The sequence below is a fragment of the Photobacterium angustum genome, from assembly GCF_003026365.1.
GTDB classification, from domain to species: Bacteria; Pseudomonadota; Gammaproteobacteria; order Enterobacterales; family Vibrionaceae; genus Photobacterium; species Photobacterium angustum.
Map to the genome: position 1 here is coordinate 57,672 of NZ_PYOM01000014.1, position 57,671 is coordinate 115,342.

At 41.6% G+C, this 57,671-nt stretch carries 55 protein-coding genes and 1 other RNA gene (2 of these 56 cut by a window edge); 19 read left to right on the forward strand and 37 right to left on the reverse strand.

Going from position 1 to position 57,671, the window contains the following annotated elements:
• The 11 genes from ftsW to rsmI form a co-directional block, all read right to left on the reverse strand.
• Nucleotides 1-374: the 5' portion of a cell division protein FtsW gene (gene ftsW / locus CTN01_RS15025; RefSeq protein ID WP_045149805.1), read on the reverse strand. It extends 937 nt beyond the left edge of the window; only the first 374 of its 1,311 coding nucleotides appear in the window; its start codon is at nt 372-374; its stop codon lies beyond the left edge, outside the window.
• Nucleotides 374-1,714 (reverse strand): UDP-N-acetylmuramoyl-L-alanine--D-glutamate ligase, encoded by a 1,341-nt coding sequence (gene murD, locus CTN01_RS15030; protein ID WP_045149804.1) that lies wholly within the window; start codon nt 1,712-1,714, stop codon nt 374-376. Before murD ends, ftsW begins: the two co-directional genes overlap by 1 nt.
• Nucleotides 1,715-1,716: 2 nt before the next feature.
• Entirely contained in the window at nt 1,717-2,799 is a 1,083-nt protein-coding gene (gene mraY / locus CTN01_RS15035; protein WP_045083948.1) for a phospho-N-acetylmuramoyl-pentapeptide-transferase, read from the reverse strand.
• A complete protein-coding gene (murF, locus tag CTN01_RS15040) occupies nt 2,799-4,181 on the reverse strand; it encodes a UDP-N-acetylmuramoyl-tripeptide--D-alanyl-D-alanine ligase (protein WP_045149803.1) in 1,383 nt (460 codons plus the stop codon). The genes mraY and murF overlap by 1 nt, the downstream gene beginning before the upstream one ends.
• Nucleotides 4,178-5,695, reverse strand: a complete 1,518-nt coding sequence (gene murE / locus CTN01_RS15045; RefSeq protein WP_045149802.1) for a UDP-N-acetylmuramoyl-L-alanyl-D-glutamate--2,6-diaminopimelate ligase — start codon at nt 5,693-5,695, stop codon at nt 4,178-4,180. The genes murF and murE overlap by 4 nt, the downstream gene beginning before the upstream one ends.
• 3 nt (nt 5,696-5,698) lie before the next feature.
• Nucleotides 5,699-7,456, reverse strand: coding sequence for a penicillin-binding transpeptidase domain-containing protein (locus tag CTN01_RS15050; protein WP_045149801.1), 1,758 nt, complete (start codon nt 7,454-7,456; stop codon nt 5,699-5,701).
• Between the two features lie 2 nt (nt 7,457-7,458).
• Entirely contained in the window at nt 7,459-7,779 is a 321-nt protein-coding gene (gene ftsL / locus CTN01_RS15055; RefSeq protein WP_045083944.1) for a cell division protein FtsL, read from the reverse strand.
• Nucleotides 7,776-8,723, reverse strand: coding sequence for a 16S rRNA (cytosine(1402)-N(4))-methyltransferase RsmH (rsmH, locus tag CTN01_RS15060; RefSeq protein WP_045149800.1), 948 nt, complete (start codon nt 8,721-8,723; stop codon nt 7,776-7,778). Before rsmH ends, ftsL begins: the two co-directional genes overlap by 4 nt.
• Before the next feature lie 14 nt (nt 8,724-8,737).
• Nucleotides 8,738-9,196, reverse strand: coding sequence for a division/cell wall cluster transcriptional repressor MraZ (gene mraZ / locus CTN01_RS15065; protein WP_045149799.1), 459 nt, complete (start codon nt 9,194-9,196; stop codon nt 8,738-8,740).
• Between the two features lie 266 nt (nt 9,197-9,462).
• Nucleotides 9,463-9,851: RNase P RNA component class A (gene rnpB, locus CTN01_RS15070), an RNA gene on the reverse strand.
• 146 nt (nt 9,852-9,997) lie between these two features.
• Nucleotides 9,998-10,858 (reverse strand): 16S rRNA (cytidine(1402)-2'-O)-methyltransferase, encoded by an 861-nt coding sequence (gene rsmI / locus CTN01_RS15075; protein WP_045149798.1) that lies wholly within the window; start codon nt 10,856-10,858, stop codon nt 9,998-10,000.
• A gap of 61 nt (nt 10,859-10,919) precedes the next feature.
• Between rsmI and CTN01_RS15080 the strand changes: the two genes are divergently transcribed.
• From CTN01_RS15080 to CTN01_RS15095, 4 genes are read left to right on the forward strand one after another with little or no spacing between them, the layout of a single operon-like run.
• Nucleotides 10,920-12,686, forward strand: coding sequence for a penicillin-binding protein activator (locus tag CTN01_RS15080; protein WP_045149797.1), 1,767 nt, complete (start codon nt 10,920-10,922; stop codon nt 12,684-12,686).
• Complete coding sequence (locus CTN01_RS15085) at nt 12,679-13,038, forward strand: YraN family protein (protein WP_039872778.1); 360 nt, start codon at nt 12,679-12,681, stop codon at nt 13,036-13,038. The genes CTN01_RS15080 and CTN01_RS15085 overlap by 8 nt, the downstream gene beginning before the upstream one ends.
• A gap of 2 nt (nt 13,039-13,040) precedes the next feature.
• Nucleotides 13,041-13,631, forward strand: coding sequence for a phosphoheptose isomerase (locus CTN01_RS15090; protein ID WP_005371204.1), 591 nt, complete (start codon nt 13,041-13,043; stop codon nt 13,629-13,631).
• 3 nt (nt 13,632-13,634) lie between these two features.
• Nucleotides 13,635-14,177, forward strand: coding sequence for a BON domain-containing protein (locus CTN01_RS15095; RefSeq protein WP_045083939.1), 543 nt, complete (start codon nt 13,635-13,637; stop codon nt 14,175-14,177).
• A 62-nt stretch (nt 14,178-14,239) separates the two neighbouring features.
• On the opposite strand, the gene sspB is transcribed toward CTN01_RS15095, so the two are convergent.
• The 8 genes from sspB to zapE form a co-directional block, all read right to left on the reverse strand.
• Entirely contained in the window at nt 14,240-14,743 is a 504-nt protein-coding gene (gene sspB / locus CTN01_RS15100) for a ClpXP protease specificity-enhancing factor (protein WP_045149796.1), read from the reverse strand.
• A 1-nt stretch (nt 14,744) separates the two neighbouring features.
• On the reverse strand, nt 14,745-15,383 hold the full coding sequence (gene sspA / locus CTN01_RS15105; RefSeq protein WP_005371197.1) for a stringent starvation protein SspA: 639 nt from the start codon (nt 15,381-15,383) through the stop codon (nt 14,745-14,747).
• Nucleotides 15,384-15,468: 85 nt separating this feature from the next.
• On the reverse strand, nt 15,469-16,206 hold the full coding sequence (locus CTN01_RS15110; RefSeq protein WP_005371195.1) for a cytochrome c1: 738 nt from the start codon (nt 16,204-16,206) through the stop codon (nt 15,469-15,471).
• Nucleotides 16,203-17,468 carry a cytochrome b gene (locus CTN01_RS15115; protein ID WP_045149795.1) on the reverse strand — a complete coding sequence of 422 codons (1,266 nt, stop codon included), beginning with the start codon at nt 17,466-17,468 and terminating at the stop codon, nt 16,203-16,205. Before CTN01_RS15115 ends, CTN01_RS15110 begins: the two co-directional genes overlap by 4 nt.
• Nucleotides 17,468-18,058, reverse strand: a complete 591-nt coding sequence (gene petA / locus CTN01_RS15120) for a ubiquinol-cytochrome c reductase iron-sulfur subunit (RefSeq protein ID WP_045083936.1) — start codon at nt 18,056-18,058, stop codon at nt 17,468-17,470. The genes CTN01_RS15115 and petA overlap by 1 nt, the downstream gene beginning before the upstream one ends.
• Nucleotides 18,059-18,431: 373 nt before the next feature.
• Entirely contained in the window at nt 18,432-18,824 is a 393-nt protein-coding gene (gene rpsI, locus CTN01_RS15125; protein WP_005371189.1) for a 30S ribosomal protein S9, read from the reverse strand.
• Between the two features lie 15 nt (nt 18,825-18,839).
• A complete protein-coding gene (gene rplM, locus CTN01_RS15130; RefSeq protein WP_005371187.1) occupies nt 18,840-19,268 on the reverse strand; it encodes a 50S ribosomal protein L13 in 429 nt (142 codons plus the stop codon).
• A gap of 282 nt (nt 19,269-19,550) precedes the next feature.
• The gene (zapE, locus tag CTN01_RS15135) at nt 19,551-20,654 is read right to left on the reverse strand and encodes a cell division protein ZapE (protein ID WP_045149794.1); all 1,104 of its coding nucleotides are present in this window, start codon (nt 20,652-20,654) and stop codon (nt 19,551-19,553) included.
• Between the two features lie 187 nt (nt 20,655-20,841).
• Here zapE and zapG point away from each other — a divergent pair, with 187 nt between their 5' ends.
• The 3 genes from zapG (at nt 20,842) to degS (ending at nt 23,995) form a co-directional block, all read left to right on the forward strand.
• A complete protein-coding gene (gene zapG, locus CTN01_RS15140; protein WP_005371182.1) occupies nt 20,842-21,300 on the forward strand; it encodes a Z-ring associated protein ZapG in 459 nt (152 codons plus the stop codon).
• A gap of 111 nt (nt 21,301-21,411) precedes the next feature.
• A complete protein-coding gene (locus tag CTN01_RS15145) occupies nt 21,412-22,782 on the forward strand; it encodes a Do family serine endopeptidase (protein ID WP_045149793.1) in 1,371 nt (456 codons plus the stop codon).
• Between the two features lie 130 nt (nt 22,783-22,912).
• The gene (degS, locus tag CTN01_RS15150; RefSeq protein ID WP_045128613.1) at nt 22,913-23,995 is read left to right on the forward strand and encodes an outer membrane-stress sensor serine endopeptidase DegS; all 1,083 of its coding nucleotides are present in this window, start codon (nt 22,913-22,915) and stop codon (nt 23,993-23,995) included.
• A 95-nt stretch (nt 23,996-24,090) separates the two neighbouring features.
• Here degS and murA read toward each other — a convergent pair whose 3' ends face one another.
• Genes murA through mlaF form a run of 7 tightly spaced genes read right to left on the reverse strand, consistent with a single transcriptional unit; the run spans nt 24,091 to nt 28,761 of the window.
• Nucleotides 24,091-25,341: a UDP-N-acetylglucosamine 1-carboxyvinyltransferase gene (murA, locus tag CTN01_RS15155; RefSeq protein WP_045149792.1), complete on the reverse strand. Its 1,251-nt coding sequence runs from the start codon at nt 25,339-25,341 to the stop codon at nt 24,091-24,093.
• An 11-nt stretch (nt 25,342-25,352) separates the two neighbouring features.
• Nucleotides 25,353-25,607, reverse strand: coding sequence for a BolA family iron metabolism protein IbaG (ibaG, locus tag CTN01_RS15160; RefSeq protein WP_005371165.1), 255 nt, complete (start codon nt 25,605-25,607; stop codon nt 25,353-25,355).
• 19 nt (nt 25,608-25,626) lie between these two features.
• Nucleotides 25,627-25,944 carry an STAS domain-containing protein gene (locus CTN01_RS15165; protein ID WP_236688610.1) on the reverse strand — a complete coding sequence of 106 codons (318 nt, stop codon included), beginning with the start codon at nt 25,942-25,944 and terminating at the stop codon, nt 25,627-25,629.
• A complete protein-coding gene (gene mlaC, locus CTN01_RS15170) occupies nt 25,941-26,576 on the reverse strand; it encodes a phospholipid-binding protein MlaC (RefSeq protein ID WP_005371162.1) in 636 nt (211 codons plus the stop codon). The genes CTN01_RS15165 and mlaC overlap by 4 nt, the downstream gene beginning before the upstream one ends.
• A gap of 8 nt (nt 26,577-26,584) precedes the next feature.
• Nucleotides 26,585-27,064 (reverse strand): outer membrane lipid asymmetry maintenance protein MlaD, encoded by a 480-nt coding sequence (gene mlaD / locus CTN01_RS15175; protein ID WP_005371156.1) that lies wholly within the window; start codon nt 27,062-27,064, stop codon nt 26,585-26,587.
• 56 nt (nt 27,065-27,120) lie between these two features.
• Complete coding sequence (gene mlaE / locus CTN01_RS15180) at nt 27,121-27,903, reverse strand: lipid asymmetry maintenance ABC transporter permease subunit MlaE (protein ID WP_005371154.1); 783 nt, start codon at nt 27,901-27,903, stop codon at nt 27,121-27,123.
• Nucleotides 27,904-27,960: 57 nt separating this feature from the next.
• On the reverse strand, nt 27,961-28,761 hold the full coding sequence (mlaF, locus tag CTN01_RS15185; protein ID WP_045149791.1) for a phospholipid ABC transporter ATP-binding protein MlaF: 801 nt from the start codon (nt 28,759-28,761) through the stop codon (nt 27,961-27,963).
• A gap of 520 nt (nt 28,762-29,281) precedes the next feature.
• Here mlaF and CTN01_RS15190 point away from each other — a divergent pair.
• The 11 genes from CTN01_RS15190 (at nt 29,282) to mgtE (ending at nt 38,204) form a co-directional block, all read left to right on the forward strand.
• Nucleotides 29,282-30,241, forward strand: a complete 960-nt coding sequence (locus tag CTN01_RS15190) for a calcium/sodium antiporter (protein ID WP_045149790.1) — start codon at nt 29,282-29,284, stop codon at nt 30,239-30,241.
• 14 nt (nt 30,242-30,255) lie between these two features.
• On the forward strand, nt 30,256-31,227 hold the full coding sequence (locus CTN01_RS15195) for a KpsF/GutQ family sugar-phosphate isomerase (RefSeq protein WP_045185690.1): 972 nt from the start codon (nt 30,256-30,258) through the stop codon (nt 31,225-31,227).
• Nucleotides 31,228-31,289: 62 nt separating this feature from the next.
• Nucleotides 31,290-31,853: an LPS export ABC transporter periplasmic protein LptC gene (gene lptC, locus CTN01_RS15200; RefSeq protein ID WP_045149789.1), complete on the forward strand. Its 564-nt coding sequence runs from the start codon at nt 31,290-31,292 to the stop codon at nt 31,851-31,853.
• Nucleotides 31,834-32,340, forward strand: coding sequence for a lipopolysaccharide transport periplasmic protein LptA (gene lptA / locus CTN01_RS15205; protein WP_045149788.1), 507 nt, complete (start codon nt 31,834-31,836; stop codon nt 32,338-32,340). Before lptC ends, lptA begins: the two co-directional genes overlap by 20 nt.
• A 9-nt stretch (nt 32,341-32,349) precedes the next feature.
• A complete protein-coding gene (lptB, locus tag CTN01_RS15210; RefSeq protein WP_005371141.1) occupies nt 32,350-33,075 on the forward strand; it encodes an LPS export ABC transporter ATP-binding protein in 726 nt (241 codons plus the stop codon).
• Between the two features lie 73 nt (nt 33,076-33,148).
• Complete coding sequence (locus CTN01_RS15215; RefSeq protein WP_045149787.1) at nt 33,149-34,618, forward strand: RNA polymerase factor sigma-54; 1,470 nt, start codon at nt 33,149-33,151, stop codon at nt 34,616-34,618.
• A 35-nt stretch (nt 34,619-34,653) separates the two neighbouring features.
• On the forward strand, nt 34,654-34,941 hold the full coding sequence (hpf, locus tag CTN01_RS15220; protein WP_005371137.1) for a ribosome hibernation promoting factor: 288 nt from the start codon (nt 34,654-34,656) through the stop codon (nt 34,939-34,941).
• A gap of 2 nt (nt 34,942-34,943) precedes the next feature.
• Nucleotides 34,944-35,393 (forward strand): PTS IIA-like nitrogen regulatory protein PtsN, encoded by a 450-nt coding sequence (gene ptsN / locus CTN01_RS15225; RefSeq protein ID WP_005371135.1) that lies wholly within the window; start codon nt 34,944-34,946, stop codon nt 35,391-35,393.
• A gap of 39 nt (nt 35,394-35,432) precedes the next feature.
• Nucleotides 35,433-36,284: an RNase adapter RapZ gene (gene rapZ, locus CTN01_RS15230; RefSeq protein WP_045149786.1), complete on the forward strand. Its 852-nt coding sequence runs from the start codon at nt 35,433-35,435 to the stop codon at nt 36,282-36,284.
• Nucleotides 36,281-36,553 (forward strand): HPr family phosphocarrier protein, encoded by a 273-nt coding sequence (locus CTN01_RS15235; protein ID WP_005371131.1) that lies wholly within the window; start codon nt 36,281-36,283, stop codon nt 36,551-36,553. Before rapZ ends, CTN01_RS15235 begins: the two co-directional genes overlap by 4 nt.
• A 289-nt stretch (nt 36,554-36,842) precedes the next feature.
• Nucleotides 36,843-38,204 carry a magnesium transporter gene (gene mgtE / locus CTN01_RS15240; protein ID WP_045083929.1) on the forward strand — a complete coding sequence of 454 codons (1,362 nt, stop codon included), beginning with the start codon at nt 36,843-36,845 and terminating at the stop codon, nt 38,202-38,204.
• A gap of 87 nt (nt 38,205-38,291) precedes the next feature.
• Here mgtE and pmbA read toward each other — a convergent pair whose 3' ends face one another.
• On the reverse strand, nt 38,292-39,635 hold the full coding sequence (gene pmbA / locus CTN01_RS15245) for a metalloprotease PmbA (RefSeq protein WP_045149785.1): 1,344 nt from the start codon (nt 39,633-39,635) through the stop codon (nt 38,292-38,294).
• A gap of 113 nt (nt 39,636-39,748) precedes the next feature.
• On the opposite strand from pmbA, the gene yjgA reads away from it, so the two are divergent.
• A complete protein-coding gene (yjgA, locus tag CTN01_RS15250; RefSeq protein WP_005371125.1) occupies nt 39,749-40,273 on the forward strand; it encodes a ribosome biogenesis factor YjgA in 525 nt (174 codons plus the stop codon).
• Between the two features lie 97 nt (nt 40,274-40,370).
• Here the strand turns inward: yjgA and tldD are convergent, their stop codons facing one another.
• From tldD to CTN01_RS15300, 10 genes are all read right to left on the reverse strand, one after another.
• A complete protein-coding gene (gene tldD, locus CTN01_RS15255) occupies nt 40,371-41,816 on the reverse strand; it encodes a metalloprotease TldD (RefSeq protein WP_045149784.1) in 1,446 nt (481 codons plus the stop codon).
• 19 nt (nt 41,817-41,835) lie between these two features.
• Nucleotides 41,836-42,654, reverse strand: coding sequence for a carbon-nitrogen hydrolase family protein (locus CTN01_RS15260; RefSeq protein WP_045149783.1), 819 nt, complete (start codon nt 42,652-42,654; stop codon nt 41,836-41,838).
• 107 nt (nt 42,655-42,761) lie between these two features.
• Entirely contained in the window at nt 42,762-46,625 is a 3,864-nt protein-coding gene (locus CTN01_RS15265; RefSeq protein ID WP_045149831.1) for a YhdP family protein, read from the reverse strand.
• 31 nt (nt 46,626-46,656) lie between these two features.
• Nucleotides 46,657-48,126, reverse strand: a complete 1,470-nt coding sequence (gene rng / locus CTN01_RS15270; RefSeq protein WP_005371112.1) for a ribonuclease G — start codon at nt 48,124-48,126, stop codon at nt 46,657-46,659.
• A gap of 12 nt (nt 48,127-48,138) precedes the next feature.
• Nucleotides 48,139-48,711 (reverse strand): Maf family protein, encoded by a 573-nt coding sequence (locus tag CTN01_RS15275; protein WP_045128607.1) that lies wholly within the window; start codon nt 48,709-48,711, stop codon nt 48,139-48,141.
• A gap of 89 nt (nt 48,712-48,800) precedes the next feature.
• Nucleotides 48,801-49,289, reverse strand: a complete 489-nt coding sequence (mreD, locus tag CTN01_RS15280; protein ID WP_045149782.1) for a rod shape-determining protein MreD — start codon at nt 49,287-49,289, stop codon at nt 48,801-48,803.
• Nucleotides 49,279-50,256, reverse strand: coding sequence for a rod shape-determining protein MreC (gene mreC, locus CTN01_RS15285; protein WP_107188448.1), 978 nt, complete (start codon nt 50,254-50,256; stop codon nt 49,279-49,281). The genes mreD and mreC overlap by 11 nt, the downstream gene beginning before the upstream one ends.
• A 43-nt stretch (nt 50,257-50,299) precedes the next feature.
• Nucleotides 50,300-51,343: a rod shape-determining protein gene (locus CTN01_RS15290; protein ID WP_005371106.1), complete on the reverse strand. Its 1,044-nt coding sequence runs from the start codon at nt 51,341-51,343 to the stop codon at nt 50,300-50,302.
• 126 nt (nt 51,344-51,469) lie between these two features.
• Nucleotides 51,470-55,495, reverse strand: a complete 4,026-nt coding sequence (locus tag CTN01_RS22805) for a DUF6701 domain-containing protein (RefSeq protein ID WP_045149781.1) — start codon at nt 55,493-55,495, stop codon at nt 51,470-51,472.
• Between the two features lie 172 nt (nt 55,496-55,667).
• Nucleotides 55,668-57,671, reverse strand: the final stretch of a protein-coding gene (locus CTN01_RS15300) for a DUF6701 domain-containing protein (RefSeq protein WP_045149780.1). Its footprint extends 2,163 nt past the window's final position; only the last 2,004 of its 4,167 coding nucleotides appear in the window; the start codon falls outside the window, past its right edge; its stop codon occupies nt 55,668-55,670.

Sequence of the window (57,671 nt, forward strand, 5' to 3'; positions counted from 1 at the left end):
AAGATGCCCAATGGGATCCAACGCGCAGCACCATTTACTGAACGACCAATTATTAACACAACTGTAAGTAAAATTATGGATACCAACAGCATAGGGAAACTATATTGCTTCCATTTAGCTAATGGTATTTGCAATACAATGGCAGCAATAAAAATTGCACCACAAAGAAAGAACGCATGACGATAGGCAAAATAAAATGGAATGCCTGTAAGGCGTGTCGCGACAGGAACAGAAGCCGATGTCACCATAACCAGACCTGTGATCATCAATGCAATAGCAATCCAAACCAATTGGCGGTCATATAAACAGGGCTTACTTGGTTTAATAAACCAGCCCCCCACAGCGGCAAATCCATTACGGATCATACTAAACATCAAATATTTCCTGAAACCGAATCTTGTAACTGAATCGCTTGTTCAACAAAAGCATCGCCACGTGCCATGAAGTTGGCAAATTGATCCCAACTAGCACAAGCAGGCGATAATAAAACCATATCTCCAGATTGAACCGTACGGCTAATACAGACCATAGCATCACTCATGGTTTCAACACTGATGGCGTTATCAACAACGTCGTTAAATAAGTGTCGATCTCGACCAAAACTATACAACTGAACATTTAAGTCAGCTAAAACAGGTTTTAGTTCACTGAACTCGGCACCTTTGCTATCCCCCCCCATCAGTAGGTGCAATTTACCTTCAAGTTGTAAACCATTCAGCGCTGCTAACGTGCTTGCAAGGTTCGTGGCTTTTGAATCATTAACCCATCGAACGCCATGACGATTAACCGCAAGCTGGCAACGATGCGCAAGGCCGGTATAACGTTGCATTGCGCGACATGCCGCATCACGCGGAATCTCTGCCGCATCAGCAAGTGCAAGTGCAGCTAAACAGTTGGCAACATTGTGGCGGCCAACTAAAGCAATATCAGCCACAGCCATTACAGCTTCACCGTTCACCGCTAGCCACTCTTTGCCATTCACTAAAACAATGCCATAGTCTTGATCATCAAAACCAAAGCTTGTCATTGCACCACTAAATTGAGTCGGTTTTGTTGCTAAATCATCACGATTGAAAACAGCCTGCTTTGCGTGATCAAAAATACGCATTTTTGCTTGGCTGTATTGTGCTAAACCGCCAGGGTAGCGATCCATGTGATCTTCGGAAAGGTTCAAGTAAACAGCTGCAGTTAGCTCAAGAGAAGTCGTCGTTTCTAACTGGAAGCTCGAAAGCTCTAATACATAAAGTGCATGTTGCTGCGCCAGCATATCAAGGGCAGCAAAGCCAATATTACCTCCAACGCCAACATTAATACCCGCCTCTTTTGCCATTTCACCGACTAAGCTCGTTACGGTACTCTTACCATTTGAGCCAGTAATTGCCACTACAGGTTTATTCACTTCACGAGCAAACAGCTCAATGTCACCAACAATTTCAACGCCAGCTTCAGCAGCTAGCACAAGCTCTGGCGTTGCTAGTGCGATACCAGGGCTTGCAACGATCAAGTCAGCAGACAATAACCATTCGGTATTCCATTGACCGCTACATAGCTCAACAGAATCTGGCAATTGATCTTGGCCGGGTGGATTGTCACGCGTATCAATCACTTTAATGGTCAGTGATTGTGGTAGACGCATTAAATGATTTACAACAGATAGCCCTGTCATACCTAGACCGATAACAACGATCTTATTCACACCAGCCAAGCCTTTCATTTTTAACGAACCTTAAGCGTTGCTAACGCAATCAATACCAACATCAATGTAATAATCCAAAAGCGCACAATAACACGTGGCTCTGGCCAGCCTTTTAACTCGTAGTGGTGATGGATAGGCGCCATACGGAAGATACGTTGGCCGCGTAGTTTGTATGATCCTACTTGTAGAATTACCGATACGGTTTCCATTACAAACACACCACCCATGATCACAAGTAGTAGCTCTTGGCGAACAAGCACAGCAATAGTACCCAGTGCGCCACCCAATGCTAATGAGCCCACATCGCCCATAAAGACTTGGGCTGGATAAGTGTTAAACCATAAGAAACCAAGACCTGCCCCGACAATTGCGGTACACAGAATCACGAGCTCGCCAGCATTTTTAATGTAAGGAATATGAAGATATTCGGCGTAGTTAAAGTTACCTGTTGCCCATGCAATAAAAGCAAGGCCAGCCGATACCATTACGGTCGGCATAATCGCCAAGCCGTCAAGACCATCAGTTAAGTTAACTGCGTTACTGGTACCGACAATCACAAAGTAAGTCATGACGATGTAGAACAACCCTAGTTGTGGCATAACATCTTTAAAGAAAGGCACCACAAGCTGAGTCGCAGCAGTATCTTTACCGTATGCGTATAGTGCAAATGCAACAACAAGTGCAATCGCTGATTGCCAGAAGTACTTCCAGCGCGCAATCAAACCGTCCGTATTTTTACGGACAACTTTACGGTAATCATCAACAAAACCGACTGCACCATAACCCAACATGACCACTAAAACGGCCCAGACATAAGGATTGGATAAGTCACACCACAATAATACCGTAAATGTGATCGCAGCCAGGATCATGATACCGCCCATCGTTGGGGTACCACGCTTGCTAAAGTGTGATTCAGGACCTTCGTTACGTACGACTTGACCAATTTGCAACATTTGCAAACGGGCAATCATACGAGGCCCCATCCATAACGAAAACAGCAAGGCTGTCAGAATACTCATGATCGCTCGGAATGTTAGGTATTCGAACAATCTGAAAAAAGGGAGTGTTGACTGAAATTGTTCAGCTAACCAGTAAATCATTATTTATCTTCCTGCAAGGCTGCAATTACGTCTTCCATCTTTGAACTTCTTGCGCCTTTTACTAGCACAGTGACAGCCTCAGCATCAGGTTGACGAGAATATTGTTGTAATTGTTTTTTCAGTGACATGATTAGCGCACCTTTATCACTGAAATGTTGTCCTTGATTGCACTCACTAACCACAGCGCTGGAGTGACCAAACGTCATCACACAATCAAGCTGTTTTTCTAGAGCATATTCGCCCACTTCTCGGTGTAAATTATCACTTTCTTCACCCAGTTCAGCCATATCGCCAAAAATGAAGTAGCGCTTACCTTCAAAGCTTGCTAACACATCAATCGCTGCTTTTACCGCAGCAACACTGGCGTTGTAGGTATCATCAATCAGACGTAACCCTGCATAAGGCTCTGTAATATCAAGACGACCTTTGACATTCGCCATGGTTTCTAGCCCAGCTTTAACATCTGCTAATGTCGCCCCTAATGAGACGGTTAACGCAGCAGCAGCTAATGCATTTGACACATTATGCATTCCCGCAAGTGCTAAATTAATGTCGATCTTGCCGATTGGGGTGCACATTGTAAAACAGGCTAACCCTTGAGTGGTAATCTTTATCTTCTCAGCAAAATAATCCGCTTGATGCGAATCGGTCGAGAATGTTAATACTTGATGCTCTGCTAATAATGGCTGCCATAACGTTAAATCATTCGATTCAAGATTAATAATCGCAGTACCGTTTTGTACCAATCCTTCGAAGATTTCACCTTTTGCTTTTGCTACACCTTGTAGCGAGCCGAAACCTTCTAAATGTGCAGCCGCAATATTATTAATCAATGCCACATTCGGCTTAACTAAATTCGTGGTATACGAAATTTCATTTTGATGATTAGCACCAAGTTCAATAACTGCATATTGATATTCAGGCGTTAAACGCAATAACGTCAGTGGCGCACCAATGTCATTATTAAAATTACCGGCGGTTGCTAATACTTGACCTTTATTAGCCAAAATCGCAGCAGACATTTCTTTTACGGTTGTTTTACCGCAACTCCCGGTTAATGCTACTGTCTGTAAACCGTACTTTTCTGTCATTTGTGCTTTAAGCCACGCCCCCATCATCCCTAAAGCAATGCGTGTATCACTAACCACTAACTGTGGTAACTCAACAGGTAAGGGTTTACTTACCAACAGCGCTTTAGCACCGTTTTCTTTCGCTGTTTGACAAAAATCATGAGCATCAAAACGCTCACCCTTTAACGCGATAAATAACGTTTCTGATGGGATATTACGTGTATCTGTAGATACTGCAGCAATTGAAACATCAGCGCCAATTAACTCGGCATTTAATACCGATGCAAGCTGACTTAGTTGAACGTCAATCATGCCAATTCCTTTAATAATGCAGCTACCGTTTCGCGGTCAGAATGGTGAATAGTGCGATCAGCGAGAATTTGATAATCCTCATGCCCTTTACCTGCCACTAAGATAATATCTTGGTAAGAGGCGTGAGTAAGTGCATGACGACAAGCCGTTTCGCGATCATGAATAACGATTGCGAATTCTGGAGAAATAAGACCTGCAAGCATAGCGTCAACAATATCTTTAGGATCTTCACTGCGAGGATTATCGTCAGTCAGAATAATTTGATCTGCAAGGCGCTCGGCAACTTCAGCCATCATAGGGCGTTTACCGCTATCACGATCACCACCACAACCAAAAATACACCATAACTTACCGTCACAATGCACACGCAGTGCTTGCAATGCTTTCTCTAACGCATCTGGCGTATGAGCATAGTCGACCACCATCATGGCTTTGTCAGTGTCTTGAAAAACTTCCATACGTCCAATTACTGCTTGTAATTTCGGTGCTTTTTCAAGTAAATCAGCCATTGGATGGTTAGTCGCGAGTAATGTTGCTAACGCTAGCAACAAGTTAGTGGCATTAAATGATCCAACTAAAGGCGCGGTAAACTTACCTTGTCCCCAAGTCGAGTCAAATTCAATGGTGACACCTTGTGTGCTAAACCGAACATCTGTCGCCCACAGCTTTAGTCCTGCATGATTGGCAACCGCTTGTGGATCAATAGCTACAGCCACCGCATTCGGTATATCTTTAAGCCATGATGCCCCGACAGCATCATCTGCATTGATGATCGCTATCCCACTTTGATGTTCAGTGAACAATGACTTTTTAGCGTCAGCATAATTTTGCATGTTGCCATGATAATCTAAGTGATCACGACTTAAATTGGTAAAGATGCTCGCTTTGAAATGAAGATCACGGATACGACCTTGAACCAACCCATGTGATGACACTTCCATCGCAGCAAAATCTGCACCTTGCTCTACCAGTTGAGCTAAGGTTTGTTGAATTTCAATCGCGCTACCTGTGGTATTTGCAGCAGGTTTTAAATCAACTAACAAACCATTTCCGGTCGTCCCCATCACGCCAGCTTTGTAGCCAACAAGGTTCGCCCATTGTGCTAATAATTGACTGATGGTGGTTTTACCATTTGTTCCCGTAACGGCATACAGTGCCAGCTTTTGATCGCTATGATCAAAGAAACGTCCAGCAATTGCGGAAAGCTTCTGATTAAGATCCTGAAGATAAATAATATACACACCACCTTTAAGTGCTATATCACCTTCATTAGCGATCCCATCAGCCTCAGCAATAATCGCACTTGCACCAGCCTTTATCGCCGTTTCAATAAATCGACGACCGTCAACAGTATGTCCATTCACCGCTGTAAATAAACTTCCCTCGGTGACTTCTCTACTATCTAATGTTATCGCGTCAATCTGGCCTTCTGTAAGTTCAAGAGGCAACTTATCAATTGCCAGCCATGGTGATAACAGCGCCCCTAATTTCATCACACTCTTCGACGATGCCATTATTTAGACTCCCTTATCCACATCAACTTTATGCAACGTATCGGCATCTGGCGGCACATTTAAAATCTGTAAAGCGCTGCCTAATACTTTTGACAGAATTGGCGCAGCAACAGCACCACCATAGAAAACTTTACCTTTAGGCTCATTAACCATAACGACGATCGCTAAACGTGGGTTACTGATCGGTGCAACACCGACGGTATAGGAGAAATAATCATCACCGTAACCACCAGCAATCGCTTTTTTCGCAGTACCCGTTTTCACACCAACACGGTAACCAGGAACGGTCGCACGCCAGCCACCGCCACCACCCTTTTTGTCAGTTACTGATTCAATCATTAACAAGACTTTCTTAACAATCGCTGGATCGAGCACTTGCTCACCCGGGACGACTCTTTCAGTTTTTAGTATTGATAGTGGACGCTTAATGCCATACGCACCCAGCGTAGTGTAAGCATGAAGCAACTGAATCGGCGTTAACGATAAGCCGTAACCGTACGCTAACGTTGCACGTTCAATATCAGACCAACGGTAACGGTTAGGGAAGTGGCCCGTTGTTTCACCAATCAAGTTAATACCTGATGGCTCATCAAAACCGACTTTACGATACGTATCAAGGATGTAGTCAACAGGCATAGCGAGTGACAACTTGGTCACACCGATGTTACTCGATTTTTGTAGAATGCGTTGTACCGTCGCTAACGGTTCAACACGTGAAACGTCGGTTATAACCTTACTTCCAACACGGAAGTGCTTACTTTGAGGGATCGCAATTAAGGTATGTTCATTCGCAATACCGTGTTTCATCGCGGTATACACGACAAACGGCTTAACCGTAGAGCCTGGTTCAAAAGTATCGGTAATAACACGGTTACGCATCTTATATGGCTGACGATCATTACGATTGTTTGGGTTAAACGACGGCGCGTTGACCATTGCCAAAATTTCACCAGTACGCACATCTGATATGGCGATACTAACTGACGTAGCTGGGATATCCATCACGCCTTCTTTTGCAGCTCGATACGCGACAGCCTGAATTCTTTGATCAATGCTGAGCTGTAATGGCTTACCTGGTTGACGATTTTTTTGGGAAATATTTTCAACCACGCGACCATAACGGTCTTTACGTACGGTACGTCGCCCCGGCTCACCAGTTAACCAACCATCATAGGTTTTCTCAACACCATCAAGACCATGGCCATCAATACCAGTAAAGCCTAATAAGTGCGCACTAACTTCACCTGAAGGATAAAAACGACGAGATTCATCTTTTAAGCCAATACCGGGAAGTTTTAATTTATGGACATAATTTGCCATCGCGGGGCTAACTTGACGGGCAAGATAAATAAAGCGGCGATTTTTCTTTGTTTCTAATTCATGTAAGAGCCAAGTGCGATCGAGATCTAACACATCAGCTAATGCGTGCCATCGCTCTACATCACTTAACCCACCATGCTTAAATATTTCTGCCGGGTTAGCGAATACAGCTTGAACAGGCACACTAACAGCCAACTGTTCACCGTTACGATCAGAGATAATACCGCGCGCAGAAGGCATCAACTTAGTACGTAAAGAACGCGCATCACCTTCTTGAATAAGGCGACCCGGTTCAAGTACCTGAATATAAGCGGCACGAGCAATTAAGCCGAAAAATCCTAACAGGATAAAAATACAAACAACAGTAAAGCGCCATTTAATAAATGGTTTGGCTTTCTTGGTTACGCTATTTTTCGACGTCGAACGATTGAATAATTTCATGTTTATTGGATAACAATTTCACTATCAGCGGATGGTCGTTGCATTTTGAGTTCAGTCTCAGCTAATCGTTCAATACGACTGTGCTCTGCAAGCGAATTTTCTTCGAGGATCTGATTTCGCCATTCCACATCATATCCTTCACGTTCAGTTAACAATTGTTCTTGTTTCACAATTTGCTGGCGTGTGTCATGGGTGATGTACACCACTGACAATGCTGATGCGAGAATAATAAAAGAAAGAATGAGAGGAACAAGCCCGACAGTGACGAGATCACGTCCAATCAGGCGAGCCAGATTCAATGATGATTCTGTAGGTTGCTTCATAGACGCTCAGCCAACCGAAGTACAGAGCTACGCGCTCGCGTGTTATACCCTAATTCATCTTGAGAAGGTTTAATCGCTTTGCCTACCGTCTTAAGTGCGGCGCTACCTAAGGCTTTAATTTGCTCTTCAGTAAGCGGTAAACCTGCTGGAACTTCAGGTCCTTTGCTCTGTTTACGAATAAAGCGTTTTACCATACGATCTTCTAAGGAGTGGAAACTGATCACTGATAAACGACCTTCAGGAGCTAAAATATTCACCGCACCGTTTAGCGCTGTTTCAATTTCATCTAACTCACTGTTGATGTAAATACGAATCGCTTGGAAACTACGCGTTGCTGGGTGTTTGTGCTTATCTTTAAACGGCGATACTGCTGCAATTAAGCTCGCTAATTCACGAGTACGTGTTAGTGGCTCTTTTTCTAGATTTTCACGGTGTTCAACAATACCGCGAGCAATACGCTTGGCAAAACGCTCTTCACCAAACTCTTTTAGTACCCATGCAATATCATCCGCTTCCGCTTCTGCCAACCATTCAGCAGCTGACTGACCCGATGTCGGATCCATACGCATGTCAAGCGGGCCATCTCGCATAAAGCTAAAACCGCGTTCTGCATCATCCAATTGCGGTGATGACACACCTAAATCCAGTAACACACCATCAACACGACCAATTAAATCACGCTCTTCCATGTATTTTTCCATGCCAGAGAATGGGCCATGGATAATTTCGAAGCGAGGATCATCAATCTTCTGAGCTTCAGCAATCGCTTGAGGATCTCGGTCAATACTGTAAAGACGACCATTCTCACCTAAATGAGAAAGAATAAGGCGACTGTGTCCCCCACGGCCAAAGGTACCATCGATATAAATACCGTCGGGTTTAATTGCTAATCCGTCTACAGATTCATTAAGTAAAACGGAAACGTGCTCAAATTGTTCAGACATAAATATAAGTTCAGCTAAAGTGAAAGCTCACTAAGGCGCGATGACTGTGTTATCGCATCCTCAGCCTGAAGGTTGATATCGTGTTCAATTTGCTGTTGCCACAAAGATTCAGACCAAATTTCAAATTTATTTAATTGGCCTACAAGCATGATCTTATCTTGTAAGTGCGCGTATTGTCGTAAGGTAGCAGGAAGTAGGATTCGTCCCTGCCCATCCATATCACATTCACTAGCGTGGCCGAGTAACAAACGTTGAATTCGACGCTCCGCAGGATGAAGGCTTGATAATGTCGCTAACTTCGCTTCAATGTGTACCCATTCATTAATGGGATAGAGCAACAAGCAAGAAAACTGGTGATCAATAGTGCATACGAATAAGCCATCGCAATGATTTATTACCTCAGCACGATAACGCTTAGGGATCGCAATGCGTCCTTTGTTATCGAGCGATATAACCGCTGCGCCTCTTAACATTCACATGCCCATTCAATGATACTAAAAATCAGCCGTAGTAACCGACTTTAGCAGAATTAAAAACAAAGAGAATGAGACAGCACCACTTTTCCCCACAAATTCCCACCATAAAGTGTACGTATGAGACAAAAACGATGTCAAGCGTCTGACAGTAATTCAAACAGAGTTCTAACACACTCTGTAGTCATCAAGCGAAAGTTATGTTTATGCGGGAATAAGACGAAAAAAAGGTGGTGTTTGTTATCCAAACACCACCTTCTCTAAATGTAGGGAGTCGGTCGATAAGCCGGGTTTTGTTCCGCTTGCGCGGCGGCAATCATTCGTCTAGGTCTGCAATCGCTCACAGACTCAAGCAACCTACCCGTCCCCAACGCGGGCCGCGCCATTAGGGACCTATTTGGTCTTGCTCCGGGTGGAGTTTACCCTGCCACAAACTATTACTAGCTGCGCGGTGCGCTCTTACCGCACCCTTTCACCCTTACCTGTGCACTATTGCAAGCAATAGGCCATCGGCGGTTTGCTCTCTGCTGCACTTGTCGTGGGCTTGCGCCCCCCAGACGTTATCTGGCACCCTGCCCTGTGGAGCCCGGACTTTCCTCCCCTTCATCAGTCTCCCAAAGGACATCAATGAAGCAGCGATTACCTGACCAACTCCGGCACGAATTGTATAAGACAACGATCACAGTTACTAGCGAAAAACGAAACAAAATTACAGCTTGACTAAAAAAACAGCAAAAAAGCCAATTATCATCAAGTTTTGTCATATAACCCAGAAAAAATTAGCAGCTGTTAATTTTATTTTTAGCCTAGGTTTTCTAAACCCCACTTATACAGCGCATTCTTTTTCGCACCATGAATTTCCGCCGTTAATGCGGCAGCTTTTTTCAATGGTAATTCTTTGACTAACAAGCCCAGTGTGCGTAATGATTCTGCTGATAGCTCTTCTTTTTGCGCGCGATGACCCGCGACTAAAACCACCATCTCACCACGAACACGATTACTGTCTTCAGCAAGCCACTCAATTAACTCTCCTAATGGTGCACCATAGATTGTTTCATAAGTTTTTGTTAACTCACGCGCTAATACTACTTGGCGTTCAGCACCAAGCACGGCTAACATATCACTCAGGGAATCATTAATACGATGTGGCGATTCGTAAAAAATTAACGTGCGCTCATCATTTGCTAACGCTTGAAAGCAGTCTCGGCGACCTTTACTTTTAGGGGGTAAAAAGCCCTCAAAGCTAAATCGGTCTGACGGTAAGCCTGCGCCACTCAATGCAGTGATAACTGCACATGGGCCTGGTAATGGCACAACTTTAACACCAGCTTGACGACAGCGATTAACAAGATGATACCCTGGATCACTGATCAGCGGCGTACCAGCATCTGATACTAAAGCAATACTGGTACCTGACTGAAGCTTTTCAATCAAGAAGTCAGCTTTTTGCTGCTCGTTATGATCATGAAGCGCAAAGGTGCGGGTTGAGATAGAGAAATGGGATAACAAGCGTGATGTATGACGAGTATCTTCTGCAGCAATCAAATCTACATTTGCTAACACGTCTAATGCTCGTTGTGTTATATCAGCCAAATTACCGATGGGTGTAGGTACGATGTATAACGTAGCAACATCAACCATGCTTGAATTGGTTTCACTCATTTGTCTTAGATCTCATCTGCAATTAATATCAAGAGTAATTTGTCACAGTTGAATGAATTCAATGCCCAATTTTACCCATAAGCGTAAAAGTGTATCACGACTAATGGCGCCTGTAGCCCTTGCTGTTATTTTAGCGGGCTGTAGCGCACCAAACCTGTACAATCAGCAGGCTCCATTAACGGATATCACTGCGGCAGCCGCTCAAAGCTCAGCCGCCTACCTCAGTAAAGCTCAAGCCAGCGAAGGTGCCGAGCGTATTAACTGGGAAATATTAGCCCTTAAAGCAATGATAGAAGAAGGTAAATGGCAGCAAGCTGACCAACAAGTTACCAAGCTATCACAGCAATCTATGAGCCCTTTGCAAATTGCTGAATGGCAACTTGCTCGTGCTGCGATCCGTTATCATCAAGGGCAATACCAAGAAGCGCTTAATAGTTTAAACTTCCAACCATCTTGGCAGTTAACTAAAAGTCAGTACCAACGCTATTACACTTTCCGTGCTGAATTATTAGATCAACTTAATCATAAATTTCAAGCTGCCCGTGAGCGTAGCAAACTTGATTTTTACTTAAGCAGCGATCAAAAAGCAGCTAACTGGAATAACCTATGGAATGATTTATCCGGTTACTCCAACACACAACTTAGCAACGTAAAAATTGGTAGTGATGAAGGCGTTTTGAAAGGCTGGGTTGAGCTTGCCATGCTTAAAAATAGCGCTAGCCGTCAACCTGGAAAGCTAAAAGATGCGGTTGAACAATGGTTAAGCCAACATCCGTACCATCCTGCTAATCAATACTTACCCGCTGAACTTGAAGCGGTAATGAACCTTAAAGCCATTAAGCTGGACCGTGTTGCCTTGCTTTTACCACTATCAGGTCGCTTTGCCGCACAAGGTAAAACTGTTCGTGATGGCTTTATTGATGCGATGATGGATGATGCTGACAGAAGCGCTGATACAAATCTTAATATCTATGATACAGACGCAGAATCAATGGCTTCTATCATGGCGAAGTTACAGCAAAATGGCACTCAATTTGTTGTCGGTCCACTGCGTAAGGATAAGATTTCAGAGTTTCAACAAGATAACACTACACACATCAATACGTTGGCGTTAAATATGCCACCTGAAATTAACAGCAGCCACCCTAACGCGTGTTATTTTGCCCTATCGCCAGAGCAAAGTGCAGAGCAAGCTGCAGAGCATATTTTCAGTGAAGGTCATCGAAACCCTGTCGTACTTGTCCCCTCAAACAGTTATGGTCAGCGCGTAAGTACCGCCTTTAATCAAGAGTGGACGAGCTTAAATAGTCAGCCAGCACAGGTGGCTACATTTGGTGCAAGTGACGAGATACCACAGCAAATTCGTCAGGTATTTGGGCACGCTCCCGGTAGTAAGACAGATGCGATATATATCGTTGCTAGCAAAAATGAATTGATAACTATCAAACCATTTATTGAAGCATCATTGCCGCCAAGTGGTAACCCACCACAAATTTATGTCAGCTCTCGAAGCAACCCTGACCGCAAAGGGTACTCTCCAGAAATCCGCGGTGTAGAGATTGGTGATATACCACTTCTTATCAATCCACCGACAAGTTATATGGAGCGTTTCAACCAATTGTGGCCTAATGAAGGTAATACCAGTATTCGCCTTCATGCTTTTGGTATGGATGCTTACCTTTTAAGTAACGAATTGCCACAATTACGCGTGATGAGTGACTACACGACACAAGGCGCTACAGGTAAATTAAGTGCTAATAGCCAATGTGTGATCCATCGTCAAATAGACTGGGGTAAATTCACTGTCGACGGTATACAGCCTGAATAAACGACAACAAGGACAAACTTATGAACGGATGGCGGAACAGTTTCTGTCTCGCCACCGTCTTAAGCTTATCGAACGAAATTTTAGCTGTCGCGGTGGTGAAATTGATTTAATTATGCGACAAGGTAAATGTTTTGTCTTTATTGAAGTAAAATACCGGACACATCGCCATTTCGGTTCAGCTTCAGAAGCGGTGAATTGGCATAAACAACAAAAAATAAAACGCACCGCCCTTTTTTGGTTACAAAAAAATGGCTTTTCAATCGATCAAACCGAATGTCGGTTTGATGTCGTGACAATTGAAGGTCAAGAACACCATATTGAGTGGCATACCAACATCTTAGTTGAAGGTTAATCATGCTAGACAGCATTCGCGAAAGTTTTACCGAAAGTATTCAAACTCAAATTGCAGCAGCAGAAGCACTTCCAGACTCCATCTCAAAAGCCGCCCAAGTCATGGTGCAAAGCCTATTAAACGGCAATAAGATTTTATGTTGCGGTAATGGCGGCTCAGCTGCTAATTCACAACACTTTGCTTCATGTCTTATTAATCGTTTTGAAACTGAGCGCCCAAGCCTTCCCGCTTTAGCATTAACTGCTGACACAACAATTCTGACAGCGATTGCTAATGATTATCACCACGACGAAGTGTTTTCAAAACAAGTGCGCGCACTCGGTCAGGCCGGTGATATTCTGTTTGTATTATCAACCAGTGGTAATAGCAAAAACATTATCAAAGCAATGGAAGCGGCACTTACACGTGATATGACGATCATCGCCTTAACAGGTAAAGATGGTGGCGAAATGGCGGGGTTACTTGGTATACAAGATGTTGAAATTCGTATTCCGTCTCAACGTACCGCGCGCATTCAAGAAGGCCACTTACTAACAGTACATTGCTTGTGCGATCTTATTGACCAAGTACTCTTCCCGCACCACGAAGGATAATAAATGAACTGGGTATGCCGCCTATTGCTAATTTTTATCCTTGTATTACAAGGATGTTCGAGTTTTTCCACCCAAGATCCACGAGATCTAGAACAACATTGGCAAGATCAAAAAGTAGAAATGGATATTGCGGGTCTGGCAAATAGCCGCCAATTTACTCGCTCAATCAGTGCTAACAGTATATCGCTTAACGGTAAAGTACTTCTGATAGGTCAGGCCACTTCTGCCGCCGCAAAAACACAATTTGGTCAGCAGGTTAAGCATATTGATAATGTAAAAGATCTTTATAACCAGCTTGAAGTGAGACCTTTACTTAGCGTAGGTGATATTAGTTATGATGCTTGGCTAACCACCAAGGTTAAATCTCAACTTATCGCAAGTAAGCAGTTAACGGGAGCGGTAATACAAGTGATCAGCGAGGGCGGTCAAGTCTACCTTTTAGGCTATGTTACGCCACGTCAAAAAGAAATAGCGATTAATATTGCGCGAAATATCAATGGTGTTAAAAAAGTTGTGACATTATTCGAACCGAGTCAAAATCGCTAATCGCCCTTTATCGATATAAAAAAACGCAGCCTATTGGCTGCGTTTTTATTAAAGGAAACTATCTATTTAACAACACGTAAGCTTGGACGACCGCGAGGACGTGGCGGCTCATCATCAGGCTCATCACCGGCAGTTTCAGTTTCACTAACCACGGCAAATGGAGAGCTAGGCTCTGATGTTTCATCAATCATATCTTCGATATCATCAACATCATCAAAGACTGGCATATCTGATTCATAGCTAGGCTCTGGCTCAAACATTGTTCCTGCTCCGTTTTCACGCGCATAAACAGCAAGCACAGCGTACATAGGTACGATAACAGAATGTGGACGACCACTAAAACGCGCATTAAAGCTAACCGCTTCATTACCCAGTTCTAAATTACCCACAGCACGAGGAGCAACGTTTAGGATGATTTGACCATCACTAACGAACTCCATTGGTACTTGTACACCTGGTAATGTTGCATCAACAACCAAGTGTGGAGTGAGATCGTTATCCACTAACCAATCATAAAATGCCCGCAACAAATAAGGACGACGCGGTGTCATTTTTTCCATATCCATATTACTGGCCAGCTAAACGCATTTCACGTTCAGCTTCAGTCAATGAAGCTAGGAATGAGTCACGTTCAAATACACGTGTCATGTAAGTTTTCACTTCTTTTGCGCCAGCACCACTTAGTTCAATACCCATTTCAGGTAGACGCCATAGTAGTGGAGCAAGGTAACAGTCAACCAAGCTGAACTCATCACTCATGAAGAATGGGAATTCTGCAAACACTGGTGCTAATGCAAGTAACTCTTCACGTAATTGCTTACGTGCTTTGTCAGCTTCATCGGCAGTGCCAGTATTAATCTTCTCTGCAAGTGAGTACCAGTTACGCTCAACACGGTACATCATTAGACGGCTGTTACCACGAGCAACAGGGTAAACCGGCATTAGAGGTGGGTGAGGAAAACGCTCATCCAAGTACTCCATAATGATGTTCGCTTGGTATAGTGCTAATTCACGATCAACCAATGTTGGAACTGACTGGTATGGATTCAGCTCTAACAGATCTTCAGGTAGATTCAATGGATCAACCAGCTCGATTTCAACACTAACACCTTTCTCGGCTAGTACGATACGCACCTGATGGCTGTAGATGTCTGAAGCATCAGAATACAGAGTCATCACAGAGCGTTTATTGGCAGCAACAGCCATCAACCCCTCCAGTATATTTAATACACAAAAAGCAATGGAGGCTTAAGCCCCCATTGCGAGATTCTTAACCCACTAGATTACCTTATCAGTGGACATCACGCCAATATTCTTTCTTCAACAATACTGTTAAAACAAAGAATACCGCAATAAAGCCCATTACCCACAAGCCCATTCGCTGTCGTTCCAGTTTCATTGGCTCTGCAGAGTAATCAAGGAAGTTAACCAAATCACGCACCATGTCGTTATATTCTTCGGCGTTCAACTCTCCAGTACCATCAGATTCGATCCCAACAAACTCTTGAACTTTCTCACCGTCAATCATTTTGGTCTCAAATGCTTTATGTGGTGCACCTTGTAACTCTTCGAGAACATGTGGCATACCTACACTTGGGAACACTAAATTATTGACACCAAATGGACGACTAGGATCAGCATAAAAGGATCGTAAGTAAGTATAGAGCCAATCAGTACCTCGAACACGCGCAACCAAAGTTAAGTCAGGAGCAGGTGCACCGAATGAGGCTGCCGCATACTCTGTTGAAATCGCATTTGTCATCAAATCACCAATTTTGGCATTTTGATCAAAAATCAAATTCTCTTTCATTAACTTTGGTGGAATACCAAGATCTTCTGCCACTCGCTCGTAGCGTTGATATTGGGTTGAATGACATCCAGAGCAGTAATTCATGAATGTCTTTGCGCCACGTTGAAGTGATGCTTTATCTGTTAAGTCATTATTCGCCGCATCTAAAGGTACGTTGCTTCCTGCTGCAAAGGCAAAAGTAGGAAGCATTACCAGCAGCGTTACAATCAATTTTTTCATTTGAATGTCACCCTCTCTGGCAGCGGTTTTGTTACCTCATTCTTACTGTAAAAGAACAATAAAATGAAGAACATAAAGTAAGCAAAGCTAAAAATCTGTGCAAGCAATGTATAAGTAGGTGTTGCAGGTAACGTACCTAAAATACCTAGTGCAATAAAGCTTATAGTGAACTGACAAATATTGATAAAATGCACTTTGCTACGATAACGGAAAGAACGAACTCTACAGCGATCGAACCACGGTAACAGGAATAAAAAGACAATCGATGCTCCCATTGCCGCCACACCTAATAACTTATCGGGTACCGCACGCAAAATCGCATAGAACGGCGTGAAATACCAAACTGGCGCAATGTGCTCAGGAGTTTTTAGTGGATTTGCAGCTTCAAAGTTTGGCGGCTCAAGAAAGTATCCCCCCATTTCGGGGTTAAAAAAGATCACGTAGCTAAAGAAAAAGGCGAAAACAGCAACACCAATCAGATCTTTAACTGTTCCATAAGGATGAAATGGGATGGAATCAATGATGTCATACTTGTTACTGTAGTATTCATGAAAACGAAATTGTGTTTTATACCCTTCACCTTTAGAGCTCTTCGGCAATTTTGTCTCAATTCCATCAGGGTTATTTGAACCCACTTCATGAAGTGCTAATACGTGTAATACAATCAAAAGTAGCAATACGATGGGTAATGCAATTACATGTAATGCAAAGAAACGGTTGAGCGTTGCCCCTGAGACAACATAATCCCCTCGGATCCAGAGAGTTAGATCGTCACCGATTACAGGTATTGCACCAAATAGCGAAATAATTACCTGTGCGCCCCAGAATGACATTTGTCCCCACGGCAACAAATATCCCATGAACGCTTCAGCCATAAGAATGAGAAAAATCAACATACCGAATAACCACAGTAGCTCACGAGGCTTTTGATAAGATCCGTAGATCAAGCCGCGGAACATATGCAGATAAATCACCACAAAAAATGCGGAAGCGCCTGTTGAGTGCATATAACGCAGCAGCCAGCCATACTCTACATCTCGCATGATATATTCAATGGAAGCAAATGCCCCCTCACCTGATGGTACATAGTTCATAGTTAGCCAGATCCCTGTTACGATCTGATTAACAAGCACCAACATGGCAAGAGAACCAAAGATGTACCAAAAGTTGAAATTTTTCGGCATCGGATATTCAGATAAATGCTTTCTATAAGCATTCGTGACGGGTAAACGTTTTTCAATCCAACCTAATAGCGCGTTCATTATACGGCCTCCCCATCAACACCAACGATAATCGTGTTGTCATCTAAGAATTGATATGGAGGTATCACGAGGTTCAATGGTGCAGGCACACCTGCAAACACACGACCTGCCATATCAAATGTAGAGCCGTGACATGGGCAGAAGAACCCTGACGATACGCCATTTACTTGTTCATTAAAGCTATCGGGTAAATAAGTTGGAGAACAGCCAAGGTGAGTACAAATACCCAAGGCTAAAAAGATTTCAGGCTTTACTGAACGGAATTCATTTTGTGCATAAGATGGCTGCTGAGGTTCTTCTGATGAAGGATCTCGCAATTCACCATCATGGGTACTTAATTCTTGTAAAACAGCCTTGCTGCGACGAACAACCCACACAGGTTTGCCTCGCCACTCAACACGAACCATTTGTCCATCTTCTAATTTACTGATATCAACTTCGACAGGGGCACCGGCGGCTTTTGCTTTTGCACTCGGATTCCATGATTTGATAAAAGGAACGGCAACAGCTGCAGCTCCTAACCCGCCAACAACCGAGGTTGTTACGGTCAGAAAGCGACGTCGTCCTTTGCTTACTGGCGCATTGCTCATCCAATATTCTCCCTTACTCCCGACTTGGATTATTATGTCCTTATGTGTCCCTGGAGTTACGGCTAAGTTCCAACAAAAAGGTAACAGTAAAATTACAAAATAAAACTATTTCCAACATAAAAAGGATATGTAACAGACCATATTTTGACAAGTTAAAGCTACTTTTTTGCAATAAATGTGAGAAAAGCGTTCTTTTTATAACCCAAGGATAACGTCGTTACTTAAAACTAATCTTTTACAGTATAAAGAGCGGTGAGAAATGAAGGGAACAAGGTAGGAAGTTGATTGCTTACTTATTAATAAATAAAAAAAAGCCCAACCCGAAGGTTGAGCTTTCTGTACACAGTAACCAGATAAAATCTGGAAGCGAAAATTAACGCTTAGAGAACTGTGGACGACGACGTGCTTTACGTAGACCAACTTTCTTACGTTCAACGCAACGAGCGTCGCGAGTAACGTAGCCAGCTGCACGTAGAGCAGGACGTAGAGTTTCATCGTACTCCATAAGAGCGCGAGTGATACCGTGACGGATTGCACCAGATTGACCAGTGATACCACCACCTTTAACAGTGATGTATAGGTCTAGGTTCTCTGTCATTTCAACAAGCTCTAGAGGTTGACGAACAACCATACGTGCTGTTGGGCGACCGAAGTATTCTTCGATGCTACGCTTGTTGATAACGATGTTGCCAGTACCCGGTTTGATGAAAACGCGAGCTGCTGAGCTTTTACGGCGACCAGTGCCGTAGTATTGATTCTCTGCCATTGTCATAATTCCTAATTAGATGTCTAGTACTTTAGGCTGTTGTGCAGCATGGTTGTGCTCAGTACCTGCGTAAACTTTTAGCTTACGGTACATAGCACGGCCTAGAGGACCTTTAGGAAGCATGCCTTTAACAGCAGTTTCAATAACCATTTCTGGTTTCTTGTCGATTAGCTTATCAAAGCTGATTGACTTAAGGCCGCCGATGTAGCCAGTGTGGTGGTGGTACATTTTATCTGTACGCTTGTTACCAGTAACTGCTACTTTCTCAGCATTGATAACTACAATGTAGTCACCAGTGTCAACGTGTGGAGTGTACTCCGGCTTGTGCTTACCACGTAGACGAGAAGCGATTTCAGTTGCAAGACGACCTAGAGTTTTACCTTCAGCGTCAACAACATACCAGTCACGTTTTACAGTTTCTGGTTTAGCAACGAAAGTTTTCATGCTAATTAATACCCAATAATTTAAATAGTTTCACTTACTAGAACCATCAAATGATGATCCCTCTGTATAAGAGCCCAGTCATCACCCCTTCGAGTGGTTGGCACTCCAGGCTTTCGCCTTCACAGGTACGGTGGGTCGCAAGATTATAGGGAAGGGTGAGGAAAAAATCACCTCTTTTCCTAAAAAAAAATGTCTTTTTTTCTTATTAGCTACAATTTAAGGCAAAAGCAGTCGATAAATGCTGATTATCGTTAAATACGATATCCGTTAACGAAACGGTTTCTATGCTAAATGCGGCTTTGCCAAGTAATCATGGCTTTGCATTTCGATTAAACGTGAACAGCATCGCTTAAACTCAAAGGTTAATAGCCCTTGTTGATAAAGTTGTTCAAGAGGTACTGCCGCAGAGATAATTAAAGTAACATTTCGCTCATAAAACTCATCAACCATGGCGATAAAGCGTCGTGCAGCATCGTCTTCCTGCTCCGTAATTTGCGGCACCTCAGATAGAATAACCGTATGATAGATTTGTGCTATTTCCATGTAATCATTTTGACTACGTGACGTTTGGCATAATTGGTTAAAACTGAACTGCACAACACCATCCGCTTCTCGCTGCACCATCAATTGCCGAGCATTAATTGTGATCATTGTTTGCTGATTACGAGGCTCTGAGGTTAATTGTTCGAAATAACGTTTTAAATTCTCTGTTGCACATTCATCTAATGGGTAATGGTAAATCTCAGCTTGTTCTAATGTACGCAAGCGATAATCAATACCAGCATCAACATTCACTATCTCACAATGCTGTTCTATCAATGCGATAGCCGGTAAAAATCGCGCACGTTGCAAACCATTTCGATATAACTCTGGTGGTGGAATATTTGATGTCGCGACTAAGCTAATTCCTCGCTTGAATAACGCTTCAAGCAAGGTTCCTAAAATCATTGCATCGGTAATATCAGAAACAAAAAACTCATCAAAACAAATAATGTCTGTTTCTTGTTTGAATTTATCAGCAACGTGCTCAAGTGGATTTTCAACACCATCTAATTTTTTTAATTCATGATGAACACGATGCATAAACCGGTGAAAATGCATACGAGTTTTACGTTCTAGTGGTAAGCAGTCATAAAAAGTATCAACAAGATAAGTTTTACCTCGCCCTACCCCGCCCCAAAAATATAATCCTTTCACTGGCACAATATCTGCTTGAGTTGAATTGGATTTAAAATAACGTTGGATAAAAGACAGTTTAGGCTCAGGTTTAGGCGCTAATATACGATGGTATAAATTATCAAGATGGGAAACGGCATTCGCTTGTGCGGGATCTGCAAAGAAATCCGTTTTCTGTAAATCGAGTTGATACTTTTCTAGTGGCGTCATTCTAACCTTACCTGTTACATCCGTGAGTTATCTCTAATTATGAGAGGCAGAGCCACTACATAACTCTTACATCATATTTATTGAGTATCATGTCGCTTAACCTCACGGTATAGTAACGTGACAGCCATCGTTGATAAACATTGATACACGAATATTCGTATACGTATAAGTCACAAGGAGTTTATTCATGACCATGACTTGGGCAATTATTATATTTTTAGCAGGGATCTTAATTGGTGCTCTTGCTGTTCGTCTAACAAACAAAAGTGTAAAACAGCAAAAAACACTCAAAAAAGAGCTTGATAAGTCAAAGTACGAGCTTGAACAGTTCCGCCAAGAACTTGTTGATCACTTTGCTCGCAGTGCAGATTTACTCGACAATGTTGCTAAAGATTACAGCAAACTTTATGAGCATATGGCAAAGACTTCTACCGAGTTAATGCCAAACCTTCCAGCACAAGATAATCCTTTTGCAAAACGCATCACTAGCTTAGAAGCTGTGAAAGACGAGCCAAAAGAGGATGAGAGTGTTGAGCAAGCACCTCGCGATTATGCTAATGGCGCGACGGGATTATTTAAAGGTGAAAACACCGCAGTAACAGAAGAAGAAAAAGCTCAGCTACATGCCGAGCCAAAAGCGAGTTAACTGTCACATTTATTCACTTTCACTTGCTATTTATTCGTAAAAGAGTGAGTGAAAGTGAACTTTGACTTCTTTTTATAGGTCTTAATGTCACTTGTAAACTGGAGTTCTATAATGATTAAAAAGCCTTTTCTTGTTCTTACTGCGTTAGCATTAGGTATCAGTTCTGCTATTACCCCAGTAACTGCAACTGCTGCATTACCTACCTCAGTTAATAGTCAACCTATACCAAGCCTTGCACCAATGTTGGAGCAAGTCACACCCGCGGTTGTTAGTATTGCCGTTGAAGGTAAGCACGTTTCTAAGCAGCGTTTACCTGAATCTTTCCGTTATTTTTTTGGTCCAGACTTTCCTTCTGAACAAGTCCAAGAGCGTCCATTTAGAGGTTTAGGCTCTGGGGTTATTGTTGATGCAAAGAAAGGCTATATCGTCACTAACCATCATGTTATTGATGGTGCAGATAAAATCAGTGTTCAACTTTTTGATGGGCGCGAAATCGATGCCAAACTTATTGGTAGCGATGGCATGTCCGATATTGCATTACTACAGATAGACAAACCAGAAAACTTAACGGAAGTAAAACTGGCGAACTCCGATAAGTTGCGTGTTGGTGATTTTGCTGTCGCAATTGGTAACCCATTTGGTTTAGGTCAAACAGTAACATCAGGGATTGTCTCTGCACTAGGTCGTAGTGGCTTAAATATCGAGAACTTTGAAAACTTTATTCAAACGGATGCTGCAATCAATAGCGGTAACTCAGGCGGTGCATTAGTTAACCTCAATGGTGAGTTAATTGGTATTAACACTGCGATTGTAGGACCTAATGGCGGTAATGTCGGTATTGGCTTTGCTATTCCCTCCAATATGATAAAAAGTTTAACGGATCAAATCTTAGAGTTTGGTCAAGTAAAACGCGGAATTTTGGGGGTTCAAGGCGGTGAATTAACTGCAGAGCTTGCTAAAACCTTCGGGTATTCAACTAACCACGGTGCATTTGTTAACCAAGTTATGCCTGACTCTTCTGCTGAAAAAGCGGGGCTGAAAGCAGGTGATATCATTACCGAAGTAAACGGTAACCCTATCCGTACCTTCAGTGAGTTACGAGCGAAAATTGCGACTATGGGCGCAGGTAAGGCGCTAACTTTAGGTATTATTCGCGACGGCAAAAAGCAAACCGTTAATGTAACCTTAAAAGCGGCAAGTGAAAATAAAGTGAAGGCTGATAATCTTCACCCTAGCCTAGCCGGTGCTGAATTTACCAACACTGTTGCTGGCGATAAAGTCAAAGGGGTTAAGGTATCAAAACTTGATGAGCGCTCTATCGCTGCACGTTATGGCCTACAAAAAGGTGACATTATTATCGGTCTTAACCGTAATAAGATAAATAACCTCGGAGAACTTCGTAAAGCACTTGAAGCAAAACCTGATGTGCTTGCGATGGAAGTCAAACGTGGTAACAACGTCCTGTATCTGATCATTAGATAACAATACGTTTATCATTAACCTTCAAATAAAGTCAGGGTGAAATGGTGCTCTGACTTTATTATTGGTCTCTCTAAGTATGAATGGTATTCTTCTTGCCACTCATTCTCTTGTATTATTTTAAGGACTCTTGATGTTGGCTTTTCTTGGTCGTTCTATTTTGCTCGGCCTTATCACAGCATGTGTTGTACTTGTTGCTGTACCAAGTTTGCGCCCATCATCACCGGTGTCTTTACCCCAATTAGACGATGCGCCTGCCCCTTTATCATTTAACTACGCAGTTAAACGCGCTTCGCCTGCGGTTGTGAATATTTATAACCGTCGCTATGAAAATAATGAATCACGACCAGAGCCAGAGTTAATCACCCAAGGATTAGGATCGGGTGTGATCATGAGTGATAAAGGCTATATCGTGACTAACTATCACGTAGTCGCCAATGCGGATCAAGTCATTGTCGCACTGCAAGATGGCCGTATTTTAAACGCACAACTGATCGGCTTAGATCAATTAACCGATCTCGCTGTTTTGAAAATTAATGCTGATCATTTACCCGTGATCCCAGTTAACCCTGAATACAAAGCGGCAGTAGGTGATGTCGTTCTTGCCATAGGTAACCCCTATAATCTTGGTCAAACAACAACTTTTGGTATTATTTCAGCAACAGGGCGTTCAGGCATGAGCTTTTATGGACCACAAGATTTTCTCCAAACGGATGCTGCGATTAACCGTGGTAATTCTGGTGGGGCATTAGTTAATACCCATGGGGAGCTCATAGGTATTAATACCGCATCTTTTCAACAAGCAACGAATATTGAAACCAACGGTATTTCATTTGCTATCCCTTACCAACAAACTATCAAAATTATGAATAAACTAATCGCTGATGGGCGCGTTATCCGTGGTTGGATTGGTATTCAAGGGCGTGAGATTAACCCAGTGATGGCAAGACTGTATGATGCTAAGCAAGTAAATGGGATTATCGTAGAAGGCATGGATCCAAACGGCCCAGCGTCAAAAGCAGGCTTTCAGAAAAATGATATTGTGGTAGAGATTGCAGGTAAACAAGTTAATAATGTACAAAGCGTTAACGATATTATTACAGATATACGCCCAGGTACGAATGTAAATGTGAAAATTCTACGTGATGGAAAACCAATGATCATTCCCGTAAAGGTCGCTAATCGTCCTGCCTCTGAGAATAAGCCGATACGGTAGTCGTCATTACCAGATACTAACTATAAAAAAACGCCTCACATGTCATGTGAGGCGTTTTTTTTGTTTAGACGTTTCTTACTTAAAAATAAGACATCTTAGATACGTTCGATGTTCATACCTAATGCGCTAAACTTCTGCTCGATAAACTCGTAACCACGGTCGATATGGTAAATACGATCAACAATCGTCTCACCTTTCGCAATGCTACCTGCAATTACAAGACTTGCTGATGCACGTAAATCTGTTGCCATCACTTGAGCACCGCTTAAACCATCAGTATCACCACAAATAACAGTGTTACCTTCAATCTCAGCGTGAGCACCCATACGAATTAACTCAGGGATATGCATGAAACGGTTTTCAAAAATCGTTTCAGTAATAATACCTGTGCCTTTAGCAATGAGGTTCAATAGTGAGAATTGCGCTTGCATGTCTGTTGGGAAACCTGGGTGTGGCGCTGTACGGATATTTACCGCTTTAAGCTCACGTCCTGTCATGTTAAGGCTGATCCAGTCTTCACCAGTTTCAACCAATGCGCCAGCTTCTTCAAGCTTTGCTAATACCGCTTCCATTAATTCAGGCTTGGTATTACGGCACATAATCTTGCCACCAGAAACAGCAGCAGCAACAAGGAAAGTTCCCGTTTCAATACGATCAGCAACCACTTCGTGGTAACCACCACCAAGACGCTCAACGCCTTCAATAGTAATGGTTGCAGTACCTGCACCTGAAATTTTCGCGCCAAGTGCATTTAAAAATGCAGCTGTATCTTCAATTTCAGGCTCACGTGCTGCATTTTCAATAACAGTTGTGCCTTCAGCTAATGTTGCTGCTGACATAATAGTTACTGTCGCACCAACACTGACTTTATCCATCACGATATGTGCGCCTTTTAGGCGGCCATCAACACTCGCTTTCACGTAGCCTTCATCAAGCGTGATTGTTGCGCCTAATTGCTCTAAACCTACAATATGAAGATCAACAGGGCGTGCGCCAATCGCACAACCGCCAGGTAGTGAAACCTGACCTTGACCAAAACGAGCAACCAATGGGCCAAGCGCCCAGATAGAAGCACGCATCGTTTTCACTAAATCGTACGGTGCACAAAACTCATTCACATCACTTGCATCGATATGAACAGAGCCATTACGTGATACTTTTACGCCTAAACGAGAAAGTAGCTCCATTGTGGTATCGATATCACGTAATTTTGGAACATTTGCAATTTCTACAGGCTCTTCAGCAAGCAAAGCGGCGAATAAAATCGGCAATGCTGCATTCTTAGCGCCAGAAATTGACACTTCACCGCTTAGTGGACCACCGCCCTGAATACGAAACTTCTGCATCATTTACCTCGTTATAACGACATTAGCTTTTTATCACGCATCCATTCTTCAGGTGTATACGTTTTGATACTTAATGCGTGAATGTCGTTTGCTGCAATTCGATCCATCAACGGACCATAAATAGTTTGTTGTTTTTTCACTCGGCTCATGCCGTCAAAAATAGTACTCACTGCAATAACTTCGTAGTGACTACCTTCACCTTTAACAATCACTTCATCAAGATCTAAGGCGTTTTCTAAAATTTGTTTAATCTCGGAAATTTCCACAAGCTATCCTCTCTAAAGCTCACTTAATGCTAGCGGCTAAAATGGGTTCAACATGGCTCAAGCGTAACAATGTTTTTAGCTGCTCGGGCACATTAAGCAGGGTGAAGTCACATCCTGCGCTGCTTAATTGCTGGTGAAGATGCAATAACATCACCATGCCAGCTGAGTCGACTCGACTCAAACCACCTAGATCGAGCAAGACCTTGTTTGACTCAGGTACCCACTCGTTTCTACGTCGCCAAAAAGCTGGCACTGTGTCACGTTCTAAACAACCTGACAAGCAATATTGGTCATTACCGAGAGCTTGCCATTTGATCTTATCCTCAGACATGATCATTTTTTCTCGATCTGAATTGGCTTAGCAGCAAGATCTCGTAGGTTTTGCGTTACCGCATCAATTCCTTTAGTTCGAAGCTCACCGCTCCACTCGCTTTGCTTAGTCGAAATCATACTGACTCCTTCAGCAACCATGTCAAATCCTTGCCATTCTTTTGTCTTTTTGTTTAAACGAAGCTTAAAATCAAGACGAATAGGTGGGCGTTGATGATCAACAATATCAACGCGTACTGACACGATACTGCGATCAGCGGGAACTGCTTTGGCAGGCTCAATCTGAATTTTCTGATCGGTATACTGCGTTAACACCTGAGCATAAGATGCCACTAAATATTCAGTGAATGCTTCCGTAAATGCATCACGTTGCTCTGCGGTAGTTTTCTTTAAATTTGAACCCAGCACTTTATATGCGGCATAACGTGTATTGATATAAGGCAATAGCTCTTTTTTAACAATAATACGTAACTCTTCAGGGTTCGCTTGGATCTTCGGTTGCTCTGCTTTTAAGGTCTTAAATAACTGAATAGAAACTTTATCCATCATAGTATATGGATTCGTCTGATCGATTGTTGCAGCCTGCACCAACATCGGTAGGGCAAGAAAAGCCAGCATTAGGCATCGTAAAAATTTCATAGGTGCTCCTAGTCTTTTTTGTCACCGCCAATGCTATATAGCACTTGGCCTATCATATCTTCTAATACTAACGCAGATTTCGTGTCTTCAATAAGATCGCCGTTATGTAACATCTCGACATCGTCATCAACAAACCCAGGAGAAATACCTAAATACTGCTCACCTAAAAGGCCAGATGTTAAAATTGAAGCCGAGCTAGTTTCAGGGAAATAACCAAATTTTTTGTTTATCGATAAAGTAACCATCGGAATGTAGGTTTCTTTATCAAGGTTAATAGCTGTCACTTCACCAACGGTTACACCACCTACCTTCACGGGAGAGCGTACTTTTAAACCACCGATATTATCGAAATGGGCTTTTAATGTGTAACTTTCATTACTACCAAAGCTTTGTAGGTTAGCAACTTTGAAAGCTAACACTAATAATGCTGCAATTCCGGCTAACATAAAAATGCCAACCCACAGTTCTAAACGTTTATTTTGTTGCATGCTTTTATCCATTTAATTTGTTTTGTCACACTAAGGTCATGTTGGTTTCTTACGAATTAGCTACCAAACATCAGTGCGGTCAAAATAAAATCTAAGCCCAATACCGCCAATGATGAATTCACCACCGTTCGTGTCGTTGCTCGACTGATCCCTTCAGAAGTAGGAACGGCATCATAGCCATTAAATACCGCAATCCAAGTTACCGTTATAGCAAAAGCAACAGCCTTAATAATGCTGTTCCCTATGTCATAACTAAAGTTCACTGAAGACTGCATAACAGACCAGAAACTACCGTAATCAATCCCTTTCCAGTCAACGCCAACAATTTGCGCCCCCCATAAACCAACAACACTAAACATCAGCGCTAATAATGGCATTGAGATAACACCAGCCCAAAAACGCGGTGCAATGACTCGACGTAGCGGATCAACCGCCATCATCTCCATACTTGAAAGCTGTTCAGTGGCTTTCATTAAACCTATTTCAGCAGTAAGTGCAGATCCTGCTCGCCCAGCAAACAACAATGCTGTCACAACCGGACCTAATTCGCGTAGCAAAGACAATGCAACCATTTGTCCTAAGCTCGTTTCGGCACCAAAATCAGCCAGTACAAGGTAACCTTGTAAACTCAGTACCATGCCAATAAACAAACCAGAAACAAGAATAATCGCTATTGATAAAACACCAACTGAATACAGTTGCTTTATTAATAACGGAAACATTTTTCTTGGCTGAGGCTTACTCACCAATGCGCCAAACAACATTAACGTTGCTCGCCCCATTGTTTGGCATTTTTCAATACCACTTCGCCCTAAATGGGCTATCGCATCAACAATCATTTTTTGCTCGTAATCCATCGAATAACAGATGCGCATGACACGCATCGTGAATAACGCTTAGCCAAATAAATCTTGCTCTAATGGCTGCGCTGGAAACTTAAAAGGAACGGGGCCATCAGCATCGCCATCTAAGAACTGACGTACGCGAGGATCTGGGTTCACTCGTAATTCTTGAGGGCTACCACTGCCAATAATTTTACCACCTGATAGTAAGTAAACATGATCAGCAATACTCATCACTTCAGGTACATCATGAGAAACAACCACCGATGTCATACCTAATGCTTTGTTGAGACTACTGATTAATTGCACTAATACCCCCATCGTAATGGGATCTTGTCCGACAAAAGGTTCGTCATACATCATTAACTCAGGATCAAGAGCAATTGCACGAGCTAATGCCGCTCGACGTGCCATACCACCAGATAACTCATTCGGCATCAATTGTGCCGCACCACGTAGCCCTACAGCTTCTAATTTAAGTAACACTAAACTACGTAATAAATCTTCAGGTAAATCGGTATGTTCTCGCAATGGAAATGCAATATTGTCGAAAACGTTCATATCAGTAAAAAGCGCACCCGATTGAAACAACATACTCATTCGTTTACGTGCTTGATATAAATCACTGCGTTTTAAAGTCGGGACATTCCATTCATCAAACCATACTTCGCCTTTATCTGGCGCAATTTGACCGCCAATCAAACGCAATAATGTTGTTTTACCGATTCCTGAAGGTCCCATGATTGCTGTTACTTTTCCTCGAGGCACATCAAGGGAAATATCATCAAAAATGAATCGTTCGCCACGAGAAAATGTTAGGTTTTTAATCGAAATCAGTATATCGCTTTTAGCCATTGCTTCGTATTCGCCTCTAATTACTGGTAATCCCTCATAAAAAACACTAATTATTATTAAAAATCAGTAAATTATGACTTAACCACAAGAAAAAATCATATTTATCGCGTGAAAACCATTATAGCTGAGGATAATAAGGAGAATAAAACATCAACTCAAGTTAGTCGGTTCATATCTCATCTATTGTTACAGTATTAAGGCATATTGCTGTTATTTCATACGCCAAATATTTGTATAACGATTCTTATTAACCTTTTCTTGTGCTATTTTAACTTAACAATTGAACGCTATTCAAATACTTGTATCATCCTTAAAAATAGCGAGGCTTTACAATCCACCATGATAAATTCACTATGATTGTTATTTTCCCTCATAAATGCTCACAATAGAGAGAATTAGTCATTTGTTATACTTCCCTTTTGCTTTGCTAACCGTCAAAATTACCCCCTAATATCAAAAGCGATTCAACGCTGGATTTACTGTACTCGTTTTTAACGTGCCATTTTTAAAAGGGATTAGAATGCTCGAAGCCATTGTGTTGCTCTGTGTAGGGTTAGTGTTATTAGTATGGAGTGCCGATCGATTGGTATATGGCGCTGCTGCACTGGCTAAAAATTTTGGTGTTGCGCCACTTATTATTGGTATGACAATACTGGCAATGGGTTCTTCAGCACCAGAAATGATGGTTTCAGCGACTGCAGCACTTGCAGGTAAAACCGATACAGCGGTAGGTAATGTGCTTGGTTCTAATATCGCCAATATTGCATTGATCTTAGGTATAACGGCAATGTTGAAGCCACTGTCGATCGGTTCAACCATTATTCGTCGTGAATTACCGTTAATGTTGTGCGTGACCGTTATTGCCGGCCTCTTACTATGGGATAATTATTTAGGCCGAATGGAAGGTGCTTTTCTTGCCGTGCTTTTTGTCCTGTTTTTACTTGCGATGTTAAAAATAAGCAAGTCGAGCAAAAACGATCCTCTTGCTGAAGAGCAAGAAGCAGAGATCCCAACTGGCGTTAAAAACTCAACAGCCATTATCTGGGTCTTTATTGGTTTAGGTTTACTGCTTTACTCTTCTGATATGGTAGTAGAGTCAGCCGTTGTTATTGCTAAACACTACGGTATGAGTGACTTAGTGATAGGTTTAACGATCATTGCTGTTGGTACCAGTTTGCCTGAGCTTGCCGCTTCTATCGCGAGTATTTACAAGGGTGAAGATGATATGGCTGTAGGTAATATCATCGGCTCCAATGTCTTTAATATTTTAGCCGTAATGGGTATACCAGGATTGCTGAATCCATCAGTATTAAGCCCTCTTGCAATGGGGCGTGATTTTTATGTCATGCTTGGATTATCTATATTGTTATTAATAATGGCACTAGGTAAACGTCGTCGAATCAATCGTGTTGAAGGTGGTATTTTGGTACTGTGCTTTATCGCTTACCAAGCTTATCTATTCTTAAATATTTCCGCATAATGGAGAATAATCAGATGTCTCGCTCCTTTGACTTTTGTAGTCATGGCAAAAAAGTGCTGGATATTGAAATTCAAGCACTACAAAACATCAGCCGATATATTGATGATAGTTTTAATAAAGCCTGTCAGCTGGTACTCGATTGCCAAGGTAAAGTCATTGTGATGGGAATGGGTAAATCGGGCCATGTTGGTAGAAAGCTAGCAGCAACACTTGCGAGTACCGGTACACCTGCCTTTTTCGTTCATCCTGGTGAAGCAAGCCATGGTGATTTAGGCATGATCAAACAAGAAGATGTTGTGATCGCAATTTCTAACTCTGGCGAAGCATCTGAAATTTTAGCTTTACTGCCTGTTATTAAGCGACTGGGGATTCCCATGATCAGCATGACAGGCAAACCAACGTCCAGTATGGCAAAAATGGCAGTTATAAACTTACAGATCACGGTAGAAAAAGAAGCTTGCCCCTTAAACCTAGCGCCAACCTCAAGTACGACAGCAACACTTGTGATGGGTGATGCATTAGCAATTTCAGTTATGGAAGCGCGTGGATTTACGGCTGATGATTTTGCTTTGTCTCATCCAGGAGGAGCACTTGGACGAAAATTATTAATGCGTATCGCGGATGTCATGCATACCGGTAAAATGCTGCCTATTATTGAAGAAACAGCCAGCATTAAAGATGCCTTGCTAGAAATATCAAAAAAAGGCTTGGGCATGACAGCTATCGTTAATAATAAGCAACAGCTTAGCGGGATATTTACCGATGGCGATTTACGTCGTTTACTCGATAACCATATTGATATTCACAATACGAGTATCGGTGATGTGATGTCTTGTAACCCACAGACTATTTCTCCTCAACTGCTCGCAGCTGAAGGATTAAAGATAATGGAAGATCGTAAAATCAATGGGTTGCTTGTGACTGAAAACGCTCAACTGGTTGGTGCATTAAACATGCATGATTTATTAAAAGCAGGCGTGATGTAGTAGCATACTCAGTATAACGCGTAACGAATTAGAACAATGAAACATGATAAAGGCTTAAGTCTATGACTTTAAAAAGGCTACTCTATGTACTTCTGGTAATATTTTGTGCATGGTTAGGCTACAACCAACTAGAACAACAGTGGCAAAAAGATCATCAAGTAAAGCCTGATGACGAAAAGCCTATGTTCATTGGTAACGACATCAGTAATACAACCTTTGATCTCTCCGGTATTCGTAGTTATCAAATCGATTCAGATCATCTTGAATACTTTGAAAAAAGTGGTCAGACTGATTTTGTAAAACCTGTATTGTGGGTATTCAAAGAAGGTAAGAATGCAGAATGGCGGGTCAGTTCCAATACCGCGACCTTAGATAAAAATAATATACTGAATCTTCATGGCAATGTTCGTATGTTTAACTTATTACCTGATTCAGATATCCAAGTGATCAAAACAGATAACTTGCAATTGAATATTGAAACTCAAGATTTTAATACTCAAGACCATGTCATGATTATAGGCCCCGCCTTCCAAAACCAAGGTGACGGTATGACGGGTAATATGAAACGTAAAGTCGCTAAACTCTTAAAAAATGTGAAAAGTAGATATGAACCGACTGAAAACTAGTGCTCTACTATGCTTATTATGTGTTAGCACATCGTCTTGGGCATTAAAAAGTGATACTAAACAACCTATTAATATCAGCTCTAATAGCCAAGAGCTTGATGTACAAAATAACATTGCAACCTTTACTGGTGATGTAAGATTACGTCAGGGCACGATTGATATTCATGCTGATAAAGTTGTTGTAACGCGCCCAAATAGCAATGCCAAAGAGCAAACGATTATTGCTTATGGTAAACCTGCCACCTTCCATCAAATTATGGATGATGGTAAGCCTATTGATGGCGAAGCATTAAAAATGCGCTATGACACAAAAACAGAATTTTTGAAAATGACGGATCACGCAGTCTTGATTCAAGATGGTAGCGAAATCAAAGGTAATGTCATCACTTATAAGATTGATGAACAACGTTTGGTTGCAAAAAGTGGCGATAAACAACGCGTAACTACCGTCATCCAACCAAATCAATTGAACAATAACAAGAAATAAACAGTATCTATGGCTATTCTAAAAGCAGAACACCTCGCAAAAAGCTATAACGGACGTAAAGTTGTTTCTGATGTTAGCCTTGAGGTTGAATCTGGAAAAATCGTCGGTCTATTAGGGCCTAACGGCGCAGGTAAAACGACATCGTTTTACATGATTGTAGGTTTAGTTGCACGAGATGAAGGTGTTATCACCATTGATGGTGACGATATCAGCCTACAACCCATGCATAACCGTTCACGTATGGGTATCGGTTATTTACCTCAAGAAGCATCGATTTTCCGCCGCTTGAGCGTTTATGACAACTTGATGGCGGTACTCCAGACGCGCAAAGAATTAACGAAAGAAGAGCGCCAAGATAAAGCAGAAGATTTATTGGATGAGTTTAACATCCAGCATATCCGTAACAGTCTTGGTCAATCATTATCAGGTGGTGAGCGACGCCGTGTTGAAATTGCACGAGCATTAGCCGCAAACCCTAAATTTATTTTACTTGATGAGCCATTTGCTGGTGTTGACCCCATCTCTGTGATCGACATCAAAAAGATCATTGAACACTTACGTGATCGTGGGCTTGGCGTCTTAATAACAGACCATAATGTAAGGGAAACACTTGATGTCTGTGAGCATGCGTATATCGTAAGTCAAGGACAGCTAATTGCGAACGGTACACCTGAGCATGTTCTAAACGATGAACATGTTAAGCGCGTTTACTTAGGTGACCAATTCCGCTTATAACACATTACATAGGTCTGCTATTGAAGAAAAAGCCACAGTATAAAAATAATAACGACAAGGTATATCTACGTTAATGAAAACTTCTCTCCAGCTTAAGCTAGGCCAACAACTGGCCATGACGCCGCAGCTACAGCAAGCTATTCGCCTGCTGCAGTTATCTACTTTGGATCTCCAACAGGAAATTCAAGAAGCCCTAGATGGAAATCCATTGCTAGAGCTGGAAGAAAATGAAGATCCTTCGACAAACGATGATAAAGCTGCGACAGAATCTTCAACAGACGATACCTCTGACAATATTGATGATATTGAAAGCTTTGACACCGCCGATGTTATCGATACCAATGAAATGCCAGAAGAACTCCCCGTCGATACAACTTGGGATGATGTTTATAGCGCTGGAACAGGCAGTACAGGCATTGCACTTGACGATGATATTCCTGTCTATCAAGGGGAAACTACTGAATCGTTACAAGACTATCTAATGTGGCAAGTCCAGCTAACCCCTTTTAGCGAAACGGATCTTGCCATTGCAACAGCTATTATTGATGCCGTTGATGAAAAAGGATATTTATCCTGCTCTGCAGAAGATATTCTAGAAAGTTTTGATGATGATGAACTTGAGTTAGATGAAGTTGAAGCGGTATTAAAACGCGTACAACAATTTGACCCTCTCGGTGTAGCTTCTCGCAATTTACAAGAATGTTTGTTACTTCAACTGGCGACCTACCCAAAAGAGACCCAGTGGCTCACTGAAGCCAAAATGCTACTGTCTGATCATATTGCTCTTTTAGGCAATCGTGATTATCGACAACTCATGCGTGAAACCAAACTAAAAGAAGCCGATTTAAAAGCCGTAATGGCATTGATCCATTCGCTCGATCCACGTCCAGGCAATCGTGTTATTCATTCAGACACCGAATATGTGGTACCAGATGTCTCTGTGTTTAAAGATCACGGCAAATGGGTGGTCACGATCAACCCTGACAGCGTGCCACGTATTAAAGTGAATGAACAATACGCAGCATTAAGCAAAAATACCCGTAATAGTGCGGACAGCCAGTTTATTCGCACCCATCTACAAGATGCTAAATGGCTGATCAAAAGCTTAGAAAGTCGAAATGAAACATTACTCAAAGTCGCTCGCTGCATTGTCGAACATCAGCAAGACTTCTTTGAATATGGCGAAGAAGCGATGAAACCTATGGTGTTAAATGATATCGCCCTTGCCGTAGAAATGCATGAATCCACCATATCTCGAGTCACAACGCAAAAATATATGCATACACCTCGAGGTATTTTTGAATTGAAATACTTCTTCTCAAGTCATGTCAGTACGGATAATGGTGGCGAATGCTCGTCTACTGCCATCCGCGCACTGGTGAAGAAACTTGTTGCAGCAGAAAACCAAGCGAAGCCATTAAGTGACAGCAAAATTGCGACACTATTAGCTGAGCAAGGCATTATGGTAGCGAGGCGGACTATCGCTAAGTACCGTGAATCCTTAGGTATTCCGCCGTCGAATCAGCGAAAACGTCTGATCTAGATTAACAGGTCAGATCCAACAAAAGGAAGATGTCTATGCAAATCAATATTACAGGGCACCATGTTGATGTAACCGATTCTCTTCGTGAGTATGTCACGACCAAGTTTGAAAAACTTGAGCGCTTCTTCGATAAAATAAACAATGTCCAAGTAATTCTTAATGTTGAAAAGCTTCAACAGATAGCTGAGGCTACGCTACATATTAACGCAGGGGAAATCCACGCAAAAGCGGATTCTGAAAATATGTATGCTGCGATTGATGAATTGACTGATAAACTCGTTCGTCAATTAAACAAACACAAAGATAAGCTCAACAGCCACTAACTATGCAACTTAGTAATGTATTGAGCCTGGACTGCACTAAAAGTGCGGTCCCTTGCTCCAGCAAAAAACGCGCGCTAGAACTCATTAGTGAGATAGCTGCCGCTCATCTCGATCAAAACCCACAGCCACTATTCGAATGTATGCTCAATCGTGAAAAGATGGGGACTACAGGTATTGGTAATGGTATAGCGATCCCTCATGGACGTATCAGTAATAGCGATCAAGCCATTGCCGTACTGATTCAATGCCAAGAAGCAATTGATTTTGACGCGATTGATAATCAGCCTGTTGATCTTCTGTTTGCGCTGTTTGTGCCAGAAGAACAATGTAAAGAGCATTTAAAAACGCTTGCAAGTATGGCTGAAAAGCTAGGTAACAAGCAAGTATGTAAACAGCTGCGTCATGCAACTAGCGATCAAGAGCTGTATCATATCCTTACCGATGAATCGTGAACTTTTACTCCATATCCCAATTACCGAGGTAAATAAACCATGATGTTAATGGTTGTCAGTGGCCGTTCTGGTTCAGGAAAATCTGTCGCATTACGTGTACTTGAAGATCTCGGCTATTACTGTGTCGATAATCTACCTGTTACTCTACTGCCGCAATTTGTCAAAGACATTGCCCATACTGAGCAAGATATAGCTGTCAGTATTGATGTACGTAACATGCCTCAGCAACCTGGTGAAATACAGCGTATTCTCAAATCACTAGAGAACGATGTTGATGTAAACGTTGTTTTTCTCGATGCTGATGATAAAGAGTTGGTTAAACGTTATAGCGAAACTCGTCGCTTACATCCTTTATCTCGGCAAAATATGACTCTAGAGCAAGCTATTACCTCTGAAAGTGCCATATTAGGTGATTTAAAAGAGCACGCTGATTTAGTTATCGATACATCGAATAAATCAATTCATGATTTAAGTGAAACCGTTCGTGCTCGTGTGTTAGGCCGAGAAGCAAAAGAGCTGATTCTTGTTTTTGAATCATTTGGCTTTAAGCATGGTTTACCTTCAGATGCCGATTATGTATTTGATGTTCGCTTTTTACCCAACCCTCATTGGGTACCAGAACTCAAACCCCAAACAGGGCTAGATCAAGGGGTAAAAGATTTTCTTTCCAGCCAAAGTGAAGTGAATCAACTCAATTACCAAATTCGTAATTTCATCGAGACTTGGTTGCCAATGCTTGAAAAAAACAACCGTAGCTATGTCACTGTAGCCATTGGTTGTACTGGCGGCCAACATCGCTCTGTCTATATAGCGCAATCTCTTGCCGACTACTTTGAGCATCAAGGTCAACAAGTCCAAGTTCGTCACCGCACATTAGAAGAAAAACAATGACAGTCCAACGCGAATTATTTATTAAAAACCGACTCGGCTTACACGCACGTGCGGCCATTAAACTGGTTGAACTTGCACAAAGCTTTACCGCAGTGATCACCGTGAGTAATGCTGATGTATCAGCTACTGCGGATAGTGTTATGGGGCTTTTAATGCTTGATTCCGCGCAAGGACAAAAAATCATGGTAAGTGCTGAAGGTTCAGACGAAGTATCAGCACTTAACGCTATTTCCGCTTTAATTGAAGCCGGCTTTGATGAAGAAAATTAAACATTACGTTTAAGAATCAATACCACTTACTTTTCAATTACACTTTAAATAATTTTCTCATGTGTAATTGACAACTAAATCTGAAATTCTGCTTTAATTATCGCTATTATTAATAACTCTGTAGGCAACTGGTGATAACTTTCCGTTAAATAACCTAGTAATTGTGTATGTGATATATGTGAGATGGATAAATCTGCTCATTATACGTAAAACATGTGAGACAAAAGCTAGGTGATTACGTTAAAATTCAGCTTATTGCGCCATCAAAATATAAGTGGGCCTAATACCTATGGCGGATGTATTAGAACAAGATCAAACCCATCAACGACTCCAAGAAGTTAATACTGCATTAGAAAATGGCATGTTTGTCCATGTTCGCCGACTCCTTCAAGAAATGGAGCCGGAAGATATTGCACATCTGTTGGAAGCCTCTCCTCCGAAAGAACGTCAAGTACTATGGCAACTGACCGATCCTGAAGAGCAAGGTGAAATCCTTGATGAACTATCTGAAGATGTAAAAGATGGTATCGTCTCGCAAATGGAGCCAGAGAAACTGGCAGCTGTGACCGAGGGGATGGAAAGTGATGATGTCGCTTATGTACTACGTAGTCTTCCTGATGAACGTTATCAAGAAGTACTGGCGCAAATGGATAGCACTGATCGTCACCGTATCGAGAAAGCGCTAGCGTACCCTGAAGATACTGCTGGCGGTATGATGAGTACCGACTTCATCACTATTCGTGGTGATGTTACTGCTGATGTTGTCTTACGTTATTTGCGTATGCGAGGCGAATTACCTGAAGCAACAGATGCTTTATATGTCGTTGATAGCAACGAAGCCTTAATTGGTCATTTATCTCTTGCTGCACTAATTACGACACAGCCTGACATTGAAATCAAAGATGTGATGGAAGATGCAGATGAAGCTATTCCTGTCGATATGCCTGATAGTGAAATAGCTAATTTGTTTGAACGTCGTAACTGGGTTTCAGCGCCAGTTGTCGATCAAAATAATCTATTGCTTGGTCGTATTACTATTGATGACGTGGTCGATCTCATTCGTGAAGAAGCCGAACACTCAATGATGAGTATGGCAGGTATGGATGATGATGAAGATACCTTTGCGCCAGTTTTAAAGTCAGCCAAAAGTCGAAGTATTTGGCTTGGTGTTAACGTTTTAACAGCATTAGCGGCAGCATCTGTTTCCAACATGTTTGAAAACACTTTACAACAGATGGCTACCGTTGCTGTATTGATGACTATCGTCCCATCAATGGGCGGTGTTGCAGGTAACCAAACCGTCGCTCTGGTTATTCGTGGTTTAGCCGTTGGTCACATCGGTGATACCAACACCCGCTGGCTACTAAGTAAAGAGGCCCGTGTTGGTTTAATTAATGGTTTTGTTTGGGCGTTAATTATCGGTGCGGTTGTCGTAGTCTGGAAAGGCAGCTTTATGCTGGGAGCGATAATGGCCGGCGCAATGCTTGCTAACTTATTTGTTGCCGGTGTTGCAGGTGTATTGATCCCGATTGGATTGAAAAAACTCAAGATCGATCCAGCATTAGCTGGCGGTATGGCATTAACGACTTGTACTGATATTGTCGGTTTAATGGTATTCCTTGGTCTTGCGACTATCTTCATTACACCGTAAAAAGCAGCTCTTTCCTATAACAGGAATAAACAAAAAAGCCCGAATCTTACAGATTCGGGCTTTTCGTTTTAATCAATTTAGCAAAAATTACTCACCAGCAATCTTCATTGAATCTAATAACATCGAGCCTGTTAAGATCTGACTGCGAGTTTCAGTATCATTACCAATAGCAACAATATTCTGCATCATATCTTTTAAATTACCTGCAATCGTAATTTCAGACACTGGATATTGAATTTGACCGTTCTCAACCCAGAAACCTGCTGCGCCACGCGAGTAATCACCCGTTACGATATTCACCCCTTGACCCATTAGCTCTGTAACTAATAAACCACGATCCATCTTCTTCAGCATTTGCTCAAAAGACTCACCGGTCGATTTAACCATCCAGTTATGAATACCACCAGCATGACCTGTTGGCTGCATATTCATTTTACGAGCAGCGTAGCTGGTCAGTAAGTAAGTTTGCAACACACCGTCAGTAATGATCTCACGATCATAAGTGGCTAAACCTTCACTATCAAATGGGGTACTTGCCATACCACGCAAAATATGTGGGCGCTCGCTAATACCTAACCACTCAGGGAAAATTTGTTCACCTAACTTATCAACTAAGAAAGAAGATTTACGGTACAGATTAGCACCACTGATCCCCATCACTAAGTGACCAAACAAGCCTGTTGCGATATCAGCAGCAAACATTACAGGTGCTTCACGGGTTGTCAGTTTCTGCGCATCAACACGTCCCACAGTTCGCTCGGCTGCATGGCGACCAACACGCTCTGGTGTCCACATCTCAGAGGCTAAACGTGAAGTGGTATAGCTATAATCTCGTTCCATCTCACCGTTTTTGCCTTCAGCAATCACACAACAACTGATGCTGTGACGACTTGAGGCATAACTTGCCAACATGCCGTGGCTATTACCATAAACACGGACACCGTAATGGCTATCATAACTTGCGCCATCACTTTGTTTAATACGAGGATCATAATCTAATGCGGCTTCTTCTGCTGCAATAGCAATCGCGGCTGCGCGATCTGGCTCTGGTTCATCTGGGTGGAATAAATCCAAATCAGGAATATCATTTGCCATTAACTCTTTCGGTCCAGGCCCTGCAAAAGGATCTTCCGAAGTGTAATTAGCAATATCAAGTGCGGCTGCTACTGTCTGAGCAATTGCTGATTCACTTAAATCAGAAGTTGATGCGCTGCCTTTGCGATTTCCGCGATAAACAGTGATCCCTAATGCGCCATCACTATTAAATTCAACATTCTCAACATCACACATACGTGTAGAGACACTGATCCCTGTTGTTTTGTTAATGGCTACTTCGGCGGCATCCGCTTGTTTACCGGCGACTTCCAGTGCTTTCGCAACCGCAGCTTCCAGTTCAACACGCTGCTGGGCTACCTGTTCTCTTACGTCCATACAATCACTTAAGGTTAGAGTTTTGCTTATTGGTTATAGAATAATGTAATTTACGCCCAAAATCGTTATTAAACTGATAAAATAGAGCTATTGATAGTGTTAGTGAGCCCATTATGAGCCGTAAAAACAAGAAAGCCCCTTGGGATGAAGAAGAAGAAATCATCTGGGTAAGTAAATCCGAGATGAAACGCGACATGGATGCGCTACAAAAAATTGGTGAGGAGTTAGTTGAATTAACACCTAATGCACTTGCTAAGATGCCGCTTGATGACGAAATGATGGATGCAATTAAAGACGCTCAGCGCTTTAATAAAGAAGCACGTCGCCGTCAACTTCAATATATCGGTAAGCAAATGCGCTTTATCGACATTGAACCAATCCAAGCGGCATTAGATAAATTACGTAATAAGCACTCTCAGCATACCGTTGCGCTGAAAAAGCTTGAGCTAAAGCGTGATAAGTTAATCGAAAATGGCGATAGCATGATCAATGCTATCTTAGTCGATCACCCAGATGCTGATCGCCAACATTTACGCCAGCTTGTTCGCCAAGCAACAAAAGAAAAATCACAAGAGAAGCCAGGTAAGGCTTACCGTGAAATTTTCCAATATTTAAAATCTTTATATCTAGAAGACTAAGTGATCACTCACATTTTCTAGCACTGATAAAGTAAAAAAAGCCAGCAAAGTTTATCCCTGCTGGCTTTTTCTTTATCAAATAGACGTGCGAGAAGATTTACTCAGTGCCGCCTACTGTCATTGAATCAATTTTCAGGGTTGGCTGACCAACACCAACAGGTACGCTTTGTCCCGCTTTACCACACACACCTACACCACGGTCGATCTCTAAGTCATTACCAACCATAGAAACTTGCTGCATCGCTTCAATACCGCTACCAATTAAAGTCGCACCTTTAATTGGACAAGTGATCTTACCGTTTTCAATTAAGTAAGCTTCTGATGCAGAGAATACAAATTTACCCGATGTGATATCGACCTGACCACCACCGAAGTTAGGGGCGTAGATGCCTTTCTTCACACTAGAAATAATTTCTTCTGGTGTATGCTCACCAGGCAGCATGTAAGTGTTTGTCATGCGAGGCATAGGTAGATGCGCATATGACTCACGACGACCATTACCGGTAGGCGCTACGCCCATTAGACGTGCGTTAAGCTTATCTTGCATGTAGCCTTTTAACTTACCGCCTTCCACCAGCACATTGTATTGTGAAGGTGTTCCTTCGTCATCAATGTTAATAGAGCCACGACGATCAACCAGTGTACCGTCATCGACAATGGTACATAACGGCGATGTGACTTGCTCACCTAGTTGACCAGAGAACATCGATGAGCCTTTACGGTTAAAATCACCTTCAAGGCCATGGCCGACAGCTTCGTGTAACAACACACCAGGCCAACCAGCTCCCAAAACCACAGGCATGGTACCTGCAGGAGCTGCGTCTGCTTCTAGGTTAATCAATGCTTGGCGGATAGCTTCATCAGCAAAATACAATGCTTGGCTTTTACCATCAGTTTCAGTTAAGAACATTTCATAGCCGTAACGACCACCACCACCCGCACTACCACGCTCACGTTTGTCGCCTTTTTCAACCAGAACACTGATAGATAAACGAACAAGCGGACGAATATCTGCCGCATAAGTGCCATCAAGCGCGGCAACTAACACCTCTTCATAGACACCATTGATGCTAACAGACACTTCAGTGACTAATGGCTCTTTAGTGCGAATATAACGGTCAATCTCTTCCAATAATGCAATTTTTTGAAATTTATCAAGGCTACCTAATGGATTAATAGGCGCATAAATACCCGATGGTGTTAATGGGCTAAAGGTTTGTACTTTGCCATTCCCCCCTTGGCGAACAATACCACGTGCCGCTTTGGCACTCTGTGTTAGTGCCAATGGGTTTATTTGATCAGAATATGCAAAACCTGTTTTTTCGCCAGCAACCGCACGTACACCTACACCGCGATCGATATTAAACGAACCATCTTTAATAATACTGTCTTCCAGTACTAATGACTCATGCCAGCAAGATTGGAAATAAATATCGGCATAATCCACATCTCTTGCTGCAATTAGCCCAAGGATATTGTGCAGTTCATCGCGGCCAAGACCTGACTGGTCTAGCATGGTATTTTCTACGGTGTTAAGGGTCATTAATTTGCTCTTAAATTATTTAGCGCGGTTGAACACAAAATTTAGTATGTTCAGCAACAGGCATGTTAGCGCGGATCTTCTCAGATAATTGTAAATCAATATTGGCAGTCAGAACACCGGTGCCTTGCTGCTGACAGGCAACAATTTGCCCCCAAGGATCAATAATCATTGAGTGGCCCCATGTTTCTCGCCCTTCATTATGCTCACCCCATTGTGCTGCGGCAATCACCCAACACTGAGTTTCAATAGCACGAGCTCGTAATAATACTTCCCAGTGTGCTTTACCTGTTAATTTAGTAAAGGCTGCGGGCACAACAATAATATCAGCGCCTTGTCCGCGTAATGCGCTGTATTGCAATGGAAATCTTACATCATAACAAATCGACATCCCGATATTGCCATACGGTGTTTTTACGACTTTAAGCTCATCACCCGCTTTAAAAGTATCAGACTCTCGATAGCTGTGGTGTTTATCGGCAACATCGACATCGAACATATGTAATTTATTATAATGTTCTTGGAGTTCGCCTTTATCGTTATATAACAAGCTGGTTGATGTGATTGAACCATCAGGTTGCAAGATAGGCATTGAACCCAGTAAAAGCCAAATACCTAACTTTTCAGTTAATGCTGATAATTCTTTTTGAAATGGGCCATCATTGAGTGGTTCAGCCCATTTCTGGTAATCTGCTTTACTGCCAAAAACTAAAGTATTTTCAGGAGTAACAACCAATTTAGCTCCTTGTAGCTGAAGCCCTTTCACTTTCTTTTTTAATTTAGTGAGATTATGTTCAGGATCGGCTCCCGAATTCATTTGTACTAAACCAATCTTCGCCATGACCATCTCCTGAGCCTATATTCGTTGCTCGCAATCTCTCTAAGTCTCAATTGCTCTTTCTTTGTTGTACCACTGATAAAAATTAACGCAATATATTCATTTATAGCTTACTTATTAGGTACGGTATATTCGCCCGATAAACGTGAACGCTCAGTAACATCTGGCGATTGAATCGGGCCTGTTACTTGGTAATTGACTTGGGTGATCACATCTAACACTGGCGATAACACCGTTGAAATAGCTAACACATATAACGCTGTTTGTGGCGCAACAGCAAAAGCGGTTAAAACAGGTAAGCCCGAGGTAAAGTCAGGAATAAACTTCACATTTGCATCGACCTTTTCATTCACCAGATCAACCTTACCTTTAATGTACATATCACCGGCTAATGCTTGCATCTTAATATCGTTACTATAAAAGGTGCCTTGCTTAATTGTTCCAGTCCCTTTGATATAGTTAAATGCCAAGCCATTATCAAATACCCCCGAGAAATCGAGCTGCATTTTTCGAATAATAGAATCTAAACTAAACAGGCCAAGCAATCGCCCTGCGCCAAATGCACCACTGACCAGCCCTTTACCAATATCTGTTTTCACGTTGCCATTTAATGTTCGGCGATCTATAGCCCAAGGAGAACCTTGCCATGACGCAGAGATGCTCGTATCAAACGATGCATTTTGCACGCCACCTTCAATACCAAAGCGACTTAATAAATCGGTACTATTGTCACCTTTTACCATAAGACTTAACGCCGAATGATTACGGTTATCTTTAAAATACCAACGTCCATTAGCATCTAATTTGATATTGCTTGAATTAATATTGAACGTTTTCAATGTTAATTGATTTGAGGATTTCTCAAGTACAGCATTGACTTGCCCTAATCGATAACCCTGTAGCCATGCATCCGATACCGTAAGTTTAACAGCAGGGATCGCAGCCATTACCTTACGATCTAGCGCTGTGACTATCGGAGATAATAAAGGAGTCACTTTTTTAGTGACATCAGCTTGCTGCTGAGTAACTGACTTTTTATCTAATTGTGGAAAGTTAAGATGAAGGGATTTAAAGATCGCATTCACCGTATTTTTCTGATCCCAAGTAATATAGCCTTCAGCTTGTCGGCTCTCTAATTTCGCGGACCACTGATGACCATGTTTGACATGCAAATTAACATCATTCCACACTAACCCGCCCAAGGTTAACTGCTTAACTTTTGCCTCTATCTTATTTGGAATCGGCCATACAATCCCCTCATTACCATGGCTTTTATTAGTGTTTGATTGTTGCCACTTATTCGCAAAAGCGATCCACGGATCAACATTGAATGCCTTAGTATCAATATTCACCACATGTCCAATACCTAATGTTGGCTCAATATCTTTTTTACCAATCATCAAATCACTGGCAGCTAATTGTGGTTTTCCATCAATAAGGTTCACACGAACTTGGTAAGCCGCATCAGGCATTTGAAGTTGCCCATTAAACGTTTGTGCATTGCCATCAACATTCACCGTTATAAACTGCGATTGATTGGGCTTGGGTTGATAAGATAACGGATAGGGCAAATCACTCTTAATATGGGTAAGAGGTAATATGCTTTTTACTTTGTAAGTAAAAGTATCATTGTTTAAGTCCACCTGAACATCTGCTTTCCAATCACTGCTACCGGATAGGTGATCTAATAATTGAGCAGGTGTATAAGGTTGTAAACGAGCGATTTGCCAATCACCAGCCACATTTACATTCACTCGATAGTGATCGCTTTCAACATTATTACCTGTAAAGCTAAGCCCAATCGGTTGATCAAATAACTTACCACTTAAGCCTTCAGCCTTAATTTTTGCATTATCGAAGATTAAACTACCATTAGTGTCATCAACAGTCAGAGATGGTGTTTGTAAATCGATACGATTATTTTTAAGAAATACTTGGCCTTTCGCATCTACATCACTGCCGTCAAAAGGAATATCAAGTGTTAATTTAGCAGTAACAGGTCCATTCACCCTCACCGTTTGTAATGCGCTCCCTACAGAATCGGCTAATGGCGTTTTAAGCATGTACTCTGTAACACCTTGCCCATTAGCGGCAAGATCAAGTGCTAGTTTCAAATGTCCATCAGGGGCTAATTTTGCCCCACCAATCACATTAGAACCGACGGCTGATAACGTTTTTACATGACTAGCATCGATCGTCATGCGATCATTTTTAAAGCCTAAATTAAGATTGAGATCCGTTAATAATGGCCAATCTGGATCAAACTGAAATTTTGCTTTTTTCAGTGGGACCTTAACTTCAAAGACACCATCGTGATTAGGATAAGGGAATGTGTTTAAAGGACCAAACCAGAGCAGTTCAGCATCTTTCACCGTACCGCCTTTTATCGCGGTAGCTAGATAATGGGTTAATTTATTACCAAGCGCTGGGCGAGGTAAATAACGCCATGTTTGCCCAGCATCTTTAACAGATGCTTCACCATAAAAAGCCAACCATGCAGGCGCTTTTTGATAAAAATCGAGTCTAAATTGCCCTTTTGCATTGAGATCTGGAGTAGCAACACTCAGTTTATCACTCCATAAACTGGTGCCTTGATTATCATGTTTCCAATACGCATCAATCGTCGCGTCATTGATGTTTAATGGTTTAGGAAAAACCTTACCATAAGGCAGAGCATCATCATCGACTCGAATGTTCACTGTACCTTGTGTTGTATCACCAGCAATACGCGCATTTAACTTATTAATACCAGGTAATAACTGCCACTGCTTAAACGCTAAATCATCAAGATTTAATGAAAAATGAATCGGCTTATCTTGCTCACCTGCAACCCGAATTTTTGTCACCAGTCCTGTCGGTTGTAACTCGGTGATAGCTTCCGTAATGCTGTTCGACTTGGGTAAAAAAGATCGCAATGGTAGTAATCGATCTAATTTGATATTGGTCAGTGCCGCTTTCCAATTTACAGGCTGCCATTGCTTATTAAGTGAAAATTGCGCTGCAACATCAAATTTCGGCCACGATATCTTATCGGTCGTAATATCAAACTTCTCAGTATCAATACGCCATACTCGTTGCTGCTTATCAAAGGTAGGATTTAGCGCAACAACACCACCATTAATAATAATTTGGTGAGATTTATGCTGAGTAGTCCAATCAATATGACTTTTGGCAAGTTGGATCATCGCTGAACTTATCGTACCTTTATCTAACGATAACCACGCTTGCATACTCAATTTACTGTCTGAAATATCAGCGACACCAGTAAATTTTTTATTTAGCCATGGTGTGACCGAAATGTTTTTTCCTTTGAGGTATAGCGTCCCATTCAGACTAGACAAACTACCTTGTTCGGTAATATCTGCTTTTATGTCAACTTGGCCTAATGGACTATTTATCAATCCAATTGAACCTTGAGCAAAATGATGCCCTCCCTCATTTCGCCAGTTAAGTTGTGTAACGGCTAAATGTAGTGCTTTACCTGAAGGAGAAGGTACGGTAACCGTGGCGTTTTTTAATGTGACATTATCAATACGCGTGAAAAAAAACTGTTCTAACCATTTAGCAAAAGAAATATCAGAAGAGGGTTTTGAAGCACTATGTGGGAGTTGTGTAATATCTAAATCGAATTGCTCAATTTGGACATGTTTAAAGGCGGGTTTAAATGTCATCAATGACTGCCAGAAATCCAAATAGATCTCGGCTTGTCCAACCTTAACTAATGGGGCTGAATGGTTATTCTCAGCCACCGATAGTTGATTAAATTTTATTTCAGGGCCCGATAGCAGCCAGCGTCCATCAATATTTTCTACCGATATTTTCGTATGTGTTTGCTGAGAAAGCCACTGTGCTATTGGCTGACGATAATGGTCAAGGTGAGGAAGAGAAAAGCGGATAGTACTGATCAAAATAGCCAATGTTACTGCAACAATAACCACTAACCACAATACACCACGTAAGGTTTTTGTCACCATACGGTTCACTGACTCTTCCCCATTTGTATCATTACATCATTACCACATCGAACTGCTCTTGGTTATATAGCGGCTCAGGTTTTATTTTTACTTGTTTACCAATAAAGACCTCAAGCTCTGCTAATGCATGCGATTCATCCCCCATAAGAGCCTCGCCCACAGCGGATGAAACATACACAATAAATCGATCAGCATCGTAAGCTCGATTGACTCGGGTTATTTCTCGCAATACCTCATAGCAAACACTTTCAACGGTTTTCACCGTACCACGACCATCACAAGATGGACACGTACCACACAACACATGCTCAATACTTTCACGAGTACGCTTACGCGTCATTTCAACCAAACCTAATTGCGTAAAGCCATTAATATTGGTTTTCACTCGATCATAAGAAAGTGCTTGCTCAAGCGCTTGTAAAACGCGTTGTTGATGTTCCTCTGAAATCATATCGATAAAATCAATAATGATAATGCCGCCTAAATTACGTAAACGTAATTGGCGAGCAATAGCTTTTGTTGCCTCAATATTGGTATTAAAAATAGTCTCGTCGAGATTTCTTCGCCCAACAAACGCACCGGTATTAATATCAACCGTAGTCATCGCTTCTGTTTGATCAATGATCAAATACCCGCCAGACTTCATTTCCACTTTACGATCTAAGGAACGTTGAATTTCAGACTCAGTATCATAGAGATCAAAGATAGGCTGCTGACCTGAATAATATTCAATATTATCTGTCACTTCAGGCACGAACTCATCTGTAAATTCTTTTAACTTATCAAATGCTTGGCGTGAGTCGACTTTGATGTTATCAATTTCAGTTCCAACAAAATCACGTAAGATACGTTGTGCAAGCCCTAGCTCACCGTATAGCATCGAACGTGGCTTATACTTAGCACGACGCTCTAATACTTTACGCCATAAGTGCTTCAAAAAAGCGGCATCTTGAGCGACTTCATCGGTATTCGCTCCTTCTGCTGCAGTTCTAATAATAAAGCCACCTAAATCATCACAATGCTGTAAAACCGCCTTTTTCAAACGGTCACGCTCTTTCTCACTTTCAATCCGCTGAGACACACCAACATGGCTTGCTCCCGGCATAAAAACAAGATAACGAGACGGTAAGGTAATATCAGTCGTTAAACGCGCACCTTTAGTTCCCAGAGGATCTTTCACCACCTGTACGACAATGTCTTGCCCTTGACGAACAAGCTCAGAAATATCACGCACCTGAAATTGTTTTTTCTCATTTTCAGCCACACATTCCGTGTGAGGAACAATATCTGAGGCATGTAAAAATGCAGCTTTATCTAACCCAATATCGACAAATGCCGCCTGCATACCAGGAAGTACGCGACTCACTCGCCCTTTGTAAATATTTCCGACGATACCGCGTTTCGATTCACGTTCAATGTGGATCTCTTGCAATACGCCATGTTCAATCATTGCGACACGGGTTTCACTTGGCGTCACATTGATCAGCAGCTCAGTGCTCATGGTTGCCTCTACTTATAACTTTAAAAAATCTTGTAACAGGATGTCGGTTTCCACTAGCGGTAACCCCATCACTGCATAAAAACTGCCATCGATACGTTCAACGAATTTGCCACCTAAGCCTTGGATACCATAACTGCCCGCTTTATCTTGTGGTTCTCCGCTTTGCCAATATTTTTTGATTTCGTTATCTGACAAAGGCTTAAACCACACTTGCGTGATCACTAGCTTAGTTTCAATCCTTTCTTTCGTTGCGACTGTCACTGCGGTCATCACTTGATGTTGGCGACCAGACAGCATTTTCAGCATACGCGCTGCATCAGTAAAATCGACAGGTTTTTCTAATATTTGCTGATCAGCCACAACAATTGTGTCCGATCCTAAAATAGGCAAATCTGTTGGCGCTGCTTTTACTCCAGCTAAGGCTTTATCTCGCGATAAACGCTGAACATAGTTTTCAGGGCTTTCGCCTACTTGGTGGCACTCTTCGACATCCACCACAACACGTTCAAACTGATAGCCTAACTGATTTAATAACTCCATTCGACGAGGCGAACCTGAAGCAAGATATAATTGAATTGCAGCCATGATACACCTCAAACTTACATTTATACTTTAAAAACATTTAATTATAAATAAGGGGAAGACCGACTGGCTTCCCCTTTATGTTATTACGATTAACGAATCGAAAACTTACGACGTATACGCCGTAATAATAAGAACAACCATGGCCATAATATAAAGTTTAATACGACAGCCCATAATTGTTGTGGCTCAAAAGTCACGTTTGAGACTAAATACTCAGCCCAATATTCAATAAGCTTACCGGCTAATGATAACAGCGCGAATATAATCGCTTGTTGTCCTAATGACAGGTTACGAAGCACTCTAAAATTTAAAGCAACAATGTAAGCAATCACCGACATCATCAAGCCACGGACACCTAATGTAGAACCTAAAATCAAATCCCACAATAAGCCGATAATTAAAGCACTTCCCACGTTAACACGATGTGGTAAGGCTAATACCCAGTAACAAGTAACCAGTAAAACCCATGAAGGTCGAAACGGTTCCAACATTCCAGGCCAAGGGGCAGCTTGCAACACCAGAGCAAAAACGAATGACAACCAAATCCAAATTCGGCCATGTGCTTGGTTAGTTGGCATCATTCACCTCATTGTTCGGCTTTTTGTTCTCAATTGGTGCTGTTGGTTTTACACCATTTGCTGGTACAGCAACTGCTGGAGAAATGGTTGAAACCGCACTTGAAGGCGCAATCGATTTTGTTGCTGACGTTTCTGCCGCTTTCATTCTATCGGTTGGCCAGACTAATAATAAGTAACGTAATCGGTCAAATTGCACTGTTGGTTTAGCGATAATTTGTGCAAATGGGCGTTTATTGTCAAAAGAGAACTCAGTTACACGTGCAACCGGATATCCTTCAGGATAGCGACCACCCAACCCAGAGCTCACCAATAAATCACCGACACGAATATCAGTACTGCTAGGGACATGCTCAAGTTGAATCTCATTACTCTTTCCAGTTCCTGTTGCAATAACACGAATATCGTTACGCACAACTTGTACTGGAATAGCATTCGTCGGATCGATCAGTAATAGAACACGACTATTATGCGCGCCAACATAGGAGATCTGCCCTACAATACCTTTATCATTAATAACAGGCTGGCCTTCATACACTCCATCAACACGCCCTTTATCAATCATCACTTGATGACTATAAGGATCAGAGTCGACCGCCATCACTTCGGCGATCATCTTACGCTCACCACGAACAAACGGTGAACCTAATAAATTTCTTAAACGCTGATTTTCTTGCTGTAATTGATCAAGCAATAAAACATTACTTTTCATCACCAACAAATCACGCTTCAACGCTTTATTTTCAACTAATAATTGCTGATGAGAACTCATTTGACCATTTAGGCCATCAAGTAATTCACGCGGTAAATTAGCCGCATATTGAAGCGGAGCGATTGCTGAGTTCAAAAAATAACGAACATTGGCAAAAGCATCAAGACGACTATCGGCTAGCATAAGGCTAGCCGATAGTAATATGGCAAGAAACAGGCGTAATTGCAGAGAAGGACCTCTGCCAAAGATAGGTTTCATCTAACGCTATAACCTGTTTTATAGAAAACTAACGCAGGCATTATTACTCTTCGCTGAAGAGATCGCCACCGTGCATATCAATCATTTCTAACGCTTTACCGCCGCCACGAGCCACACAAGTTAGTGGGTCTTCAGCAACAACCACAGGAATACCTGTTTCTTCTGTAAGTAGACGGTCTAAATCGCGAAGTAGTGCACCACCACCCGTCAGCACCATACCACGCTCAGAAATATCAGATGCAAGCTCTGGCGGACACTGTTCTAGTGCAACCATTACTGCAGAAACAATACCCGTGAGTGGTTCTTGTAATGCTTCTAGGATTTCATTTGAGTTTAACGTAAAGCTACGAGGTACACCTTCTGCGAGGTTACGACCACGTACTTCAATTTCACGTACTTCATCACCTGGGTACGCTGAACCGATTTCATGCTTAATACGCTCAGCGGTTGCTTCACCAATAAGGCTACCGTAGTTACGACGTACGTAGTTGATAACGGCTTCATCAAAACGGTCACCACCGATACGAACCGATGATGAGTAAACCACACCATTCAGTGAGATCACTGCAACTTCTGTTGTACCACCACCGATATCGATCACCATAGAACCCGTTGCTTCAGATACTGGCATACCAGCACCGATAGCAGCCGCCATTGGCTCATCGATTAAGTAAACTTCACGAGCACCAGCACCTTGAGCTGATTCACGGATTGCACGACGTTCAACTTGAGTAGAGCCACAAGGAACCGCGACTAACACACGAGGACTTGGACGAAGAATACTGTTGTCATGTACTTGCTTAATAAAATGCTGCAACATTTTTTCAGTCACATAGAAATCAGCAATTACACCGTCTTTCATTGGGCGGATAGCCGCGATATTACCTGGAGTACGACCAAGCATTAATTTTGCGTCATGACCTACCGCTGCAACACTTTTTGTTGCGCCTGCACGGTCTTGACGGATTGCAACCACAGAGGGTTCATCTAGAACGATGCCCTGTCCTTTGACATAAATAAGGGTGTTGGCAGTACCCAAGTCAATAGACAGGTCATTAGAAAACATGCCACGAAGTTTTTTAAACATAGTCTTCGGCTAATCCTGAAAGCTCAAAATTCGTTAAATTGCACTAAATGTACCAAGCGCCAGACACTGAAACAAGGTAAGGATTGTCAAACCTACCACAGATTTGCAATTTATTTGCGCTAAGGCCTAATTTAACCCTTTTTCACCTCGATAAACGATGCGATCACTCCCGCGATAGACACCAAATGTCACAATCGCAGATGGATCTTCATCGCCTAATTCTCGCCAGTTATAGGTTAGCCACGGTTGGTATTCTTTGTTGGTTTGGCTACAACCAATATTGGCTGGTGTGTTGGTTGCAATACGTAACCAAAAACGAGTTTGTTGTTTTTTATAATTAGCAGGCGTTGATAGTTGTGGATGAGCTTCAATTTCATCGCTTTCACCAACGCTGACCTTTCCCGTTATATTGGTTGTTAATATCGATGTATTAGCTCCATCAACCGGATGTAATGCCAACTTACAATAATAACTACTGTTGTATGTTGAGCCACTATCATCAGTATTTGTTTGGAATTCACTACCATCCCAATATTCAATCTTTAACGGGAGACTAACGGGTTGATCAAATGAGCTGATCGCATCATCTAGAACCATTCGCCCATAACGTAAATTAGGTGTTTCTTCAAATTGTGCGACGGTGTGTGTATCGACAGCATCGTTATTAACTGATGCACTATTTCGAATGGATATGGGATCTTGATTTTCCGTTATATACCCACCAAAGCGACTATTACTTAAAGACCAAGGACCATCTGCTTCTGTTGTTAGGTTGATAGCAGCAATGGCCTTACGTGCTAATAACCATGTTTGTTGAACTTCACGATTCCAGAACCTCTTAAAGCTCTTTTCTGCCAAGCCTGTTATGTGATGATATGAAAAACGATGATTTAAGCTCGTTAATGATGGCTCCTCATACGCAGTCAGTGCAACATCAGCTTGATACGCCAAATCAAAGTTGTTGTAATTATTAACTTGATTACCCAACGCATTTTTCGCTTTAATCATTACTTGAACATTAAATGGCTGGCTTAAATAAGCAAATTGATCATGTCCGTTTGGATATATAATGCGGTTAGGTTGAAGCTCTAAATATTTAGGGTAAAAACGACCAATATTGCGATAGCCTTGATTAATATTCATACCCAAATATTGTGCTGCCGTATTCGCTTGTAAACGCACACTGCCGACTTCACTCCAAGATAAATCTTTATAGGTTAAAGCTTCAGTATGTTCTTTTACTTTTATGCCTTGCAATTCACCTGGCTCACCATTCTCAGGTGTTATTGAATGATCTGATGGGATAGATAATTCAACACTTGCTGCTGGAGCACCTGATTTAGAGAAGTTAGGTGTAATTGCGCTTTCACACAAATCAATGCTATTAGAATACCGACTATTAATATCTGAAGTTTCGGATCCCGAACTGCGCCAGACTATAGGTTTTATATCAACATCAAACTTCTCACCCGATGCCACAAAGCCTTCACCTGATGATGATGTACCGTCTGCTTTTACATATTCACCATCTTGATTTTTTGGACACACGGCAAATGTCCATGGGCGGGCATGCACTTCAACTGAGCCTTCTAATTGTTTCCAACTCCCAAACTCTGTTGGTAATTCATCATCTGTAGAAAAAATATCGCAGCCAGTTGATAACGAGCAGTTAGGATCTGCAAGATTTAACCCTACAATACCTGCATCGGAATATTTCAGTGCAAAGGTCGACACTCCCTTATCAAAAGAGAATGTTTCTTGAGACGTTTGCCAGTCACTATTAATAGCCTTTATTTGTAAGTCGCCATTCCCGCGGCTTGCTGGCTGTAAGAAAGTACTCGTCATAACTAACGGTTTATCACCTTGATAACCAGTTGCAATCGTTACTTGATCATTTTCGCAAGCAAGTGCTTTTAATTTAATATTTTCCCTAGGTTTGCCCGCAATTACTTTTATTGGGCTTGGCGAAATAGCAAATTTAAATGGTACAAAAGTATAACTACCATTAACGGTATTGGTTGATGGTGAATTATTTAATTGTCCTTTAACCGCTATATTGCCGATATAATCATGGCTTTTCAGCCGCAACTGACCAACACCATTTTTTATATTTACGTCAGCGACTTCTGAAACATCTTTATAAGGCGTTTCACTATTGATTGGAAACCACGATGCTTTTCCTGCTGTTGTGATATTAGTGCTCACCGATACTGAACCAGAGTAGGTGTTAGCTAGCGTTCCGTCTTCATTGTTAACACTAAACGTAACAGGCAAATAATCGCAGGTTAATGAAAATGCAGTTGATGGCTCAATATCTAAAATATAATTATCAGGTTTAGGGTCAAAACACTCACTTTGCCCAATGATTTTTGACTTATTCGTTAAAGCAACTTGATTAATAGTTACTGCACCATAAACCATTGCCTTGTTACTTAAGTTCGTTTTTTTCTCTGAATATATAAGCGCCTTTATAATAGAACTGTTAGACACTGCATTAAAATTTTTAAATAACAAAGGCGAAGTAGGTGGCTCATTATATGCGTAGATAATCAAATCATCAGGACTGCCATCCATATTAATTAAAGCGCCATTGGTTCCCGAACTATGGTTAAAAGAATAACCTCTAGTATATATAATTACTTTATTATTCTTAGGGACAATAACTCGAGAACCATTAACAATAAAACTATCTATCCAGTAAGTCCCCGTTTTTAATGTTAGCTGACTATTTGAATCTAAAGATAATGTTTCAATTTTCATATCTTTATCTAATGTTATTGAACCTCCTCTAACAGACAAGTTTTTATATTCACTGTATGTGATCTCTGGTTCAATTTGTTTACCAGCATCAAATATATTATTACTTTTATTTTCTTTAAAACTAGGAAGTTGAGGCTTATCTTCTTTCTTTACAATTAAGTTTTGACTCTCATAACATGGAGAATCATCACAACCTTTATCAAGGTAATTATTAATATTTTCTTGGCGAAAACCGACATACCTTTTATTTTTCATTTCAACAGTATTTATTAGTCGACTATCTTTCCCTATTTGCAAACTCGGAGAACTATTACCTTGCCATGTTTGAGCTGGGCTTAAAAAGTATTTACAAATATTATTATTGGCCAACGAATTTTTAGCAAAAGCAAAAAAACCTACCTTTTCTTTTATATGCGTGCGTTGACCTATAAACGTCCATGGTGGAATATCTTCATCAACAACAAAGCTCACCTGTTTCAAGGACTTCTTACATTGACGAACCCAACCACCTTGTCCACCTTGGCGCTGCAACTTCCCGGCGATAAAATTTGGAACAGTGGTATAAGTTTGACGAAGATTAATAGGAGTGTCACACGTGTACTTTAATGGCTTAAATTTACCCGAATTTGAAACGATATCACCAGATGAAAATTCATAGTCATAGCCATTGGTTTCACCAATATTAGGAATACTAACTAAATAACCAATTTTTTCCTTTTCTTTTAAGATAATTTTATCTTTGTCTTTATCTTTTATATATACACGCGTAAGTTCAAGACCTAAGTCAAATCCCATTGATGAAATATTTTTAGTTGCGGTCGTTAACCAGCGTTTATTGTTTTTAGTTTGGACTTCAGAGAGAACAATCGGCGATCCACTCAACAATGAAGGGTAAAAGGATAGATCCACTCTTTCATAGGCTGGTGAAGACCTTTTACCATCAGCAGAATATCTTTTAGTATTCACACTGCCTGCTAATACTTGGTGCCCATCCTCAAATGTTGTAATCCCCTCTTCAATAACTAAATAAGAAATCACTGGTATTTGATTACGTGATAACGAATATAACGAAGAAAGTGGCGCCACTATTTGTGCTACGGAAAAAGATTTTTTTGTAACATTTAACAAGGCAATAGTCTGAGGGGCGTCATCATCTGGATTATCGCTTGGTATTGTTGGCATTAAAAATACCAATGGCTTTGTCGCATATGTATTTTTTAATCTAACAACGCAACCAGACCGATCCTCATAAACAGCCGCTGATTCAGATAAAATAAATGATGAACATGTACTTGTATCGAATGTACCAAATTCATATTGAGCACTATGCGCTTGCCATGCAAAGAATAAACTGAAAAATAAAACGTTGATTAACTTAAGACATAGACGCATAAAAATCCTTCCACCCACAAATAAAAGGCTATTCCGTGCCTTAAGGGGATCTAACTAATCTCAACTTAATATCTTAATTATTAATAACGTAAACATCTACATCCAGAGTAAATAATTACATACAAAAAAGCCGAGAGCTCACACTCTCGGCTTTCTGATGAATAAATAAGACTTACTGGTAATCAGCAGCAGGGATCCCTGGTTCATCTCGGTATAATATTCGGTCATTACCTCGATAAATTCCAAAAGTCACAATAGCCGATGGGTCTTCATCACCTAAATTCCGCCAATTGTATCGTAGCCAAGGTTGATGAGAGTACGCTCCAAAACAGTTAATTGGATTTTTATCTTTTAACCGTGGTTTCACCGCACTCAAACGCTGCCAAAATCTTATCTGTTGTTTAAAAGTAGTACTATTTGAACTGGTACCATATCCAGAGATTTGGCTTGGGTTAGCCATAAAGTCTCCAGATAAGGCTTTGCCCTTCATTACTTTTCCACTACCGGATGTATAAGCACTGCTCTTGCTATCTTCAGGATACATACTGATCACTTGGCGACAGTAATTTGCACCATTAAACTGCGATACTGAATCATCCATATTTTTAACAAATTCTGTACCATCCCAATATTCAATACGTAACGGCACTGCTAGCGATTTACGAATATCACCACCGACATTTTCTAATACCATACGTCCATAACGGAGATCGTTAACTCCCACTAGTGCACCCTGTGCATTAACCTGTTCCCCCGACCATGTTACGTGATCAGGAAACGCTTCACCTTGTTTCACTCGCAACTGCCATTGGTCAAACGGTCCATCTTCAATACTGGTGTTAGTATCTTTTTCTTTACGTTGGAATACCAGTTTAGACGGCTTAAAAACAACCTCAGAATTACCTTGGCTATTTTGCTGCCAATCACCGATTTTAGGAGACATTAACGATTTATCACTGCGCATTTGTTTTAAACGTAGATCTAACGGTACGTACCCCCCGTTATTATTCCCCGACTCTAATTTAAACTTACTCTGAAGAGACGGATCAAATAAGGCATAATTTTTAACTGGTTGATTATTCTCGTTAAAAGCATTAATCGTGAATCCAGCATCAAATGGCTGATCCATATAAGTGAATGAGCCTATCGCAGGTGTTACTTCATTCTTAGAAAAAGCAAAATACTTAGGATAAAAACGCCCTATTTGACGTTTACTCTGATTAATATTATTGCCATTCTCTATATAATCGTTCATCCCAACCTGTAGCCAAATACTGCCGACTTCAGACCATCTATTACTAGTAACTAATACCCCGTTCAAGGTCGGTTTTACTGTCATTTGACCTTGCGTAAATGTCCCCATAACGCCACTAGAAGGTGAGGCTAGGTAAGCCTGCATCAACAACCCATTTCCCATAGTTGGCGCATCTGGAGCAAGGAAATTCTCCGTTACAGAATAGCTACAGTATTTATTATCAGATGAATCAATAACAGTACCTTGGGAGCTACCTTCCAGCCACACTAAAGGCTTAAGCAGCACATTAAAAGGTAACCCCGCGGCAATATACCCCTCACCACTTTTAGACGTGCCATCTGCTGTATCTAATGTATTAGCTTCATTAGGCTTTAACGGACAAATCGCGAACATCCACGGCTTTGAATTAATTGCAACAGAACCGGTTAACCCATTAGGCAGCAGCTCACGTAACGCTTTTGCTTCCTTCGTTTTGGTTGTCGTTAACGTGCAGCTATCACTAGTACAATTTGGATCAGAGACATGCCAAGCAATAACACCCGCATCACGATAACGCAAAGTAAGCGGTTCAGATTTCCCTTTCTCGAACTCTACTTTTGCTTGCTTAGATGCGCCTGTCGCTGATTCAATATGCTTTCCTTTTACAATTTCAACAGTAATAGGATTATTGGAATCTGCAGCTTTTTTCGGCGCTTGATATTCAGTTGAAAAATCTAATAACTTTGTTCCATTGTAGTTTTCAACTAGCTTGATGTTCTTACCTGTTGTGCATGTCATTGCTTTAATTGTGGCGGTAAAGTCTTTACCCGCCACTATATTGTGACCATCATTAAGATCAATAGCGAAACCGCCAGGGATAAAGGTGTAATTACCCTCAGGTGCATCACCAGCCATAAACTCAATACTTGCCGTTATTTTCAG

Coding starts and splice junctions, on each gene's coding strand:
- murD (WP_045149804.1), bottom strand. CDS start 1,714: ATGAAAGGCTTGGCTGGTGTGAATAAGATCGTTGTTATCGGTCTAGGT.
- mraY (WP_045083948.1), bottom strand. CDS start 2,799: ATGATTTACTGGTTAGCTGAACAATTTCAGTCAACACTCCCTTTTTTC.
- murF (WP_045149803.1), bottom strand. CDS start 4,181: ATGATTGACGTTCAACTAAGTCAGCTTGCATCGGTATTAAATGCCGAG.
- murE (WP_045149802.1), bottom strand. CDS start 5,695: ATGGCATCGTCGAAGAGTGTGATGAAATTAGGGGCGCTGTTATCACCA.
- CTN01_RS15050 (WP_045149801.1), bottom strand. CDS start 7,456: ATGAAATTATTCAATCGTTCGACGTCGAAAAATAGCGTAACCAAGAAA.
- ftsL (WP_045083944.1), bottom strand. CDS start 7,779: ATGAAGCAACCTACAGAATCATCATTGAATCTGGCTCGCCTGATTGGA.
- rsmH (WP_045149800.1), bottom strand. CDS start 8,723: ATGTCTGAACAATTTGAGCACGTTTCCGTTTTACTTAATGAATCTGTA.
- mraZ (WP_045149799.1), bottom strand. CDS start 9,196: ATGTTAAGAGGCGCAGCGGTTATATCGCTCGATAACAAAGGACGCATT.
- rsmI (WP_045149798.1), bottom strand. CDS start 10,858: ATGAGTGAAACCAATTCAAGCATGGTTGATGTTGCTACGTTATACATC.
- CTN01_RS15080 (WP_045149797.1), top strand. CDS start 10,920: ATGCCCAATTTTACCCATAAGCGTAAAAGTGTATCACGACTAATGGCG.
- CTN01_RS15090 (WP_005371204.1), top strand. CDS start 13,041: ATGCTAGACAGCATTCGCGAAAGTTTTACCGAAAGTATTCAAACTCAA.
- CTN01_RS15095 (WP_045083939.1), top strand. CDS start 13,635: ATGAACTGGGTATGCCGCCTATTGCTAATTTTTATCCTTGTATTACAA.
- sspB (WP_045149796.1), bottom strand. CDS start 14,743: ATGGATATGGAAAAAATGACACCGCGTCGTCCTTATTTGTTGCGGGCA.
- sspA (WP_005371197.1), bottom strand. CDS start 15,383: ATGGCTGTTGCTGCCAATAAACGCTCTGTGATGACTCTGTATTCTGAT.
- CTN01_RS15110 (WP_005371195.1), bottom strand. CDS start 16,206: ATGAAAAAATTGATTGTAACGCTGCTGGTAATGCTTCCTACTTTTGCC.
- CTN01_RS15115 (WP_045149795.1), bottom strand. CDS start 17,468: ATGAACGCGCTATTAGGTTGGATTGAAAAACGTTTACCCGTCACGAAT.
- petA (WP_045083936.1), bottom strand. CDS start 18,058: ATGAGCAATGCGCCAGTAAGCAAAGGACGACGTCGCTTTCTGACCGTA.
- rpsI (WP_005371189.1), bottom strand. CDS start 18,824: ATGGCAGAGAATCAATACTACGGCACTGGTCGCCGTAAAAGCTCAGCA.
- rplM (WP_005371187.1), bottom strand. CDS start 19,268: ATGAAAACTTTCGTTGCTAAACCAGAAACTGTAAAACGTGACTGGTAT.
- zapE (WP_045149794.1), bottom strand. CDS start 20,654: ATGACGCCACTAGAAAAGTATCAACTCGATTTACAGAAAACGGATTTC.
- zapG (WP_005371182.1), top strand. CDS start 20,842: ATGACCATGACTTGGGCAATTATTATATTTTTAGCAGGGATCTTAATT.
- CTN01_RS15145 (WP_045149793.1), top strand. CDS start 21,412: ATGATTAAAAAGCCTTTTCTTGTTCTTACTGCGTTAGCATTAGGTATC.
- degS (WP_045128613.1), top strand. CDS start 22,913: ATGTTGGCTTTTCTTGGTCGTTCTATTTTGCTCGGCCTTATCACAGCA.
- murA (WP_045149792.1), bottom strand. CDS start 25,341: ATGCAGAAGTTTCGTATTCAGGGCGGTGGTCCACTAAGCGGTGAAGTG.
- CTN01_RS15165 (WP_236688610.1), bottom strand. CDS start 25,944: ATGATCATGTCTGAGGATAAGATCAAATGGCAAGCTCTCGGTAATGAC.
- mlaC (WP_005371162.1), bottom strand. CDS start 26,576: ATGAAATTTTTACGATGCCTAATGCTGGCTTTTCTTGCCCTACCGATG.
- mlaD (WP_005371156.1), bottom strand. CDS start 27,064: ATGCAACAAAATAAACGTTTAGAACTGTGGGTTGGCATTTTTATGTTA.
- mlaE (WP_005371154.1), bottom strand. CDS start 27,903: ATGATTGTTGATGCGATAGCCCATTTAGGGCGAAGTGGTATTGAAAAA.
- mlaF (WP_045149791.1), bottom strand. CDS start 28,761: ATGGCTAAAAGCGATATACTGATTTCGATTAAAAACCTAACATTTTCT.
- CTN01_RS15190 (WP_045149790.1), top strand. CDS start 29,282: ATGCTCGAAGCCATTGTGTTGCTCTGTGTAGGGTTAGTGTTATTAGTA.
- CTN01_RS15195 (WP_045185690.1), top strand. CDS start 30,256: ATGTCTCGCTCCTTTGACTTTTGTAGTCATGGCAAAAAAGTGCTGGAT.
- lptC (WP_045149789.1), top strand. CDS start 31,290: ATGACTTTAAAAAGGCTACTCTATGTACTTCTGGTAATATTTTGTGCA.
- lptA (WP_045149788.1), top strand. CDS start 31,834: ATGAACCGACTGAAAACTAGTGCTCTACTATGCTTATTATGTGTTAGC.
- lptB (WP_005371141.1), top strand. CDS start 32,350: ATGGCTATTCTAAAAGCAGAACACCTCGCAAAAAGCTATAACGGACGT.
- CTN01_RS15215 (WP_045149787.1), top strand. CDS start 33,149: ATGAAAACTTCTCTCCAGCTTAAGCTAGGCCAACAACTGGCCATGACG.
- hpf (WP_005371137.1), top strand. CDS start 34,654: ATGCAAATCAATATTACAGGGCACCATGTTGATGTAACCGATTCTCTT.
- ptsN (WP_005371135.1), top strand. CDS start 34,944: ATGCAACTTAGTAATGTATTGAGCCTGGACTGCACTAAAAGTGCGGTC.
- rapZ (WP_045149786.1), top strand. CDS start 35,433: ATGATGTTAATGGTTGTCAGTGGCCGTTCTGGTTCAGGAAAATCTGTC.
- CTN01_RS15235 (WP_005371131.1), top strand. CDS start 36,281: ATGACAGTCCAACGCGAATTATTTATTAAAAACCGACTCGGCTTACAC.
- mgtE (WP_045083929.1), top strand. CDS start 36,843: ATGGCGGATGTATTAGAACAAGATCAAACCCATCAACGACTCCAAGAA.
- pmbA (WP_045149785.1), bottom strand. CDS start 39,635: ATGGACGTAAGAGAACAGGTAGCCCAGCAGCGTGTTGAACTGGAAGCT.
- yjgA (WP_005371125.1), top strand. CDS start 39,749: ATGAGCCGTAAAAACAAGAAAGCCCCTTGGGATGAAGAAGAAGAAATC.
- tldD (WP_045149784.1), bottom strand. CDS start 41,816: ATGACCCTTAACACCGTAGAAAATACCATGCTAGACCAGTCAGGTCTT.
- CTN01_RS15260 (WP_045149783.1), bottom strand. CDS start 42,654: ATGGCGAAGATTGGTTTAGTACAAATGAATTCGGGAGCCGATCCTGAA.
- CTN01_RS15265 (WP_045149831.1), bottom strand. CDS start 46,625: ATGGTGACAAAAACCTTACGTGGTGTATTGTGGTTAGTGGTTATTGTT.
- rng (WP_005371112.1), bottom strand. CDS start 48,126: ATGAGCACTGAGCTGCTGATCAATGTGACGCCAAGTGAAACCCGTGTC.
- CTN01_RS15275 (WP_045128607.1), bottom strand. CDS start 48,711: ATGGCTGCAATTCAATTATATCTTGCTTCAGGTTCGCCTCGTCGAATG.
- mreD (WP_045149782.1), bottom strand. CDS start 49,289: ATGCCAACTAACCAAGCACATGGCCGAATTTGGATTTGGTTGTCATTC.
- mreC (WP_107188448.1), bottom strand. CDS start 50,256: ATGAAACCTATCTTTGGCAGAGGTCCTTCTCTGCAATTACGCCTGTTT.
- CTN01_RS15290 (WP_005371106.1), bottom strand. CDS start 51,343: ATGTTTAAAAAACTTCGTGGCATGTTTTCTAATGACCTGTCTATTGAC.
- CTN01_RS22805 (WP_045149781.1), bottom strand. CDS start 55,495: ATGCGTCTATGTCTTAAGTTAATCAACGTTTTATTTTTCAGTTTATTC.